Genomic DNA, 56,581 nt, shown 5'->3' with positions numbered 1-56,581 from the left:
GTGCACTCCACGAACTGGGTCTGGGTCAACAAGGCAGCTCTCGACAAGGCGGGCGGCAAGGAGCCGGCGAACTGGGACGAGCTTGTTGCTCTCCTCGACAAGTTCAAGGAACAGGGCATCACGCCGGTTGCCCATGGTGGCCAGCCGTGGCAGGACGCGACGATCTTCGACGCGGTCGTGCTGTCCTTCGGCAACGACTTCTACAAGAAGGCGTTCATCGACCTCGATCCGGACACGCTGGGCGGCGCCCAGATGAAGGAAGCCTTCGACCGCATGACGAAGCTGCGCTCCTACGTGGACGACAACTTCTCGGGCCGTGACTGGAACCTCGCGTCCGCCATGGTCATCGAAGGCAAGGCCGGCGTGCAGTTCATGGGCGACTGGGCGAAGGGCGAATTCATCAAGGCCGGCAAGAAGCCGGGCACGGACTTCGTCTGCATGCGCTTCCCGGGCACGCAGGGCTCCGTCACCTTCAACTCCGACCAGTTCGCGATGTTCAAGGTTGCCGACGCCAAAGTCCCGTCGCAGCTCGAAATGGCGACCGCCATCGAAAGCCCGGCCTTCCAGTCGGCCTTCAACGTGGTCAAGGGCTCGGCGCCTGCCCGCACCGACGTCTCGGATGAAGCCTTCGACGATTGCGGCAAGAAGGCGATCAAGGATCTCGCAGAAGCGAACACCAACGGCTCGCTGTTCGGCTCCATGGCGCATGGCCACGCCAACCCGGCCTCCGTCAAGAACGCGATCTATGACGTCGTGACCCGCCAGTTCAACGGCGAACTCACCTCCGAACAAGCCGTGGCGGAACTGAAGACCGCCGTCGAGGCTGCGAAGTAAGGGGCTAGCCCCCTTCACCCTGCCCTCTCCCCGCTGGGGAGAGGGAACCTGACAGTCGCGGCAAAGCCCTTTTCCCCAGTCGGGAGAAGGTAGCGGCAGCCGGATGAGGGGGCCACTGGCCGCCCTGCAACCCGATTTCAACGGTGGTACCGACCATGGATAGCCGAAACCGGCTGCAGGAGCTTCTGCCGAAGCTCGTGCTGGCGCCCAGTTTCCTCATCGTGCTCGTCTTCGTCTACGGCTTCATCGCCTATACGGGCTTCCTGTCGCTGACGGACAGCAAAATGCTGCCCTCCTACAATTTCGTGGGACTGAGCAATTACTCCAAGCTCTGGGCGCTGCCGCATTGGTGGCGGGCGATCTCCAACCTCGCGATCTTCGCCTCGCTCTACATCGTCATCTGCTCGGTGCTGGGGCTCGGCCTCGCCATCCTGCTCGACCAGAAGATCCGCGCCGAGGGGATTCTCCGGCCGATCTACCTCTACCCGATGGCGCTCTCCTTCATTGTGACGGGCACTGCCTGGAAGTGGTTCCTCGATCCCGGCATCGGGCTTGAGAACACCATGCACCTCTGGGGCTGGGAAAGCTTTGCCTTCAGCTGGATCAAGGACCGCAACTACGCGATCTACTGCGTGGTGATCGCCGCCGTCTGGCAGTCGTCCGGCTTCGTCATGGCGATGTTCCTCGCCGGGCTCCGCGGCGTCGACAACGAGATCATCAAGGCCGCCCAGATCGACGGCGCCTCGACCTCGACCATCTACCGCCGCATCATCATTCCGCTGATGCGCCCGGTCTTCCTCTCCGCCTTCGTCGTGCTCGCCCACCTCGCCATCAAGGCCTACGACCTTGTCGTGGCGCTTACCGGCGGCGGCCCCGGCCAGGCGACCGAACTGCCGGCGACCTTCATGTATTCCTACACGTTTACCCGCAACCAGATGGGCATCGGCGCCTCGTCGGCCATCATCATGCTGGTCATGATCTTCTCGATCATCGTCCCCTACCTCTATTCCGAAATCCGCGGAGGCAAAGGCCGATGAGCGCTCAAAATCCCGACAACGTCATCTCGCACAACAAGCTGACGCGCGCCCTGATCTACACCGCCCTCATCCTGTTTGCGGTCTACTACCTGCTGCCGCTCTACGTGATGCTGGTGAACTCGCTGAAGCCGCTGGAGGAAATCCGCCAGGGCGGCATGCTGAACCTGCCGAAGGTCTGGACGATCGAACCCTGGCTGCAAGCCTGGTCGACGGCGCAGATCGGCGTGGAGCCGACGGGTCTTCGCCCCTTCTTCATCAACTCGATCCTGATGGTCGTTCCTGCCGTCGCGATCTCCACCATCATCGGTGCGCTGAACGGCTATGTGCTGACCAAGTGGCAGTTCAGGGGCTCGAACGTCTTCTTCGGCCTGCTTCTGCTCTCCTGCTTCATTCCGTTCCAGATCGTGCTGATCCCGATGGCGCGCATCCTCGGCATGCTGGGGCTTGCCGGTTCGCTCTGGGGCCTGATCCTGGTGCATGTCGTGTATGGCCTCGGCTTCACGACGCTCTATTTCCGCAACTATTACGAAAACTTCCCGACCGAGCTGGTGCGCGCGGCGCAGATCGATGGCGCAAGCTTCTTCCAGATCTTCTACCGCATCCTGCTGCCGTCTTCGGGGCCGATCATCGTCGTCTCGGTCATCTGGCAGTTCACCAATATCTGGAACGACTTCCTGTTCGGCGCCTCCTTCTCCGGCGCGGGTACGACGCCGATGACGGTTGCGCTCAACAACCTCGTCCAGTCCTCGACGGGCGTGAAGGAATACAACGTGCACTTCGCCGGCGCGATCCTCGCCGCACTCCCCACCCTCATCGTCTACATCGTCTCCGGACGGTATTTCGTGCGCGGCCTGATGTCCGGCGCGGTGAAAGGATAATGTCCATGTCTTTCCTGAAGATCAGCAACCTGCGCAAATCCTACGGCTCGCTCGAAATCCTGAAGGACATCAATCTCGAGATCGAGCAGGGCGGCTTCCTCGTGCTCGTCGGCCCGTCCGGCTGCGGCAAGTCCACGCTGCTCAACACGATCGCCGGCCTGGAGCCGATTACCTCCGGCGACATCGCCATCGACGGCCGCTCGGTCGCGGGCCTGCACCCTTCCAAGCGCGATATCGCGATGGTATTCCAGTCCTACGCGCTCTATCCGAACATGACGGTCGGCGGCAACATCGCCTTCGGCATGGAAATCCGCGGCGTGCCGAAGGACGAGCGTGAAAAGGCGATCAAGCAGGTCGCCGACATGCTGCAGATCGGCCATCTTCTGGATCGCAAGCCGGGCCAGCTCTCCGGCGGCCAGCGCCAGCGCGTCGCCATGGGCCGCGCTCTGGTGCGCGATCCGAAACTCTTCCTGTTCGACGAACCGCTGTCGAACCTCGACGCAAAACTGCGCGTCGATATGCGCACGGAAATCAAGCGCCTGCACCAGCGCATGAAGACCACCATCGTCTACGTGACGCACGACCAGATCGAGGCGATGACGCTCGCCACCAAGATCGCCGTGCTGAAGGACGGCGTGCTGCAACAGTTCGGCTCGCCGGCGGAAATCTACAACAACCCCGCCAACATCTTCGTCGCCGACTTCATGGGATCGCCGGCGATGAACCTGCTTTCGGCGAAGATCGAGCAGAACGGCTCCGGCATGGCCGTGTCGCTTGCCCGCCCCCAGGCCGAACCGCTCGTACTTTCCGTGCCAAACGCGCCAGGCAGCCTTTCCGCCTACAAGGGCAAGGACGTGATCTTCGGTATCCGCCCGGAAGCCCTGACCGACCCGGACGGCGCGGACCGCAATGCCCGCACCCTCGCCGAGGGCGATTGCCTGATCGAAGTGGTGGAGCCCGCCGGCGCAGACACCTTCGCCGTCACCCATCTCGGCGGCAAGCAGATCGTCGCCCGCCTGCGTGCCGACGTGGGCATCACCCCCGGCCAGACGGCGCGCCTTGCCTTCAACCTCGACAAGGCGGTGTTCTTCGACCCCGCAAGTCAGCTTCGTATCGCTTGAGTAGGTCATGACCACGCAGCCGGACATCGTCATCATCGGATCGGGCATCGGCGGCTCCACCATGGCCGCCGCGCTCGCCCCGACGGGCGCAAGGATCGTCATCCTGGAAGCGGGCGACCACCTGCCCGACCGCCCGGAAAACCGCGACCAGCGCGCCATCTTCCAGCGCGGCCATTTTCGCCCGAAGGAGATGTGGTATGAGGCCGACGGCACGGCCTTCAACCCCGGCAACTACTACAATGTCGGCGGCAATTCGAAGTTCTACGGCGCGGTGCTGGTGCGCTACCGTAGGGAAGACTTCGAGGAGATGAAGCATCGCGAAGGCGTCTCCCCCGCCTGGCCCTTCCCCTATGAAGAGCTGGAACCGTGGTACTCCGCCGCCGAAAAACTCTTCAATGTGCGCGGCACGCTCGGCGAAGACCCGACCGAGCCGCACCATTCCGCGCCCTACCCCTTTCCGCCCGTACCGGACGAACAAGCCATCGCGAAGGTCCGCGCCAGGATGAAGGCAAACGGCCTGCATCCCTATTCGCTGCCGCTCGGCGTCGATATCGACCGCTGGCTCGCCAAGGCGAAGACACCATGGGATGCCCATCCGAACAGCAATGACGGCAAGATGGATGCGGAAAGTGCGGCGCTTGCCGAAGCGCTGAAATACCCGAATGTCGAACTGCGCACCCTTTGCCGGGTGACACGGCTTGCCACCGCACCGCATGGCCGCAGCATTTCGACCGTGCACTATATGCAGGGCGATGAAGCCCGGAGCATCTCGCCGAAGCTGGTGATCCTTTCGGCCGGCGCCGTGCAATCGGCCGTGCTCCTGCTCCGCTCGGCTTCAGATGCCTTCCCGAACGGACTTGCCAACAGCTCCGACCAGGTCGGCCGCAACTTCATGAACCACAATTCGAGCGCTGTGATCGGCGTCTCGCCCTTCTATAAAAACACCTCCGTCTACCAGAAGAGTTTTGGCTTCAACGACTACTACCTCTCCGACGGCAATGGCGGCGCGCCGCTTGGCAATGTCCAGTTGCTCGGCCGCGTCTCCGGCAAGATCCTGAAAGCCAACATGCCCTCCGTGCCGGAATGGCTGCTGGAACAGGTCGCCGCCCACACCATCGATTTCTACGCGATGAGCGAGGACCTGCCGCATCCCGAAAGCCGCATCATGGTCGACCGCGACCGGATCGTCATGAAGTGGACGCGCACCAACTGGCAGGCCCATCTCGACCTCGTCACCAAGCTGAAGGGCGCCCTGAAGAAGGCCGGCTTCCCCATCGTGCTCACCCGCCCCTTCGACAAGCGCACGCCGTCGCACCAGTGCGGCACGGTGCGCATCGGCAACGATCCGACGACGGCACCGCTCGACATCTGGTGCCGGGCCTACGACCATCCGAACCTCTTCGTGGTCGACGCCTCCTACCTGCCGACCTCGGCCGCGGTGAACCCGGCACTCAGTGTTGCCGCCCAGGCGCTGCGCGTCGCGACCCACATCAAATCGAGGGATCTTGCCGCATGACGACAACAGCACGCCCCGTTGCCATCGTCACCGGCGGTCGCCGCGGCATCGGCCTTGGCATCGCAAAAGCCCTTGCCGCGGACGGTTTCGACATCGCCATCACCGGCATCGGCGATGGTGACGCCGCGACCGACGCCATGCTCGCCGAGTTCGCTGGCCGAGCAATCTATCTCAAGGCCGACCTTGCCGATCTATCCGGCCACGCGGCAACCGTTGCGACGGTTGAAGACAGGCTCGGCGCCATCAACTGCCTCGTCAACAATGCAGGCATCGCCTCGGTCCTGCGCGGCGATTTCCTCGATCTGGCACCGGAGAATTTCGACACCATCGTCGCGACAAACCTGCGCGGCACGGTATTCTTCACGCAGGCCGTCCTGAAGGCGATGCTGCACGCGAAACAGGCCACCGGCCCTCGCGCGATCATCAACATCACCTCCGTCTCGGCGGGGCTCACCTCGCCGGAACGGCTCGACTATTGCATGACCAAGGCGGGACTTGCCGCCTTCAGCCAGGGTCTGGCGCTGCGCCTGGCGGACACAGGCATCTCCGTCTTCGAGATCCGCCCTGGCATCATCCGCTCGGACATGACGGCCGGCGTTTCGGCGAAATACGACGCGCTGATCGAGGGCGGCCTCGTGCCGATGAAGCGCTGGGGCGAACCGGACGATATCGGCGCGGCCGCCGCCGCACTCGCCACCGGCAAGTTCGGCTTCGCCACCGGCTCGGTGATCAATCTCGACGGCGGGCTATCGATCGGCCGGCTCTGAGCCGCCATGCGCCCGAAGCACAAATTCTGAGGACCAAGGCATGACCTACGACTACATCATCACCGGCGCAGGACCCGCCGGCTGCGTGCTGGCGAACCGGCTCTCGGAAGACCCCACTGTGCGCGTACTGCTGCTGGAGGCCGGCGGCGGGGACTGGAACCCGCTGTTCCACATGCCGGCGGGGTTTGCCAAGATGACCAAGGGCGTCGCGAGCTGGGGCTGGGAGACCGTGCCGCAGAAGCACATGAAGGGCCGCGTGCTGCGCTACACACAGGCCAAGGTGATCGGCGGCGGCTCCTCGATCAACGCCCAGCTTTATGCCCGTGGCAACGCGGCAGACTACGACCTCTGGGCCAGCGAAGACGGTTGCGAAGGGTGGAGCTACCGGGAAATCCTGCCCTACTTCAAGCGCGCCGAGGACAACCAGCGTTTTGCCGACGACTACCACGCCTATGGCGGGCCACTCGGCGTTTCCATGCCGGTTTCGGCGCTGCCGATCTGCGACGCCTATATCCGCGCCGGCCAGGAACTCGGCATTCCCTACAACCACGATTTCAACGGTCGCCAGCAGGCCGGCGTCGGCTTCTACCAGCTGACCCAGCGCAACCGCCGCCGCTCCTCCGCCTCGCTTGCCTATCTCTCGCCGATCAAGGACCGAAAGAACCTGACGATCCGCACCGGCGCCCGCGTCGCCCGCATCGTGCTCGAAGGTTCTCGTGCTGTCGGCGTCGAGGTGGTGACGGGCAAGGGCGTCGAGACCATTCGGGCGGAGCGCGAGGTGCTGGTCTCGTCCGGCGCCATCGGCTCGCCAAAACTGCTGCAGCAATCCGGCATCGGCCCGGCCGACCACCTGAAATCCGTCGGCGTTCCGGTAAAACACGACCTGCCCGGCGTCGGCTCCAACCTGCAGGATCATCTCGACCTGTTCGTGATTTCCGAATGCACCGGCGACCACACCTATGACGGCGTCGCCAAACTTCACCGTACGCTGTGGGCCGGCCTGCAATATGTGCTGTTCCGCTCCGGCCCCGTCGCCTCCTCGCTCTTCGAGACGGGCGGCTTCTGGTATGCCGATCCGGATGCCCGCTCGCCGGATATCCAGTTCCATCTCGGTCTCGGTTCCGGCATTGAGGCGGGCGTGGAGAAGCTGAAGAATGCCGGCGTGACGCTGAATTCCGCCTACCTGCATCCACGCTCGAAGGGCACGGTGCGGCTTTCCTCCGCCGATCCTTCCGCCGCACCGCTGATCGACCCGAATTATTGGGAAGACCCGCACGATCGCAAAATGTCGATCGAGGGCCTGAAGATTGCCCGCGAAATCCTGCAGCAGGCCGCGCTGAAACCCTTCGTCATGGCCGAGCGCCTGCCGGGACCGAAGGCGATGACCGACGAGGAGCTGTTCGACTACGGTTGCGCCAATGCCAAGACCGACCACCATCCGGTCGGCACCTGCAAGATGGGCACGGGCGCGGATGCGGTCGTCGGGCTCGATTTGAAGGTGCATGGGCTTGAAGGTCTGCGTGTCTGCGACAGTTCCGTCATGCCGCGCGTTCCTTCCGCCAACACCAATGCGCCGACCATCATGGTGGGCGAGAAGGGCGCCGACATCATTCGCGGCCTGCCGGCACTGCCGGCCCAGGTCTTCCAACATGAACGCAACGACGCGCGTCCGCGCGCCCGCGCCAACATCCGATAGGGGCAGCCATGATCCGCCATTGTGTCTTCATCCACTTCAAGCCGACCATTTCCGCCCACTACAAGGCCGAACTGTTCAACGAGATCGACGCGCTGAAGAGCCGTCTCCCGGGCATGCTCGCCGTGCATATCGGCACCAATGTCAGCCCGGAAGAGGGCATGGACAAGGGGTTTGGCGACGGCTTCATCGTCGATTTCGCGGACAGTTTTGCCCGCGACGCCTATCTGGAAGATCCCGAGCACAAGCAGACCGGCGGCCGTCTGGTCGCCGCCGCAGAAGGCGGCATCGCGGGCATTCTCGTCTACGACCTCGAAACCGACGACTGAGCCTCATGATCGAAGACGCCCGCGCCTTCCTCGCCTCGCTGTTCAACGCTGCCGTCGAGGCTGCCGATCCTGTAGCCGCGATCCGCGCGCACCTGCCGGAAAGGCCGAAAGGGCGCACCGTGGTCATCGGCGCCGGCAAGGCGGCAAGCCAGATGGCGGCCGCGCTGGAAAGCCTGTGGAATGGCCCGCTGGAAGGCACCGTCGTCGCGCAGCACGGCCCGGTGGCGGCGTGCCGGCAGATCGAAGTCTTGCAGGCCGCCCATCCCGTTCCCGACGAGGCCGGCATCGCCGCCTCGGCGCGGCTGTTTGCCCTCCTGCGCGATCTGACGGAAGACGACCTTGTCATCGCGCTTGTCTCCGGCGGCGGCTCGGCGCTGCTGCCGGCCCCGGCGGGCATGCTGACGCTGGCCGACGAAATCGCGGTCAACAGGGCGCTGCTCGCCTTCGGCGCGCCGATCTCGGCCATGAACGTCGTGCGCAAGCACGTCTCGCGCATCAAGGGCGGGCGACTGGCGCATGCGGCCCATCCGGCCCGGGTGGTAAGCCTGATCATTTCGGACATTCCCGGCGACAACCCCGCCCACGTCGCGTCCGGCCCGACGATCCCCGACACGTCGACGCCGCAGGACGCGCTGGCGATCGTCCAGCAACATCGCATGACGCTGCCCGCGGCGGTGATGGAGCATCTTGCATCGCCCGAGGCCGCTGCGGCAGGGCCGGACGACCCCGTCTTCGCCCGGCACGAGCACCATGTCATCGCCTCCGCGCGTGTCTCGCTGGAGGCCGCGGCAGCGACGGCGAAAGCAGCGGGCATCACGCCGGTCATCCTGTCGGATTCGATCGAAGGCGAGGCACGGGATATCGGGCTGATGCATGCCGCACTCGCCCGCGAGGTGCGCCATCACGGAAGGCCCTTCGCCACCCCCGTCGTCATCCTCTCCGGTGGAGAGACGACGGTGACGATCCGCGACGAAGGGTATGGCAAGGGCGGGCGCAACACGGAGTTCCTGCTCTCCTTCGCCCATGCCATCGATGGTCTGCCGAATGTGCAGGCGCTGGCCGCCGATACGGACGGTCGCGACGGCTCGGAGCACAATGCCGGAGCCTTTGCCGATGGTGAAAGTATCCTGCGCATGCGCGCCGCCGGCATCGAGCCCAGAACGCACCTGATGGGCCACGACGCCTACAGCGCCTTCGATTCTATAGGTGATATCTTCGATACCGGCCCGACGGGCACCAACGTCAACGACTTTCGGGCGATCCTGATCCGCTAAAGCAATTCCAGCAAAAGTGCGCAGCGGTTTTGCGCGAGAATAAAAAGTCGGAGCGTTTTCACAATTCGAAGAAACGCGGAAATGCTCTAGACCCGGCCGGCGCGACGCGCCAGCACGCGTTCGACGGCAGAAAAAGCATCGTAGATCAGCACCGCCAGCACCGCGACGACCAGGCCGCCTTGCAGCACGAAGGCGAGATTGTTGGATTGCAGGCCGGCAATGATGACCTCGCCGAGTGTCTTCGCCGCAACCGTCGAGCCGATCGTTGCCGTGGCGAGGCTGATGGTCACCGACAGACGGATGCCGGCGAGAATGACGGGCAGCGCCAGCGGCACTTCCACCTTGGTGAGCCGCTGCCACGCCGTCATGCCCGTGCCGCGCGCCGCCTCGACGATGGCCGGCGGCAGGGTGGAGAGGCCCGTCATGGCATTCTCGAAGATCGGCAGCAGGCCGTAGAGGAAGAGCGCGATCAGCGTCGGCTTTTCGCCGAAGCCGACGGCGGGAACGGCGAGCGCCAGCACCGCGACGGGCGGAAAGGTCTGGCCGATATTCACCAGGCTGCGCGACAGCGGCAGAAACTCCGCGCCGATCGGCCTTGTGACGAGGATGGCGAGGCCAACGGCGACGATGGTCGCGGCGAGCGTCGCGGTGAAGACCGTGGCGAGATGGGAAAGCGTCAGCGAAAGCAGACTGCCCTGGTTGTAGATAGCCGGCGCATTGGCCTGCACGAGCGGCTTCAAAAGCGGTTCGAACAGCATGGGCTGGACGAGGAAGGCGATGAGGATGATCAGCGCCGCCAGTCTCAGCAGGATTGGCAGGAGCCGCTTCATTGCGGCCTCGCGGCGCGACGGGCAAGACCGGCGAGCGTGACGCGGCCGAGAGGCGCGCCATCCGCGCCGACGACCGGCAGGGCGTCGCGGCCGGCCCAGAGCAGCGCGGAGAGTGCGTCGCGCTGGCTCGTGGCGGCGGCAATGGCTTCGCCTTCCGCCTCCCCGGCCTCGGTGGCGTCTCCAACGGAACCGATCGAGAGCAGCCGGAACGGCCGCTCGCCGGCACCGATCAGCGTTTCGACAAAATCGGTGGCCGGGTTTACCAGCATCTCTTCCGGCGCGGCGTATTGCACGATCTTGCCCTTGTCCATCACCGCAATCTTGTCGGCGAGGTGGAAGGCCTCTTCCATGTCGTGCGTGACGAGCACGATAGTCGTGCCGAAATGTTTCTGGATTGCCAGCAAATCCTCCTGCGCCTTGGCCCTGATGACCGGGTCGAGCGCGCCAAAAGGTTCGTCCATCAGCAGAATATTCGGCTCCGCGGCAAGCGCCCGGGCAACGCCGACGCGCTGCTGCTGACCACCGGAAAGCTCGTGCGGATAACGTGGGCCGAAGGCCGCCGGATCGAGCTGGAAGAGGGTCAGCAGTTCCTTGACCTTGGCGTCGATGCGGCTCTTTTCCCAGCCGAGCAGCGTCGGCACGGTGGCGATGTTTTCGCCGACCGTGCGATGCGGGAAGAGGCCATGGCCCTGGATGGCGTAGCCGATGCGGCGGCGCAGCTCGTAGCCGGGGATCGCGCTGTTCGGCTCGCCGTCGATCAGGATCTTTCCCGAGGTCGGCTCGACGAGGCGGTTGATCATGCGCATCAGCGTCGTCTTGCCGGAGCCGGACGTGCCGACGATGACGGTGATCGTGCGCGGCGCGATGGTCATCGAGACATTGTCGACGACGGTCGTATCGCCGTAGCGCTTGGTGATGCTGTCGATCTCGATCATGCGGCCCTGCCGGGTTTGTTGCTGGAAAGTTCGGTCGCGGCATCGAGCACGATGGCGGCGGCGAAGGCGAGTGCGACGGTCGGCACCGCGCCGAGCAGCACGAGGTCCATGGCCGTCTGGCCGATGCCCTGGAAGACGAAGACGCCGAACCCGCCGCCGCCGATCAGCGCCGCGATCGTGGCAAGGCCGATATTCTGCACGAGCACGATGCGGATGCCGGTGAGAATGACCGGGAAGGCGAGCGGCAGCTCGACGCCGAACAGCCGCTGGCGATCCGTCATGCCGATGCCGCGCGCGGCGTCGTTGGCATCTCGCGGCACACCGGCAAGGCCGACGACCGTATTGGCGACGACGGGCAGCAGCGAATAAAGGAACAGCGCCACGAAGGCGGGTGCCGCACCGATGCCGCGAATGCCGAGCGCTGCAGCGCCCGGCACGTGAAGTGCGATCCAGCCGAGCGGCGCGATCAGCAGGCCGAAGAGCGCGATCGACGGGATCGTCTGGATGATGTTCAGCACATTGAGCACGCCGGCGCGGAGCGCCTCGACGCGATGGCAGAGGATGCCGAGCGGCAGGCCGACGAGGGTCGCTGCGGCAAGCGAGCCGAGCGCCAGCATGACGTGGCGGCTCGCCTCCAGCCAGAAGGTTTCGGCGCGGCTGCCATATTCCTTGAGGATCGAGAGACCGTCCCAGGCGCCGGACATCAGCAGCGCCGCGACGGCAGCGGCCACAGCCGCGAGCAGCGCGACACGGGCGAGCGGCGGGAGCTTCAGCCGCGCCAGCGCATCCGCCGTCACCAGCGCGAAGGCGAAGCTGAGCAGCCAGAAGCCGGAGGCTGGCGACACGCGGGCATAGGTGTTTTCCGGCGGTGTCAGGTGGCCGGCGGAAAGGCCGATGAGGACGGCCAGCACGAGAAGCGCCACCAGCCCCAGCACCAGCCGGAAGACCGTCGGCGTCTTCAGCACGATAAGGATGAGGGAAAGGACGATGAAGGCGAGAAGCGCCGCGCCAAGCCCGGAGGGAAGGGCCTCAAGGATAGACCGCGCCTCGCCCGGCACGATGCGGTTGGCCCTGAACTGGGCAAACGGCGTCAGAAAGGCGCCATAAGCCAGCAATGCGGCGATCACCACGCCGAGCTTGTCGATTCTGAACCGCATAAACGCTTTCTGGAAGAGAGGTCCTCCGCCCGAATGGACGGAGGACAGACGAGCTTACTTGAGGAAGCCGTTCTTCTTGAGGAAGTCTTCGGCGACCGCCTTGGCCGGCTCGCCGCCGACCTGGACGCGGCCGTTGAGATCCTGCAGCGTCACGAGGTCGAGCTTCTCGAAGACGGGCTTGAGAATTTCCTCGATCTGCGGATTGGCCTTCAGTACCTCTTCGCGGATGATCGGCGACGGCTGGTAGACCGGCTGCACGCCCTTGTCGTCTTGCAAAACGACGAGGCCCGACGGCGCGATGCCGCCATCCGTGCCGTAGACCATCGCGGCGTTCGCGCCGTTCGTCTGGTTGGCAGCGGCGGCGATCGTTGCGGCCGTGTCGCCGCCCGACAGCGTGATCAACTGTTCCGGCTTCAGCGTGAAGGCATAGGTCGTCTGGAAGGCGGGAAGAGCTGCGGCCGAATTCACGAATTCGGAGGAAGCGGCCAACACCACCTGCCCACCACCCGCAACGTACTTGCCGAAGTCGGTCAGCGTCGCGAGCTTGTTCGGCTCGGCGACGTCCTTGCGCAGCGCAATCGCCCAGGTGTTGTTGGCTGGCGACGGCGTCAGCCAGACGATCTTGTTGGCGTCGAAATCGAGCGTCTTGGCAAGTTCATAGGCCTTGGTGGCATCCTTCCAGGCCGGATCATCGGCCTTTTCGAAGAAGAACGCGGCATTGCCGGTATATTCCGGATAGATGTCGATCTCGCCCGCGATGATCGCCTGGCGCACGACCGGCGTCGCACCGAGCTGCACGCGGTCCGTCGTCTGGATGCCGTTGGCGTTCAGAACCGACAGGATGATATTGCCGAGCACGCCGCCTTCGGTGTCGATCTTCGACGAGACGACGACCTGGGCCTGGGCGGCACCGGCTGCAAGGCCGAGCGCCAGAGCTGCTCCTAGGAATTTGACGGTTGGGCGCATGTGAAAAACCTCTCGTTCTGTGCGGGAACCCGTGGCGGCATTCAGACCACGTTTCGAAAAGCCCGTCCGGGCAAAGCATTCCATATATGGCGGCAAATCGCAAAAAACAGACCGCGTGGACGGGTTACCGCACGACGTTTATTGCCGCGTTCAAAGCGCTTTCGAGATTGTGCGAAGACAAGGCTTTTGGCAACAGAAACGCGTTGCAATTCATGGTCGCATCCGACACTCTCGGCAGCGGCCCAGTCCTGCTTTCCAATACCGCACTTCATCACCTGCCGGGGACCATCCCGGGCCTGATGCCCGGCGCAGATTTTCGTGGGGGACGCATGAGCATCTACATTCTCGCATTGTTGATCGGTGTCGTGGCGGGGCTTCGGGCGATGACCGCACCGGCAGCGGTGAGCATCGGCGCAGCACTCGGCTGGCTGCCAGTCTCCGGCACCTGGGCCGCCTTCCTGGCCTATCGTTTCACACCCTATATTTTCGGTGTCCTGGCGCTCGTCGAATTCGTCACCGACCAGTTGCCGAGCACGCCGAGCCGCAAGGTGCCGCAGCAGTTCGGCGCCCGCATCGTCAGTGGCGCGTTTTGCGGCGCGGTCATCGGCACCACGGGCGGCTCGCTGGTCGGCGGCCTCGTGGCCGGTGTCGTCGGTGCAGTCATCGGCACGCTCGGTGGAGCGGAAGCCCGCCAGCGCCTCGTCGCAGCCACCGGCGGCAGGGACTTGCCCATTGCATTGCTCGAAGATGTGGTCGCCGTTCTTCTCGGCCTCTTCGTCGTCTCGTCGGTCGTCTGATGCAGACGTTCGACGCCGTCATCATCGGCGCCGGCCAGGCCGGCCCGTCACTTGCCGGCCGGCTGACGGCCGCGGGGAAAAAGGTCGCCCTCATCGAGCGAAAGCTCGTCGGCGGCACCTGCGTCAACACCGGCTGCATGCCAACCAAGGCCATGGTCGCCAGCGCCTATGCCGCCCACCTCGCCCGCCGCGGCGCAGAATACGGCGTGGTGACGGGCGATATTTCCATCGACTTCGCCAAGGTCATGGCGCGCAAGGAAAAGGTGCGTTTCGATGCCCGCAAGGGCAACGAGGATTGGCTGATGGGCATGGAAGGCCTCACCTTCATTCGCGGCCATGCGCGCTTCGAAAGCCCGACGGACATCCGCGTCGGCGACGACCTGCTGTCGGCAAAACAGGTCTTCCTCAATGTCGGCGGCCGCGCCGTCGTGCCGGATTTTCCGGGCGTTGGGGACGTGCCCTATCTCGACAACGTGTCGATGATGGACCTGACGGAGGTGCCGAAACACCTGGTCGTCATTGGCGGCAGCTATATCGGGCTGGAGTTCGCCCAGATGTTCCGCCGCTTCGGCTCCGAGGTGACGGTGATCGAAAAAGGGCCGCGGCTGATTGCACGCGAGGACGAGGACGTCAGCACCGCGGTGCGCGACATCCTCGAGCGCGAGGGCATCCAGATTCGCACAGGCGCGGAGTGCATCCGCTTCTTCCGGCAGGAGGGCGGCGTCGGGGTCGGCGTCGATTGCACGGCCGGCGCGCCAGAGATCATAGGCTCGCACATCCTGCTCGCCACCGGACGGCGGCCGAACACCGACGATCTCGGCCTCGACAAGGCGGGTGTCGCAACGGACAAGCGCGGCTACATCACCGTCGACGAGCGGCTGGAAACCAACGTACCCGGCATTTTCGCGATGGGCGATTGCAACGGCCGCGGCGCCTTCACCCATACCGCCTACAACGACTTCGAGATCGTCGCCGCCAACCTCATCGACAACGAGCCGCGCAAGGTGAGCGACCGTATCCAGACCTACGCGCTCTACATCGACCCGCCACTCGGCCGCGCCGGCATGAGCGAAACGGAAGCCCGCAAGACTGACCGTAAACTGCTGATCGGCACGCGGCCGATGACGCGGGTCGGCCGCGCCAAGGAAAAGGGCGAGACGCTCGGTTTCATGAAGGTGATCGCTGATGCAGACACCAAGGAAATCCTCGGCGCTTCCCTCCTCGGCACCGGGTGCGACGAGGCGGTGCAGAGCATTCTTGACGTGATGTATGCGGGCAAGCCCTACACGACGATCACGCATGCGGTGCACATCCATCCGACGGTGGCGGAGCTGATCCCGACGGTGTTCGGGGACATGCAGCCGGTGGAATGAGAAAAGCCCGGGATCGCTCCCGGGCCTTTTACGTTCGTGAAGAGAAGCCCCTCATCCCGCTGCCGCGACCTTCTCCCCGCAAGCGGGGAGAAGGTGAAGGACGCAAACCCTCCCTCAAAAAGATTCGCATCGTATTGAGGTAAACTTGGCCGCGTGTCCCTTCTCCCCGCTTGCGGGGAGAAGGTGCCGGCAGGCGGATGAGGGGCAGCGCCTGCCGCGTTTACTTCCGGATTGTCAGCGCCGGGTTATGGGCGAAGAAGTTGTGCGGCATGATGTGCACGGTCTTCCACTCCGTCGACATCACCGGCCAGTCCTCCATGCGCGGAATATGGTGGAAGCCGGCGGAGAACCAGGTGACGATGTCCTTGCCCATCAGGCTCTGATCCTTCTTCACCCATTCGGCAAGCGTATCCGACCCATCGCTCTGCATGGCGAACTTGCCGCCGGCATAACGCTGTTCCGGATCGTAGACCGTGTTCCACACCGAATATTCGATATAGGCGTTGCGCTTCATCGGCGGGTCGTTTTCGAAGTCGAACGGACCGTAGGACACGTCGCCATGATGGATCATGTAGCCCGGCTCATGTCCGAGATAGCCTTCACGCGACGGGTCGGAAATGTGGAAGTAGCGCGGCTGCGACGACGAGATTTTGTAGCGCGCCTCCAACTCCGTCATCGGCATCTTGTGCTCGACCGTCCACATCGACTTGCGCGGGCTCGATGCATCGAGCTTGGCCGGCACGATATCCATTGTGGAAAAATGGTTTACCGGCTGGTCGACGTCGAAATCGATGCGGAAGTTGAAGTAATGGTCGTGGTTGGCGGCAACGAGGTTCGGCGCGATCAAGGTGCCATAGGCCGTGTCCGCCTTGGCCGTCGGGTCCTTCATCGAGGTGGAAGCAACGCCCTTCACCGCGTCGAGGCCGGTGGCGCCGACATAGATGTTGACCTGGCCGTTCTGCTGCAGGCGGTAGTCGATCAGGTAGTCATAGTTGCCGACCTCCGAGGCCGTGCGCACAACAAGTTCCGTGGCCGGGCGGCCTTCCGCCGGCACCGGCTTGTCCGGCGTCTGCGCAAAGACTTCGAAGTGGCGCCAGGCCGGATCGCCGATGCTTCTCTCGAAGACGCAGATCGCATCCGGAATGACCAGCGGCGACCCCTTGTCGTCGGCGATCGTCGCCGGCAGGAAGGTGGCATGCGAGGGGCAATCGATGCCGGCGCGAAGGGGGCTCAGGAACAGGCCGAAACCATATTCCCCGCTGTCCATGTAGGTGCGCCAGTACCAGCCTTCCGTCGGGTCCATATAGGGCACGAAGACTTCGGAGAGATGTGCCTGGTAGATGACCGAGCGCCACGTGCCGGCGTCATTGACATCGAGATTGGAGACGACGAGGCCCGGGCGCTTGTCGACGCGGAAATTGAAGCGCCACATGTCCCATTCGATATGGCTGCCGTCGATCTTGTAGTTCGGGCCGCCTTCCTGCACCAGCTTGACGGGGTTCGTCTCGGTACGCAGCGGCACGCGCTTGGCGACCTCTTCCTCCGTGTAACCCCAAGCGTCCTTCGGCGCTTCGACGACGCCGGTATCGATGACGCGCTGCACTTCCTTCTTGCCGATGTCATAGATGGCAAAGAGGCCCTCGACCGGCTTGGCATAGAAGTTGGAGCCTTCCGGCACCTGGTAACACGGCACCTTCATCAGGCGGGAATTCTGGTATTCCTCGGTGAAGAAGTTGCCGCCCGTCAGCGGCAGGCAGAAGGCCTGTTCCGGCTTCAGGCCACGCTTGGCAAGCCCCGCCACCATATCCGGATGGCCGAGCGCGCCTTCCAGCGCATTCATGAACTCGGTGAAGAGCACCATCGGCTGGCCCGTGGTCTTGGCATTGCTCTCGACCGTGCCCTTGGTGATGTTGACCACCGCCTCGCTAAAGCCCTCGGCGCTGGTGAAATAGACCGTCGCCTTGCGGTCGAGGCTGTCGCCTTCCTTCCACGCCAGCACATCGGCCTTGGCGGGCTCCTTCAGCTCGATCAGCGGATAGAGCGTGTTGTCGTCCGCGACCTTCTCGCCGCGCAGGATCTGGTTGATCTTCTGGTATTCCTCGGCCGTCAGCCCATCGAGCGGATGCGCGGCCGCGGCACCAGCGGCAAGGCCGAGCGCCAGCGCCGTCGAGGCCAGATGTTTAAAAAGTCTCATGATCGTTCCCTCTTCTTGCTTGGTTCTGTCAGGCGAAGACCACCTGGATATCGGTGTATTCGGCAAGCCCCTCTTCGGCGAACTCGACGCCGATGCCGGAGGCCTTCACGCCGCCGAAGGGCGCATTGGGCTGGATGGCGCCGTGTTTGTTGATCCAGACGGAGCCGCAGGCGAGCCGGCTCGCCACCTTCTTCGCCGCCGCAATATCGGACGACCAGACGGAGCCGCCGAGCCCGTTCGGGCTGTCATTGGCAAGCCGGATCGCCTCCTCGACATCGGAATAGCGGATGATCGGCAGCGCCGGTCCGAACTGCTCCTCGTCGACCAGCGCATCGCCATTGCGAAGCCCGGACACGATGGTCGGCGGGAAGAACAGGCCCTCGCCCGGCTCGCCGCCGAGCAGCACCTTGCCGCGCCCCTTGGCATCCGCGACAAGCCTCGAAACCTTGTCGAACTGCATGCGGTTCTGGATCGGCCCCAGAATGCTCGCCTCCTCCATGCCATTGCCGACCGGGATCGCCTTCGCATAGGCGACGAGCGCCTCGCAGACGGCGTCATGGATCGACTCGTGCACATAGAGCCGCTTCATCGCCGCGCAGGTCTGGCCGTTGTTGATGAAGGCGCCCCAGAACAGGCCCTCGGCAATCGCTTCCGGGTCCGCATCCGGCAGCACGATGCCGGCATCATTGCCGCCGAGTTCCAGCGTCAGCCGCTTCATGGTCTCGGCCGCCGATTGCATGACCTTCTGCCCGGTGGCGCAGGAGCCGGTGAAGACGATCTTGCGAATATCCGGATGCGCCGACATGGCGCCGCCGAGATTGAAGGGCTTGTCGTCGCCGGTCACCACATTGACGACACCCGGCGGCAGCACCTCGTTCATGATCTCGACGAGGCGCAGTGTCGAGAGCGGCGTATAGGGCGAGGGTTTGACAACGACCGTGTTGCCCGTGCGCAGCGCTGGAAGAATGTGCCAGACGGCGATCATGACCGGGAAATTCCACGGCGTGATGGAGCCGACGACGCCGAGCGGCTTGCGGGTGAGTTCGATCCGACCCTGCTCGTTGTCCTGCAACACCTTGACCGGGATCGAAAGCCCGGTCGTGTAGCCCGCCCAGGCGACGGCGCCGCCAACCTCCCAGCGCGAGCCGAGACCGTTCAGCGGCTTGCCCTGCTCCAGCGTGATGATCTCGGCGAGTTCGCCCGCGTGTTCCTCGATCTTCGCCGTCACCGCCGCACAGGCAGCCTGCAGTGCCTCGTCGCTCTGCGCCGACCATGTCGCAAACGCCGCCTTGGCGACGGCGACGGCCGCATCCAGCTCCGCTCCGCCCATATTCGGCGCGCGGCCGACTTCTTCGCCCGTCGCCGGGTTCAGCACGGCAAAGTCCGAGCCGACTGCTGCCGGCTTGCCACCGATGGTCGCCTTGAATTCCATCATTTCCGCCTCCTCCAAGGAACGGCCCACCTCCGGCGGGCACATCTGGTGGCAGAGAATAGGTCTTGGCGGGGCGTCAGACTTGGACGGTGCCGTCCCGCCTTTTGGACAAAAGCGTCAATGGCAGCGCGCGACCGCACCCGGCGTCGTGCCGTATTTCTTGCGAAACTCGCGGTAGAAATAGGAAAGGTCGTTGAAGCCGCAGTCGAAGGCGACGGCGGTCACTCCCTCTGCAAGGTGCTGCCCCTTGTGGGTGGAAAGCCGCGCATGAGCAAGCTCCAGCCGACGATTGAGCAGCCGATGGCCCGGCGTTTCGCCAAGCGGCCGGAAATGCCGCTGCAAGGTGCGCTCCGGCACGTTGAGACGCGACGCCAGTTCGCGCGGGCCGAAGGACGGGTCCGCGCGGTGGCGGTCGATCATAGCGAGCGCGCGCGAGAGCAGCGTCTCGGCCGGGTTGGCGGCGCCCATCACACGCGTCGAATGCAGGTAGGCGCCCATAAGGCACAGGAACGCTTCGCCAAGTTGCGCCTGCGCGCCGTCTTCCATCAGCATCTTTGCGATGACGGCGCGCATGGCGAGCCAGAGCGGATCGTCACGCGAGATCGAAAGCCCGCCGGTGCATAGCGTGCCGAAACGGTGGACGATCTCATCGCGCGGAATGTGCAGCGACACCTGGTTGGAGCGCTCGCCGCGATAGAGAAAGGTCGAGGGCTTGACGGAATCGACGAGGAACATGTCGCCGGGCAGAAGCTCCGCCACCTGATCGCCCTGCTCGACGCGACATTGGCCGGCATCCTGCACCAGCAGGAAAAAATGCTCGCCGGGATCCTGCCGGATGGAGCGGGTGTTGCGCGCGACCTCCGAGGCATCGAGCGCCACGATCGCCGTATCGAACGGGCCGACGCGCCGCGTGGTGACATCGCCATTGACGACGCCCGTGCGCCGCATCGGCTCGAGATCGAACGAACCGCAGACCCGCCGGATCTCCGCCTCGAGAATTTCCACCTGTACCGGCTTGTGCCCCGGCGTCATCAGCGACTGCATCGCGCCCTCCCCGGCTCCAGCAGAATGCCTGTTCTCCCAAACCTATCTCATCACAGACCGCAGCGCTTGCCTATCGTTCTTACCCTGCAATCGCTGCAAAACCACCGGTTTGCACCGTCTGGCGCAGACCGTCACAGGGCGCATCGGCAAGGCCTTCCGCAGCAAGCTGGTCGAGCACCGCCACAACCTCGGCAAGTCCGCGCGCTTCCGCATAGTGCATCGGTCCACCGCGCCAGCGCGGAAAGCCATAACCGTGGATTTTCACCAGGTCGATATCGCCGGAACGCAACGCCACGCGCTCCTCCAGAATACGCGTCGCCTCGTTGACCATCGGCAGGATGATCGCATCGGCGATCGACGCCTCGTCCCACAACCGCTGCGGCCGCCCCGCAGCCTCTTCGGTAATGATTGCCGCCGCGGTTTCCGATGGTTTTGGCGCGCGGTCGCCCGGGGTGTAGTCGTACCAGCCACCGCCCGATTTCTGGCCGAAACGCGCGATGGCGCAGAGCCGCTCAGCGACGGGGGCGAAGGGTGCTTCGCCCCGTTCGCGGGCGGCCTTGCGCTGGAAGGCAGCGATATCGAGGCCGCCGAGATCCTGTGCCTCGAACGGCCCCATCGGCAGGCCGAAGGCGCGCATGGCGGCATCGACGGCAGAGGGCGTAGCACCCGAGAGCAGCAACCGTTCGGCCTGCGCGCGCGTCACCTTCAGTATGCGGTTGCCGATGAAGCCGTCGCAGATGCCGGCACGAACCGGGATCTTGCCGAGCAGGCGGGCAAGCGCGAAGCCCGTCGCCAGAACCTCCGGCGTCGTCTCCTCCGTCGGCACGATCTCCAGCAGCTTCATGATGTGCGCCGGGCTGAAGAAATGCAGGCCGAGGAAGCGTTCGGGATGGCTTACGCCTTCACTGATCGCAGTGGGGTCGAGATAGGAGGTGTTCGTTGCCAGCACCGCATCCGGCCGGCAGACCGCCGACAGCTTTTCGAAGACGGCGCGCTTGACGGCGATATCCTCGAAGACGGCTTCGATGACGAGATCCGTATCGGCAAGCAGGCCATAATCGTCACTGCCGGTGACGCCAGACAAACGGTCATCCGCAACCGTCTGCGTGATGCGGCCACGCTTCACCGAACCGTCGAAGATGGCGCGGATATTGGCAAGTCCCCGCTCGACCGCTGGCGCATCACGCTCGATGAGGATTACCGGCAGGCCGGCATCGCGCAGCGCCGCGGCAATGCCCACCCCCATCGTGCCGCCGCCAATCACAGCCGCCGAGCGCATATCGCGCGGCGCCACGCCGGCAAGCTCGGGCGGGCGCGGTGCCGCGCGCTCGGCGAAGAAGACATGGCGCAGCGCCGCCGCCTGCTCGGAACCACGCAGCTCCAGAAAGGTTTCCCGCTCGAAGGCCATGGCGCTTGCGAAATCCGTTTCGCTGGCGTTGCGGACCGAGGCGAAAGCCCTGAGCGGCGCGACTTCTCGTTTCGTCTTGGCAGCGACGGCCTTTTCCGCGCCCTCCCAGAACCCGGCTTCGACCGCCGGCACGGCACGGCCGGAAATCGGCTGCGGCACCGGTTTGCCGGCACTGTCGTTCGCAAAGGCAATCCCACCGGCACGCAGGTCACCATCGATAATGGCATCGACGAGGCCCAGCGCATGCGCCTTCTTCGCCCCGACCGGGCTACCGCCCGTCACCAGATCGACGGCGGCGGCAGGGCCGATCAGGCGGGGCAAACGCACCGTGCCACCGGCACCGGGGATGATGCCGAGCTTGACTTCCGGCAGGCCGAGGCTGGCGGAGGCAACCGCCACGCGATAGGCACAGCCGAGCGCCACTTCGAGGCCGCCGCCAAGCGCGCTGCCATGAATGGCCGCGACCCAGGGCTTTTTCGCTGCCGCGATGGTCGTCACCACATCCGGCAGATGCGGCGGCTGCGGCGGCTTGCCGAACTCGTTGACATCCGCCCCGGCGATGAAGGTACGGCCGGCGCAGATCAGCACGACGGCCTTCACCGCTGCATCGGCATCGAGCTCCGCCACGGCTTCGATCAAACCCTGGCGCAGCGCCTGCGACAGCGCATTGACGGGCGGGTTGTCGACGGTGACGACGGCGACGGCGTTTTCGTGGGTGATGTTGACGGTCATGGTGTCATATTCCCAGGTAGGCGGCGCGGATACGTTCGTCCGCGATCAATTCGGCGGCGGGGCCGGACATGGTGATGTGTCCCGTCTCCATGACATAGCCGCGATCGGCGACGGAGAGCGCGCCAAAAGCGTTCTGCTCGACGAGGAGCACGGTCACGTCGAGCGCCTTCAGGCTCTTCACCACATCGAAGATCTGGGCGACGAGGATGGGGGCGAGGCCCATGCTCGGCTCGTCCAGAAGCAGGCAGGAGGGGCGGGCCATCAGTGCGCGGGCGATCGCTAGCATCTGCTGCTGGCCGCCGGACAGGCCTCCCGCCGCGAGATTGCGCTTCTCCTTGAGGATCGGGAACATCGCGAAGGCGTCCTGCATATCGCGCTCCACCTTGTCGTCAGCGAAGAGATAGGCGCCGAGCCGGAGATTTTCCTCCACCGTGAGGTTGGTGAAAATCTGCCGACCCTCCGGCGACTGGGCGAGGCCACGGCGCACGCGGGCATGCGCCGGCACGGATGTCAGCGTCTCGCCGCGGAAGACGATCGAGCCGGACGAAACCGGCTGGATGCCGGAGAGGCATTTGAGCAGCGTCGTCTTGCCGGCGCCGTTGGCACCGACCACCGTGACGATCTCGCCGGACGCCACGTCGAGATCGATGCCGTGCAGCACCTCGATGCGGCCGTAGCGCGAGCGCAGTCCTTCAACCGTCAGCATTTTGAGCCTCCGTTGCCTGGACGCCGAGATAGGCTTCGATGACGCGCGGGTTGCGTGAAATCGCCGTCGGCTCCCCCTCGGCGATCTTCTCGCCGTGATCGAGCACCACGATATGGTTGGAAATGCGCATGACCATCTTCATGTCGTGCTCCACCAGCAGGATCGAGACGCCTTCGGCCGCGACCTGTGCGATGAGGTGATCGATCTCTTCCGTCTCGACCGCATTGCAGCCGGCCGCCGGTTCGTCGAGCAGCAGCACGCGGGGTTTCAGCGCCAGCGCGCGGGCGATTTCTAGCCGCTTCAGCGCGCCGTAGGAGAGCGAGCTTGCCTCCTGCTCGGCAGCCCGGCCGAGGCCGACGCGGTCGAGCAGGGCGCGGGCACTGTCTTCGGATGTCTGGCTGCGGCGCCGTGCGGCGGGCAACGAGAAGAGATCGGCAAAGACCGAGCCGCGCTCGTGCAGGTGATGGCCGGCGACGGCGTTTTCCAAGACGCTCATCGACTGAAAGATCTGCAGGTTCTGGAAGGTGCGCGACAGGCCGCGGCGCGCCAAAAGATGCGGCGGCATGCGGGTGACGTCCTCGCCATCCAGCACGACGCGGCCGCGCGCCGGGGCATAGACGCCGGAGATCATGTTGAACAGCGTCGTCTTGCCGGCGCCGTTCGGGCCGATGACGGAGACGATCTCGCCGGGTTTCAAGGAGAAGCCGACATCGTTGACGGCGCGCAAGCCGCCGAAATCAATGCCCAAACCTTCGATCTGAAGCAGGCTCATTCTGCCCTCCCCCGGATGCGGCGCGCAATGGAGGGCAGCAGGCCCTCGCGCATGAAGATCATGACGAGCATCATGACGAGGCCGAGCATGAGCTGTTCGTATTCCTGGAAGATCGTCAGCACCTGCGGCAGCGTCGTCAGGATCGCCGCCCCGAGGATTGCGCCGAGCACGGAACCGGCACCGCCGAGCACCGTCATGGTGACCATCTCGATCGAGTGCATGAAGCCAGCGACATCCGGCGTGATGAACTTGTTCTGCAGTGCCAAGAGCGAGCCCGACACCGAGGCATAGACCGCCGAGAGAACGAAGGCGACGAGCTTGTAATGCGCGACATCGACGCCGACCGTGCGGGCCGCGACCTCTGAACCATGCAGCGCCCTGAGCGCCCGGCCTGTCGGGCTATGGTAGAGATTGAGCGCCAGCCACGCGCCGAGCACCAGTACGAGGCCGGAAAAGGCATACCAGAATTCGGTGTTCGACAGGTCGATGCCGATCGCCTTCAGCACCGCCCGCAAGCCCAGTTCCGGCACCGCCATGCCATCCGGCCCGCCGGTCAGTTGCGCCTCGTTGGACAGCACCATGGAGACGAGGATGCCGAAACCGAGGCTGGCGACGGCGAGATAATAGCCCTTGAGCCGCAGGATCGGCCGGCCGACGAGGTAGGCGATGGCGGCGGACAAAAGCGCGCCGAGCAGGGCGGCGAGTGCCGGATGCAGGCCGAGATGAACAGGCGCCAGCGCACAGGCGTAGGCGCCGATGCCGGCGAAACCCGCATGTCCCAGACTGATCTGACCGGCATAGCCGATGAGGATGACGAGACCCGTCACCGCGAGGCCGTTGACGAAGATCAGCGAACCGACACGGAAATAATAGGAGGACGGGAAGAAGACCGGCGCGATCGCGATGACCGCGGCGAGGATGAGAAGCGTGGTAGCCTTGCTGGAGAGCCGCATGATCACACCCGATCCGTCGACTTGCGGCCGAACAGGCCCTGCGGCATGGCGAAAAGCACGGCGAGAATGACAATGAAGGCGGCCGCATCCTTGTATTGCGAGCTGACATAGCCGGCCGTCATGGCCTCCAGCACACCGAGCAGCAGGCCGCCGACAAGAGCGCCCTTCGGGTTGCCCATGCCACCGAGCATGGCAGCGGCAAAGCCCTTCAGCGCCAATGCAAGGCCGACATCGTAGCTCGTCAGCGTGATCGGCGTCACCAGCACGCCGGCGAGCGCGCCGATGGCGGCGGACATGGCGAAGGAGAGCGTCATCACATAGTTGGTGTTGATGCCGACGAGCTGGGCGGCGACGCGGTTGTTCGCCGTTGCTAGCACCGCGCGGCCGATCAGCGTGCGGGTGAAGAACAGCCAGAGACAGACGAAGACGGCGAGCGCACCGGCAATCACCCACAGGCTCTGCGGCAGGATGGTCGCGCCGCCGATAAGGATCGGCTGGTCGCCGGAAAAGGCCGGAAAGCGGTGGATCTGCTTGTCGAAGACGAGCTGCGTCGCACCACGGATGAAGATGGAGGCGCCGATGGTGATGATGATCAGCGAGACGACCGGGGCGCCGCGCGCGGGCTCGATCGCAAGCTTGTTGAGTGCCACGCCGATCGCCGCCGTGACGATGATGGCGATCAGGGCTGCCAGCGGCAGCGGCAGGCCTGCGGCATGCGCGAAGAAGGTGATCATGCCACCGAGCATGACGAACTCGCCCTGCGCGAAGTTCACGACGTCGGAGGCGTTGTAGATGATCGTGAAGCCGAGGGCGACCAGCGCATAGACGGCGCCGACCGTGATCCCGGACAGAAGGAATTGCAGCAGTTCGGGCATGGAGGCCTCCGCTTCGCGCACGACGGTGTGCGCCGGCCCGCGCCGTAAGGGCGTGGGCCGGCGGCTTCGATTACTCGACGATCTTCCAGCCACCTTTTTCGATCTGCAGCATGCGGAAGGCCGAGAGATCGAGGCCGAGGTGATCCTCGGCCGTCATGGTGACGGTGCCTGTTGTGCCGACGAGACCCTTCGTGCCTTCGATCGCATCGCGGATCGCCGACGGCTCGGCGCTGCCCGCCCGCGTGATGGCATCGACGAGGATGCGAAGCGCATCATGGGCATAACCGCCGAAGGTCGAAACCGGCTTGCCGGTCGCCTTCTCGTAGGCGTCCTTGTAAGCCGTGACGACGGCGCGTTGCGGGTCGCTTTCCGGAAGGAGCTTAGCCACGAGCAGAGCCGTACCCGGCAGGCGAATACCTTCCGCGGCTTCCGCGCCGGCAAGCTCGATGAAACCATCCGAGGCAACGCCATGCGACTGGTAGAGCGGCAGGCCAACGGCGAGCTGGGCGTAGTTGCGGGTGACGATCGCCGGGCCCTGGCCGAAGCCGGTGTTCAGCACGGCCTGGATGCCGTCCTTGCCCTTGATGTTGGTAAGCTGCGGCGTCATGTCGGCGTCGGTCGGGCCATAGGTCTCGTCGGCCAGCACCTCGATGCCGTAGTCGCCGACGATCGAAAGGCACTGCTTGTGCATGGACGCGCCAAAGCCGTCGGAACCGGAGATCATGCCGATCTTGGTAATGGCGTTCTTCTTCATGTCTTCAAAAATCTTCGCACAGGCCATGCGGTCGGTGTGCGGCGTCTTGAAGGTGTAGGGTTTTACCGGATCGATGATCTCGATGGCGCCGGCCAGCGAGATGAAGGGGACTTCCGCATCCTCGAAGACGGGAATGATCGCCATGGAGGTGCCGGTCGTCGTGCCACCGATCACGGCGACGACTTCGTCGTCTTCCACAAGGCGGGTCGCGAAGGTGCGCGCCTTGTTCGGATCGCCGCCGTCGTCGTAGATGACGAGTTCCAGCTTCTCGCCATTGACGCCGCCGGCCGCATTGATCTCCTCGACCAACAGCTTCAGCGTCTTGGCTTCCGGATCGCCAAGGAACGAGGCGGGGCCGGTTTCGGAAATGGTCGCACCGATCTTGATATCGGCGAAGGCGGGCGCAGCAAGGCCCAGGATCAGGGCAAGTGCGGTGGTGGTGAGCGCAAATTTCATGTCGGTTTCTCCTCCCAACAAAGACAAAGGTTTAAAGCGAAAACTCCTCTTACGCCGCCACGGGGCGGCGCCACATCACCACGCGGAACCGGTTCGCGACGAAAGCCGCATCCGTCAGGCTGGCATTGCCTGCCGGGTTGGCACCGGTGACGTGGAAATCGCTGAAGGCGGCACTCTGGTTAACGTAGATGCCGCCGGTCAGGTTGACCGAAAGATTAACGCCAGCCGTGGCGAACCGGTCGGCTGCGGCAAGGATCTGCGCCTCGTCGGTGGCGTAGAGGGCAGCGGAGATCGCGCCCTTGCGCTCGGCGAGCTCGGCGGCGCGGTCTACGCCATCGGTGGCGTCATCGACCGCGACGATGAAGGCGATGGGGCCGAAACGTTCTTCCGCATAGGCTTCGCTATCCGCAGCGTCGACGGCGAGGATCAACGGCGTTGCCGTGCGCGCGTCGTCGAGGCCCTCGACCGGTGCGGAGTCGCGCACGATGCGGCCGTGCGAACGGACCGTCGCGATGCGCGCGAGTGTCGCCGGATTGGCAATGGCGCCGCAGACACCGGCCGCACGGGCCGGGTCGGCGAGCAGGCCGTCGACCGCTGCGGCGATGCCGGCAGCAACCGCGTCAAAACTCTTGTGGCCCTCGTTCGTCTCGATGCCGGCGCGCGGGACAAAGATATTCTGCGGGGCGGTGCACATCTGGCCGGAATAGAGCGACAGCGAGAAGGCGATATTGCTGCACATGCCGGCAAAATCGTCCGTGGCGCCGATGACGATGGAGTTGACGCCCGCCTCTTCCGTATAGACGTCGGCGCCGCCGGCGTTTTCGCGCACCCAGCTGCCGAACGTGTTGGAGCCGGTATAGTCGATGATGGCGACAGCCGGATGCTGCACGAGATCCTTGGTGATTTCGGAACCGGGCGCATCGGCGGCAAGCAGCACGATATCGGCGGCAAAGCCCTCTTCCACCAGCACCTGCCTGGCAATCTCGACGGTGATGGCGAGCGGCAGAATGGCGGCTGGATGCGGCTTGACGATGACGGTGTTGCCGGTGGCAAGGCTGGCAAAGAGACCCGGATAGCTGTTCCAGGTCGGGAAGGTGTTGCAGCCGATGGCCAGCGAGACGCCGCGCGGCACGGCGCGCCAGTGTTTTTCCATGACGATCGGCTCGCCCCTGCCCTGCGGCTTCGTCCAGATCGCCTTGGCCGGCGTGCGGATCATCTCGGCATAGGCGTAGGTGACGGCTTCGAGGCCGCGATCCTGCGCATGCGGGCCGCCGGCCTGGAAGGCCATGGCGAAAGACTGGCCCGTCGTGTGCATGACCGCATTGGCCATTTCGAAACTGCAGGCATTGAGGCGGGCGAGGATTTCGAGACAGATGCCGGTGCGCACCTCCGGCGACGCCGCGGCCCATTGCGGAGCGGCGGCACGGGAAGCCGTGATCAGCATGTCGACGGAGGCCGCTGGATAGGTGATGCCGAGAGATGATCCGTAAGGCGACACTTCCGCACCCACGGAACCCTCCGCCGGATGATCGGCGAGAGCGAAGACCTTGCCGAGCCGCGCCTTGTAGGCTGCGAGCCCGTCGTCCTTGGCGGTCTCGCCATAGATCTTGCCGCTTGGTACTTCAGGATAGGCGGACCAGAAGTCGCGCTTGGCGGCCGCTTGCAAAGCTGCGTCCAGCGTCGGGCGATGGCGCTCGAAAAGTTCGGTCATCTCTGGCTCCTCCCAGTCAGTGAATTTATAATTGACCGGCCGTTCGGTTTATGCAAGAGTTTTTTTACGGTCGCCGCTGGGAAGGGCGACAGGGAGGAAAAATGTCCACATCCGACACCATTCTGTCGGCGCTTGCCGATGGCGTTCTGAGCCTCACGCTGAATCGCCCGGACAAGCTCAACGCCTTCAATGAAGAGATGCACCTGGCACTGCGCGCCGGTTTCGAGCGGGCGCATGCGGATGAGACCGTCCGCGCCGTGCTGCTCACCGGCGCCGGCCGCGGTTTTTGCGCGGGGCAGGATCTCGGCGACCGCGATCCCAAGAAGGGCGTGCCGGATCTCGGCCACACGATCGAAACCTACTATAATCCGCTGCTCCGCCTCATCCGCAGCCTCGAAAAGCCGGTGATCTGCGCCGTCAACGGCGTCGCCGCCGGCGCCGGCGCCAATATCGCCTTTGCCTGCGACATCACGCTTGCCGCCCGCTCCGCCCGCTTCATCCAGGCTTTTGCCAAGATCGGCCTCGTGCCGGATTCCGGCGGCACCTGGAGCCTGCCGCGCCTGATCGGCGAGGCCCGCGCCAAGGCACTGACGCTGACCGCCGAACCGCTCAGTGCGGAAACCGCCGCCGACTGGGGCCTGATCTGGCGCGCCGTCGACGACGACGCGCTGATGGACGAAGCAACCGCACTCGCCACCCGCCTCGCCGCCGGCCCGACCCGCGGCCTCGGCATGACGAAGCGCGCCATCCAGGCCGCCGCCACCAATTCGCTGGACCAGCAGCTCGACCTCGAACGCGACCTGCAACGCGAGGCCGGCCGCAGCGCCGACTATGCAGAAGGCGTCTCCGCCTTCCTCGAAAAGCGCAAGCCGGAGTTCAAAGGCAAATGAGCGCCGGCAGCCTTTCCCCCCAGGCGCTCGCCGAAGCCTGCGCCAAGGCCATGTGGGACGACGACAATGCCACCCGCCATCTCGGCATGGAACTGATCTCCGTCGCCCCCGGCGAAGCGACGATCACCATGACGATCGCAGACAGCATGACGAACGGCCACGGCACCTGTCACGGCGGCTACATGTTCACGCTGGCGGATTCGGCCTTCGCGTTTGCCTGCAACACCTACAACCAGCGCACCGTCGCCCAGCACTGTTCGGTGACTTTCATTGCACCGGCCTTCCGGGGCGAGAAACTGACCGCAACGGCGCGCGAAGTGTCGCGCCGCGGACGGGGCGGCATCTACGATATCCGCATCAGCAATCAGGAGGGCGAGCACGTCGCGGAGTTCCGTGGCCACTCGCGAACAGTCAAGGGTACACACCTGCCGGAGTGAGGCAGACCATCCCCACATTCTTGGAGGAGAATTTCATGGAAGACCTGTCCCCTCGCCCCGGCGACCTCGAAGCCATCGAGACGGCGTCGCGCGACGAGATTTCCGCGCTGCAGCTTCAGCGCATGAAGTGGTCGCTGACCCACGCCTACGAGAATTCTCCCTTCTATCGCCAGCGCTTCGACGAGGCCGGCGTGCATCCCTCCGACCTGAAGACCCTGTCGGACCTCGCGAAATTCCCCTTCACCACCAAGAAGGACCTGCGCGACACCTATCCCTTCGGCATGTTCGCCGTACCCCGCGAAAAGCTTGCCCGCATCCACGCCTCCTCCGGCACGACAGGCAAGCCGACCGTCGTCGGTTACACGGCCAAGGACATCGACACCTGGGCGACCGTCGTCGCCCGTTCGATCCGCGCCTCGGGCGGCCGGGCCGGTGATATCGTGCATGTCGCCTATGGCTACGGCCTGTTCACCGGCGGGCTTGGCGCACATTACGGAGCGGAAAAACTCGGCTGCACCGTGGTGCCGATCTCCGGCGGCATGACCGAGCGCCAGGTCACCCTGATGCAGGATTTCAAGCCGCGCATCATCATGGTCACGCCGTCCTACATGCTCTCCATCCTCGACGAGTTCCGCCGCCATGGCATCGACCCGCGCGAAAGTTCGCTAGCGGTCGGCATTTTTGGCGCGGAGCCCTGGACGAACGCCATGCGCGAGGAAATCGAGCAGGCTTTCGACATGCACGCCGTCGATATCTACGGCCTGTCGGAAGTCATGGGCCCGGGCGTCGCCAACGAATGCGTCGAGACGAAGGACGGCCTGCACATCTGGGAAGACCACTTCTACCCCGAGATCATCGACCCTGAGACAGGCGCGGTGCTTCCGGATGGCGAGATCGGTGAGCTGGTCTTCACCACGCTCACCAAGGAAGGCCTGCCGATCATCCGCTACCGCACGCGCGACCTGACGCGCCTCCTGCCCGGCACCGCCCGCTCCATGCGTCGCATGGAAAAGATCACCGGCCGCTCCGACGACATGATGATCCTGCGCGGCGTCAACGTCTTCCCGACGCAGATCGAGGAGCAGATCCTGAAATGTCGCGGGCTAGCGCCGCATTTCCAGATCGAACTGACGCGCGCCGGCCGTATGGACAACATGACGGTGCATGTCGAATGTACGCTGGAGGCGACCGACGAGGGCGCGCGTGCGGGGTCGGCGAAGGAGCTTGCCCACCACATCAAGAGCATCGTGGGGGTCTCCACCAAGATTACCGTGCACGAGCCGGGCGGCGTCGCCCGCTCGGAAGGCAAGGCAAAGCGGGTGGTCGACAACCGCCCGAAAGAATGAAGCGCCGGGCAGAACATTCCCGCAAAAGTGCGGAGCGGTTTTGCGCCCGGAATTGCGAAGAAACAAAGAGCCAGGGTCTCTCCGTTGCTACAGGACGAACGGAGATACTCTAGCCCGGCACCGGCTTGACTGTGTATAGGGAGGGCGGCCGCCCTTCCGCGCAGCCGCAGCCCGAATGAACAGAGCAGGACGACATGGCACGCACGCGCGCAGTGGATTTCGAGGAAAAACAGCGAGGCATTCTATCGAGTGCCGCGGCGGTCTTCGCCGAGATGGGTATGGAGAAAGCCTCCATGTCGCTGATCGCCTCGCACAGCAATGTCTCCAAGGCCCTGCTCTATCATTATTACCCCAGCAAGGACGCCCTGATCTTCGACATCGTGCGCACGCACCTGTCGGAGCTGGAAGAAGCGATCGAGGCGGCCGACCGCACCGACGTCACCCCGCAGGAGCGGCTGCGCCTGCTGGTGAAGGCGGTGCTGGCGAACTACGAGGGCCGCGACAACGAGCACAAGGTGCAGCTCAACGGCACCAGCGCGCTCTCCGAGCCGCAGCTTGCCGAATTGCAGGCGATCGAGCGACAGATCGTCAAACGCTTCTCCGGCGTCATCCGCGACATCAACCCGGACCTGAACAAGGACCGCCCACTCCTTATGCCCGTCACCATGTCGCTCTTCGGCATGATGAACTGGGTGTACATGTGGTTCCGCCCGAACGGGCCGATCACGCGGGACGAATATGCGGATATTGCGACGACGCTGATCCTTGAGGGTGTCAAGGCTGTAAGCTAAGACTTACGCACACCATCTCCAAAAACCTACTACCTCTCTTTCGTCATCCTCGGGCTTGACCCGAGGAACCATGCCACGGGTGCCGAGTGGATCCTCGGGTCAAGCCCGAGGATGACGTGGCGGGGAGGCAGCGTAGCGCCCCAAGGGCAGTGCCGCCCACGCTTAATCCCCGTCCCGCTCCACATCCTTGCCTGTCGTGGCAACCGACTCCAGCCGTTCGGCGAATTCACGCCGGAGCGTACGGCGAAGCTCGGCTGCCTTGTAGCGGCGCACATCAACCGTGCTCTTCGGCTCCAGTTCCGGCACGCGCACCGGCCTTCCGGCCTCATCGACGGCGACCATGGTGAAATAGCAGGAGTTGGTGTGCCGGCGGTGGCCGCTGCGGATGTTCTCCGCCTCGACCCGGATGCCGACCTCCATGGAGGTTCGCCCCGTATGGTTGATCGAGGCGCGGAAGGTGACGAGTTCACCGACGTTGATCGGCTCCTTGAACATCACCTGGTCGACCGAGAGCGTCACCGCATATTGCTGCGAGTAGCGCGAGGCGCAGGAGAAGGCGACGCGATCGAGCAGGTTGAGCAGCGCGCCGCCATGAACCTTTCCGGAAAAATTCGCCATGTCGGGCGTCATCAAAACGGTCATTTCCAGGCGGCGCGGGTCCTGCTCCATCGGCGTCATGCGGTCACTCTCTCGTTTTGGCCACCATCGTCAGAACGTCATACTGCGCGACGGTCGCTCCAGACTGGTTCGTTACATTGCAATCCCAACGCACCTCGCCATGTTCGGCATTGGCGCGCGGGTTGATCTCCTTGCAGGTGAGCTGCACCTGCAACGTATCACCCGGATTGACCGGTGTCAGGAAGCGCAAATTGTCGACGCCGTAATTGGCGAGGACCGGGCCCGGCGCCGGATCGACGAAGAGGCCGGCGGCAAACGACACGATGAGATAGCCATGCGCCACGCGCCCGTCGAAGAACGGGTTCGCCTTGGCGGCTTCCTCGTCCATGTGGGCGTAGAAGGTGTCGCCGGTGAAGTTGGCGAAATGCTCGACATCCTCGAGCGTCACGGTGCGCGTCGCGGTGATCAGCTGGTCGCCGATCTTGAGTTCGGCCAGTGACTTGCGGAACGGATGCTCGCCCCCCGCCCGTGCTTCCGCGCCCTGCAACCAACGGCCGGTAACGGCGGAAAGCAGCGTCGGCGCACCCTGGATGGCGGTGCGCTGCATGTAATGCTTGACGCCGCGCATGCCGCCCAGTTCCTCACCACCACCCGCGCGGCCGGGGCCGCCGTGCACGAGGCCCGGCAACGGCGAACCGTGGCCGGTAGACGACTTGGCACTGACGCGGTTGCCGATCATCACGCGGCCGTGGAACGGCGCAAGCCCGAGCACGACCTCTTCGGCAAAGCCTGGATCATTGGTGAAGACGGAGGCGACGAGGCTACCCTTGCCGCGGCGGGCGAGGTCCACCGCTTCTTCCGCGGTCTCATAGGGCATGACGGTGCTGACCGGACCGAAAGCCTCGACGTCGTGCACCGCGCGGGCCGAACCCGGCTTGTCGCAATAGAGCAGCACCGGATTGAGGAAGGCGCCTGCCGCAGCATCGCCAGACAGGATATTTGCTATGTCCGGATCGCCGGCGACGATTTCCGCGTCGGCAGAGAGATCGCGGATGCGGGCGCGCACTTCCTCTCGCTGGTCGAGGCTGGCGAGCGGTCCCATGCGGACGGCTTCGTCCGCCGGATTGCCGATCGCCGTCTTGCCGAGACGGGCGCGCAGGCTCTCGATCAGCGCTTCGCTAAAGGCGCGCGGCGCGATGACGCGGCGGATCGCGGTGCACTTCTGGCCGGCCTTCACCGTCATCTCGCGGGTGACTTCCTTGACGAAGAGGTCGAATTCCTCCGTGCCGGGTGCGGCATCGAGGCCAAGCACGGCGGCATTGAGGCTGTCGGCCTCCATGGTGAAGCGCACGGAGTTTTCGACGATGGCCTTGTGCGTCTTGAGGCGCTGGCCTGTCGAGGCCGAACCGGTGAAGGTCACGGCATCCTGGCCTTCGACATGGTCGAGCAGGTCGCCGACCGAGCCGCAGACGAGCTGCAATGCGCCGTCGGGCAAAATACCGGTCTCGACGATGCGGCGGACCATGAGTTCGGTGAGATAGGCTGTCTGGCTTGCCGGCTTGACTATGGCCGGAACGCCGGCGAGCAGCGTCGGTGCCAGCTTCTCCAGCATGCCCCAGCAGGGGAAGTTGAAGGCGTTGATGTGGACGGCAACACCCTGCAACGGGCTCAGGATATGCTGCGCAGAGAAGGTGCCATCCTTGGAGAGCAGCTCCACATCGCCATCGAGCAGAACGCGGGTGTTCGGCAACTCGCGCCGACCTTTGGAAGCATAGGACAGCAGCGTGCCAATACCGCCTTCGATATCGACCCAGCTGTCGGCGCGGGTCGCACCCGTGGCGGTCGATAGCGCATAGAACTCTTCCTTGCGCTCCATCAGGGCCTGACCGAGCGCCTTCAGCATGGCGGCGCGTTCGTGGAAGGAGAGGCGCCGCAGCGCCGGGCCACCCTTCTCGCGGCCATAGGCGAGCGACGCCTTGAAATCCACGCCGGTGGAATCGATGAAGGCGACCGGGGCACCCGTGGAAGCGTCGAGCAGCGGCACGCCTTCCTTCGCACCGGCGACCCACTGGCCGCCGACATAGCTTTCGAGCCGGCGCGGCCGGTTTGCCATGACGTTCATCTCAGTATCCTCTCAGTTCAATCCGAGCGCGGAAAGCTGCGCATCGACCTCCGCCCGCCATTCGGCAAGCAGGGTCTCGTTGGGTGTGTGCCGCAGGCCGAAACGCGACTGCGTCTCGAAGCGGGCCGAGCCGGAATGGCCAAAACTCGCGGCGACCCGCGGATACCAGTAAGCGACGGAGGCTTTGGCCTTTGCGCGGCCTTCCGCATCATCGACGATCTGGATGAGGCCGGCGAGGCCGAGTTCCGCATGGCGCGTCTCGCGCGGCAGGATGGCGCGAAAAACCTCGGCGAGCGGCTGGTAGGAGACGCGCGACAGCTCTTTCAACTGCACGACGCTCGCCCGGCCCATCAGCACGTTCATGACCACGGCATCGACCCAGCCTTGCAGCGGATAGTGGAAGACGGATAGGCGCATGTCGCCGCCCTGCCGCGCCGCGCCGATATCCGCCTCGCGGGAAAGCCGCTCGGCCCAAGGATGATGCACGGCATAGCGCCCGCCATCCGCACCAAAGGTTTCCATGACCTGCAAGACCTTGCCGGCATGGTCGGCTTTTTCCAGCACGATACGGGCGGCGGAGATGCGCTCCTGAATGCCCGGCGCATCGTTGATCGTATCGGCAAAGCCGGCGGAACCGGCCAGCTCGCTGTCGACGAAACTCGCCATCAGGCGCAGCAACTCGCCGCGATAACGCGGCGGTACATTGGCCGGCGACGACAGCATGCCGCCTTGCGCCAGATAATCCTCGATCGGCATCGTATCGGACATGCGATTTCCCCCTACTGGTCGTAGCTGACGACGATGCGGTCGGTGAGCGGGTAGCACTGGCAGGTCAGCACATAACCCTGGCGCACCTCGTAATCTTCCAGCGCGTGGTTGGTCTCCATCTCGACCTCGCCTTCCAGAACCTTGGCGCGGCAGGTGGAACAGACACCGGCCTTGCAGGCATACGGCGCGTCCATGGCATTTTCGAGCGCGGCATCGAGCAGGCTCTGGCCGTGCTTGGGAAACTTGAAGATGCGGGTTGCGCCATCGAGCGTGACGGTCGCCTCGCAGGCGGCAGCGTGATCGGCACCGTTGACCTGCTCCACCTTGCGCCGCGCCCGGCCGGGCTGCGAGGAAGCGAAGAGCTCAAACTTGATCTGGTCGTCGCGAAGGCCGTGCTCGCGAAGCGCGGCGGCGATCGCCAGCATCATCGGCTCCGGGCCGCAGATGAACGCTGTTGTCACCGACTTGGGGTCGATCCAGTTTTTAAAGAGTGCCGCGCATTTCGCGCCATCGATGCGGCCGGTGAAGAGGTCGATATCCTGCGCCTCGCTCTCCAGCACATGCAGCACGGAGAGCCGGCCGAGATAGACGTTCTTCAGGTCCTCCAGCTCCTCGCGGAACATGATCGAGCTGATCTGCCGGTTGGCATAGACCAGCGTGAAGCGGGCGCGGGGCTCGCGCGACAGCACCGTCTTGATGATCGACAGCACCGGTGTGATGCCGCTGCCACCGGCAAAACCGAGATAGTGCTTGGCCGTTTCAGGCTCCAGCGCCGTGAAGAAGGCGCCCATCGGCGGCATGGCTTCCAGCGTGTCGCCGGGCTTCAGGTTCTCGTTGACCCAGGTGGAAAAGCAGCCGCCATCGACGCGCTTGATGCCGACCTTCAAGACACCCTCATCCTTGCCGGCGCAGATCGAATAGGAGCGGCGCAGTTCCTCGTCCTCGAACTTGCGGCGGAAGGTCAGGTACTGACCCTGCGTGAAATCGAAGACGGCCCGGTCCTCGTCGGACGGCCGAAGCGTGACCACGACCGCATCGCGCGTCTCGCGGCGAACATCGGTTACGGTCAGGGGATGAAAACGTGCCATGCGCGGGCCCTCTCCCTAGAGCATTTCCAGTCGAAGCGGCATCGCTTCGGCGTTGGATAATGCGGTAAAAACAAGAAACTAGAGCGATTCAGGCGAACCGGGGTTTGCCGGAATCGCTCTAGGGTCAGATGCACTTGAAATAGTCGAACGGTTCCAAGCAGTCGGTGCAGCGATAGCTCGCCTTGCAGGGCGTCGAGCCGAACTGGCTGATTTTTTCGGTGTTCGTCGATCCGCAGCGCGGACAGGCGATGGTCAGGTTCGAGCGGCCCGAAAGCCGGTCGATGCGTTTCATCAGCACGCCATCGGCCGCCGTGCCGTCGATCGGCGGGGCGATGCCGTAGTCGCGCAGCTTTTTGCGGCCCTCGGCGCTGATCCAGTCCGTCGTCCAGGCGGGCGAGAGCTGGCGTTCCAGCTTCACCTTGGAAAGCCCCTTTTCCGCGAGCGCCGTCTCGATGTCGAGATTGATGATCGTGGTGGCGGGACAGCCGGAATAAGTCGGCGTCACGGTTACCACCAGCGTATCGTCGCGCCACGCGACATCGCGGATGATGCCGAGGTCGGTGAGCGAGATCACCGGAATTTCCGGATCCGGCACTTCAGCCAGCCAGTGCCAAACCTCATCGAGCGAGGGACGGAGCGCCGGGTCCATGACCGCCTCCTACCAGGTGGCGCCCGGATAGGCGCGCTGGAGGAACTGCATCTCGGTGAGGATGAAGCCGAGATGCTCGGTGTGCACGCCGCGCCGGCCGCCCTTGTGCATATAACCGTCGGCTGGCTTCTTCAGCGTGCCTTCGGTGAGCGCTTCGGCAACAATCTCGTCCCAGCCGGCTTTCAGGCTCTGTGGCTCCGGGATGACGCCGGCGTCCACAAGGGGTGCATCCGCTGCATCACCGACAAACATCTCGCCGGTATAGGGCCAGAGATCGTCCAGCGCATCCTGCATGCGGCGGTGGCTTTCGGCCGTGCCGTCGCCGAGACGGATGACGAGGTCGCGGCTGCGATCGAGATGGTAGGACACCTCCTTGAAGGCCTTTTCCGCAATCTCCGCGATACGCGTCTCCGTCGAGCTTTTCAGCGCCTTCAAGAGCAGGTAATGCCAGGCATCGAACAGGAACTGCCGCATCAGCGTCTTGCCAAAATCGCCGTTCGGGCGCTCGACCAGCAGGATGTTGCGGAAGTCGTAGCCATCGCGCAGGTATGCAAGATCGTCCGCCGAACGGCCCTTGCCCTCCACCTCGCCGGCAAGGCCGAGCCAGAGCTGCGTCTGGCCGATCAGGTCGAGCGCGGTGTTGGCAAGCGCAATATCCTCCTCCAGCGCCGGCGCATGGCCGCACCATTCGGAGACGCGATGACCGAGGATCAGCGCATTGTCGCCGATGCGCGCCAGGAACTCGAGAAGCGCGGCCTGATCAACCGCCGGTTCAAGTGTTGCGGTCGCCATCACATGTGCCCCACTTCATCCGGAATGTCGAAGAAGGTCGGGTGACGGTAGACCTTGGAGTTCGACGGGTCGAACAGCGGACCCTTTTCCGAAGGCGCACTGGCGGTGATCTCGGACGACCGCACCACCCAGATGCTGACGCCCTCGTTGCGGCGCGTATAGACGTCGCGGGCATTGTTGATCGCCATTTCGGCGTCGGGCGCGTGCAGGCTGCCGACATGGCGATGGTTGAGGCCGTGCTGACCCCGGATGAAAACTTCCCAAAGCGGCCATTCGCTGGACATTTTTGTCTCTCCCAAAACTTATTCGGCGGCGATCTTGGCGGCGGCGCGACGGTCGGCGGCCTTTTCGGCATGCGCCGTCAGGCCGTCGCGGAACCAGGCACCGTCATTCCAGGCCTTCTTGCGGGCGTCGAGGCGTTCCGCATTGCACGGGCCGTTGCCGGCGATCACGTTGAAGAACTCTTCCCAGTCCGGCTCGCCAAAATCGTGGCCGCCCTTCTCCTCGTTCCACTTGAGGTCCGGGTCCGGCACGGTGAGGCCGAGGTATTTCGCCTGCGGCACGGTCTGGTCGACGAATTTCTGGCGCAGCTCGTCATTGGAATTCTGCTTGATCTTCCAGGCCATCGACTGGGCCGAGTGCACGGAGGCATCGTCCGAGGGGCCGAACATCATGAGCGACGGCCACCACCAGCGGTTCAACGCATCCTGCACCATGGCCTTTTGCGCCGGCGTGCCCTTCACCATGCGCATCAGGGCGTCAAAACCCTGGCGCTGATGAAAACTCTCTTCCTTGCAGATGCGCACCATGGCCCGCGCATAGGGGCCGTAGGAACAGCGCTGCAACGGCACCTGGTTCATGATCGCCGCACCATCGACCAGCCAGCCGATCGCGCCGATATCGGCCCAGGTCAGCGTCGGATAGTTGAAGATCGAGGAATATTTGGCCTTGCCGGAATGCAGCTGCTCGTACATCTGGTCGCGGCTGATGCCGAGCGTCTCGGCGGCACAGTAGAGGTAAAGGCCGTGGCCGGCCTCGTCCTGCACCTTGGCGAGCAGGATGGCCTTCCTCTCAAGGGTCGGCGCGCGGGAAATCCAGTTGCCTTCCGGCAGCTGGCCGACGATTTCCGAATGGGCGTGCTGGCTGATTTGACGCACCAGCGTCTTGCGGTAGCCTTCCGGCATCCATTCCTTCGGCTCGATCTTCTGGCCGGCGTCGACGCGTTCCTGGAAGGCGCGCTCCACGGGATCCATCTCGTCGAGGGACCGGACGCGCGCGGCGTCGGTTTTCACCATCTGGGCATACATGGTCTTCTCCTCAGGCTTTGCGCGTCAGACGCGCTCGAGAATGATGGCGATGCCCTGGCCGACGCCGATGCACATGGTACAGAGTGCATAACGCCCGCCCTGGCGGTGGAGCTGATAGGTGGCAGTGGTGACGAGGCGCGCGCCGCTCATGCCGAGCGGGTGGCCGATGGCGATGGCGCCGCCGTTCGGGTTCACATGCGCCGCATCGTCCGGCAGGCCGAGATCGCGCAGCACGGCGAGCGCCTGCGACGCGAAGGCCTCGTTGAGTTCGATGACATCCATCTGGTTAAGCGACAGGCCGGCACGTTCCAGCACACGGCGCACCGCCGGCGCGGGACCGAAGCCCATGATGCGCGGCTCAAGACCAGCCGCCGCCATGGCGACAACACGCGCTTTCGGCGTCAGGCCATGCGCCCTCGCGGTTGCTTCGCTGGCGATGAGCAGCGCAGCCGCGCCGTCATTGACGCCCGAGGCGTTGCCGGCGGTGACGGAAAGGTCGGGACCATTGACACCCTTGAGCTTGCCGAGCTGCTCGGCCGTCGTGCCGGGACGCGGATGTTCGTCGCGGTCGACGACCAGCGGATCACCCTTCTTCTGCGGCACATGGACGGGCACGATCTCATCGGCGAAAATACCGGCCTCATGCGCGGCGGCCCAACGGGCCTGGCTGCGCGCGGCAAAGGCGTCCTGATCCTCGCGGCTGACGGAAAAATCGGTGGCGACGTTGTCGGCGGTCTCCGGCATGGAATCGACGCCAAAGGCCTTCTTCATCTTCGGATTGACGAAACGCCAGCCGATCGTCGTGTCATAGACGGCATTCGAACGGGAGAAGGCACTGTCGGCCTTCGGCATGACGAAGGGCGCCCGGCTCATGCTTTCGACACCACCGGCGATGACGAAGTCACAGTCGCCGGCACGGATGGCGCGGGCAGCCATGCCGACGGCGTCCATGCCGGAGCCACAGAGGCGGTTGACGGTGGTGGCGGGAATGGAAACGGGAAGACCGGACAGCAGCACGGCCATGCGGCCGACATTGCGGTTGTCCTCACCGGCCTGGTTGGCGCAGCCATAAATAAGATCATCGATCTTCGACCAGTCGACGCCGGTATTGCGTGCCATCAGGCCCGAAAGCGGCAGAGCCGCCAGATCGTCGGCGCGGACCGACGACAACAGGCCGCCATAACGGCCGATGGGCGTGCGGACAGCATCGCAGATAAAGGCTTCGGACACGCGGTTTCCTCCCTGTACCCAAGGCCGGCTTGCCTCTCCCGAAACATTCGCCGACCGATCGGTTGGTTATTTATCACCCAACACGTCACAAATCAATGGCCATTTCTCCATATTCTGTGATGTTTCATTTCAGCAGCCGATATCATAGCACAAACTGCGTTTTTCCGTGTGAAAAGTGCCTCAGATGGCGTCGCGCAACAGCGAAAGACGGCGCAGCGTCGCCTCGCTCGCCTCCGGCAGCGCACCGTCCGCCGTCACGAAATGGCGGGCGACATGCAGGTCCGCCTCGGGCGAAAGGCGAAGGTAGAGATCGTTGAAAAGCCGCCGCGCCTCTTCGCCCGGCCAGTCGGCCGGTAGTGCCGCCTGCGGCAGGCGCGGATCGCGCAGCACGACGAGGCGAAACTGGTGCACCAGCACCAGCCGGGCGGCGAGGCTTTCGGCCGCCGCCAGCCGAACGCCGCCACCGAGCAGATCGGCAAGCCGCCCGAACCTTTGGATGAAGCCGCGATAGGCATCCGCGTGCTGGGCAAGGTTCCAGTGGTCGGCCGCAAAGGCGCCAAGGTCGCCTTCGCCGCTCACAACCTCCGCCCGGAAGAGCACGGCCGGCTGTTTCAAGGACGGCATGGGCCGCGCGCCGACAGCAAGCCTTGGCCCCAGCCGCGCATGGCCGGCGCGCTCCAGAGCCTGCATCGCCTCATCCGGCGCCGAGCCCGTCAATTGCACGAAATGCCAGTCCGCCACTTCCGGCGGGCCGAAGAGCATACGGGCGGCAGCGGCAAACTCGGTACGCGCTGGTGCTGCGAGCCGATAGAAGCTGCGGCGCCCCTCACGCTCGCCCGACACCTGCCCGGCGGCGACAAGCCGCGAGACGGCGGTGCGCACCAATGTTTCGCTGATACCGACATCGGCGCAGGTCTCGATGAGGTTGCCGGTCCAGACCACACCGCCGCGCGGCTCCACCACGTCGCCATAGATGGTGACGATGAAGCCGGCCGCCTTCAGCGGGCTCTCCTCGATGATCGCCTTGATCAGCGCGCCGAACGCGCTTTCTGGCCTGTCCTTCTCACCCGGCACGTCTGCCCGCCTTCATTTGCAACTTCGGTCGTGCCGAGGACTACCCCAGAATTGGCCGGAACGGAAAGCCCGCACGCACCGCGGAGCCCGCAATCTCACAGAAGACGGGCATGTTTCGTCAGTAAATATTTAAGCCGCATCTGCCATCGTCCCTCGACAACCGAACCTCGGGCGAACCGTCGCCGAGGGCTGGCGCGCGGAGACCAACGAAACACGATGACCGACCGGCATGCCCCACCATCCTTCCGGGGGCTGGGATATTATGTCCCCGCCATCGTCGTCGCGTTCGCTGTGCTGGTCGCCGTCTTCCTTGCGGATGTACAGAAGCGCCGGCTGGAGGAGGAGTATCTGCGCTCCTTCACCACCGAACAGCTCGGCCTGCTGCGCTCCCGCCTGCAGGGCAATATCCTCGGCAACGTCAAGCTGGTGCAGGGCCTCGTCGCCACACTCTCGACTGAACCGACCATGCCCCCCGCCCGCTTCGCCGATCTCGCCGGCCGCATCTTCGACGAGGACAACCAGCTGCGCAGCCTCGCCATTGCGCCGGATTTTGTGATCTCCCTGGTCTATCCGCTGAGGGGCAACGAACGTAGCCTCGGCCTCGACTATCGCAAGAACGAACGGCAGCGCGCCGCCGCGATGCAGGTAAAGGAACTGGGCCGGTTGATCGTCACCGGCCCGGTCGATCTCGTGCAGGGGGGCCGCGGGGTGATTGCGCGCTACCCGATCCATGCCGGCAAGGACAATGCCTTCTTCGGCATCGCCTCGGCCGTGATCGACCTCGATAAACTGTTTTCCGCCAGCGGCTTCAAGAGCGACATGCGGGTCGCGCTCGCCATTTCCAGCCGGGCTCATGATGGCGGCGAGGCGCGCACCTTCTTCAACACGACCGCGGCCGTCGATGTCGACCCGGTTGTGATGACCATCGATATCGGCCACGAAATCTGGACCATGTCGGCCGCGCCGCTGAAGGGCTGGCACCAGCCGTCCGCCGATCTCGGCCTGTTTCGCGGCGGCCTTGCGCTGCTCGCCATCATCATCGTCGCGCCGATGTTCTGGGTCGGCTACCTGATGAAGGACCGTCACCGGCATATCCTGGCGCTGCAGGACCGGGAGGACAGGCTCGAAACCGTTTCACAACGTCTGCAACTCGCGCTCGATGCGTCCAAGGTTGGCGTGTGGGAATACGATACCGAGACCATGGCGCTCTCCTGGGATGCGCGCATGCGAAAACTCTACGGCGTGCCGGCGGGGCAACCGGTCTGCAGCTACAAGGACTGGCGCGCCGCGCTGCACCCCGACGATATCGAGGAGGCCGAGCGCGTTTTCGCCGACGCCATCGTAGCGGATGAGCCTTATATTACCGAATTCCGCGTTTTGGCACGCGACGGCAGCATTCGCCATATCCGCGCTCACGGCATGACCTACCGCGCCGTCTCCGGCGCAAAACGCATCGTGGGTGCCAACTGGGACGTGACGGCAGACAACCAGTTGCAGGCCGATCTGCTACAGGCAAAACTGACGGCAGAAGCCCAGAACCGTGCGCTGGAGGAAGCGCGCCTCGTGCTGGAGCACAACTCTTTGCATGACGCGCTGACCCGCCTGCCGAACCGGCGCTTCCTCGACCAGCAGATCGCGCTTGCCGGCAGCGGCGACGGACGCCCGCTGACGCTGCTGCATATCGACCTCGACCGCTTCAAGGATATCAACGACACGCTCGGCCACGCGGCCGGCGACGAGGTGCTGAAACAGGCGGCCGGCGTCCTGCGTGCTCATGTACCGGCCGAAGATTTCATCGCACGCATCGGCGGCGACGAATTCGTCCTGCTTTCCCGCCGCGATCCGGTCGTGGCCGACTTCGCCGCCCTTTCGGCCCGTCTGATCGCGGCAATCAGCGAGCCGATGGCGATCGAGGGTCATGACTGCCGCATCGGTGCAAGCATCGGCATCGCCACGCGCAATGACCTGGAGGAATCCACCGAACAGTTGCTCGTTAATGCCGATATCGCGCTTTACGAGGCCAAGCGACGTGGCCGCAACCGCGTCGAGGCGTTCAACGACGACCTGCGCCTGCGCACCGTGGAGGTGAAGCGGCTCAGCGACGACATTCTGCGCGGCCTCGAGCAGGGAGAGTTCCACCCCTTCTTCCAACCGCAATTCGACGCGCAGACGCTGGAGATCGTCGGCGTCGAGGCGCTCGCCCGCTGGAACCACCCGATCCGCGGCTTCGTCGCCCCTGACGTTTTCCTGCCGGTCGCCGAAAGCCTCAACGTCGTCGCCCAGATCGACGAGGCAATCCTCGGCCAGGCGCTTTTGCAGGCCATGCGCTGGGAGGCGCAGGGACTGGGTATTGCCCGCGTCTCTGTCAATGTCTCGTGCCAGCGCCTGCGGGACGAAAATCTCATCGAAAAGCTCAAGGCGATGAACATCCGCCCCGGCTCGTTGACCTTCGAACTCCTGGAATCGATCTCCTTCGATACGGCGGACGACGGATTGAAACAGGCGATCGAGGACATCAAGGCGCTCGGCATCGAGATCGAGATCGATGACTTCGGCAGCGGCCATGCCTCCATCGTCAGCCTTCTGGAACTGTCGCCCAAGCGGCTGAAGATCGACCGGCGGCTGGTGCAGCCCTTGACGCAATCGACCGCGCAGCAAAGCCTGGTGCAATCGATCATCGACATCGGCAAGGTGCGCAACATCGAGACGGTCGCGGAGGGTGTCGAGACGATGGCGCATGCCGAATTGCTGCGCCATCTCGGCTGTCATGTCCTGCAAGGCTATGCCCTTGCGCGGCCGATGGCGGCGGAGGATTTCCTCGCTTTCGCCAAGGCGCGCGCCTGGATGCCGGCTGCGGGAATGTCACTTACGGCGGCAAAAGCGCGCTGAGCGCATCCGCCAGCACGCGGCCGTCATGGTGGCCGCGCTGCCATGGATCCTCGAACTCGCCGATCACCACCTCTGCGCCCAGTCGCGCACCCGCGGCCTCCAGGGCCTCGGTCCCGAGATAGGCGAAAGAACCCGCCGTCTTCTCGAAAGGCAGGATCTGGCGGTTCGCAAGAACATGCGTGAAGGGCCGTACATCCGCCCCGCCCCGGGCGTGCCAGACCTCGGCGGCAACCTCCACCATGCGCGCCACATCCATCCCGCGCGTCTCGCGGCATTGCAGGATATTGCCGAGAAAGATGCGGCGGGCGTGCACGTTGCGCACGATCGCCGGCACGATCCCGTCGACCAGGAAATGCGGCAGCACGCTGGTGAAGAAACTGCCCGGCCCAAAAACAATGGCATCCGCACTTTCCAGGCTTTCGATCACCGCTTCGTTGGCCGGCACGGCGGCCCCATCTCCGGCGGAAAGCATGATTTCGCGCACGCCCGTCGCACTGTCGGCTTCGCCGAGCGCCGTCAAGCGGTGCTGCCCCTCGATGCGCGTGCCGTCATTCAACACGGCTGAAAGTGCCACGTCGTTGATCGCGGTCGAGGGCCAGACATGGCCGGCGACCTCGCACAGCTTGCGAAAGACGAAGATCGCCGTGTTGATGTCGCTGTTATGGGCAAGGTGCGCGCCGGTCAGGATGAAGTTGCCGATGCTACCGTTGCGGAAATCGAAATCCGGTCCGATCGCCGCTCGAAACGTGCGCAGATAGTTGAGGATCGCGCCGCGCAGGCCGGGCTCCATACGCTCCAGAAGCGGATGGCGGCCTTCGGCATAGAGCGCGAATTCCGTGCGGGCATCCTCTTCGGCGCCGCTGGTCATGCGGGCGTTGCAGACTTTGACCACGTCGCCCGCCCGGCCTTCGCCATGCGCCATGGTCATCAGCGCCTGGCGTATGTCGCCGACGGCGAGCACGCCGAGGCTTTCGCGGATCACCTTGGAGCTGCCGCCGCTATCCCAGGCCGGAACCACCCGCGTGAGGCGGACCGGCAGGGAACAGAGGGCAAGATTGATCGAGCGGCAGGCACTGCCGCCCGAAAAAAGCACGATATGCGGTCGTCGGCCTTCGGCCATGCGTTCTCCTGACGTTATTCGCCTACGGCCCGATATTGTAGGCCGCGCCGATCAGGGTTTTCGTATACTCCGCCTGCGGCGCGCTGAAAATGGCATCCGTCGGCCCCTCCTCGACGATCTTGCCGTCCTTCATCACCACGACATAGTCGGACATGGCGCGCACCACCGACAGGTCGTGGCTGATGAAGACATAGGACAGACCGTGCTTGGCCTGGAGATCGCGCAGAAGCTCGATCACCTGGCCTTGAACGGAGCGGTCGAGCGCCGAGGTCGGCTCGTCCAGCACCACGGCCTGCGGCTTCAGGATGATTGCCCGCGCAATGGCGATGCGCTGCCGCTGACCGCCGGAGAACTCGTGCGGATAGCGGTTGCGCGCCGCCGGATCGAGCCCGACCTCCTTCAGCGCCTCGATCGCCCGCTTGTCGCGGTCGGCGCGCGAAAGCTGCGGTTCGTGCACATAGAGGCCTTCGGTGATGATCTCGCCCACCGTCTGGCGCGGCGAGAGCGAGCCGTAGGGATCCTGGAAGACGACCTGCATGCTGCGCCGGAGCGGCCGCATGCCGTTGCGGTCAAGGTCGGAAATATCCGTCCTGCCGAAACGGTAGGCCCCCTTGCTGGAGATCAAGCGCAGCAGCGCCCGGCCGAGCGTCGACTTGCCGGAACCCGATTCCCCCACGATGCCGATCGTCTGGCCCTCATGCAGGCTGATGCTGACATTGTCGACGGCACGGAAGGTGGAGGCGCGCTTCCTGAGCAGGCCGCCGTCGATCCTGTAGTCCACGACGACATTGCGGCCTTCGAGGATGATCAGCGCGTCATCCGCCGGGGCCGCCTTGCGGCCGTGCGGTTCGGCATCGATCAGCATGCGCGTATAGTCGGCCTTCGGGTTTTCGAAGATGTCGGCCGTCGCGCCCTGCTCGACGATCTCGCCATGCCGCATGACGGCGACCCGCTCGGCAAAATGCCGCACGATGCCGAGGTCGTGCGTGATGAGCACGATCGCCATGTCGAAGCGTTTTTGCAGATCGCGGAGCAGTTTCAGGATCTGCGCCTGGATCGTCACGTCGAGCGCCGTCGTCGGTTCGTCGGCGATCAGGATGTCCGGCTCGTTGGCGAGCGCCATGGCGATCATGACGCGCTGCCGCTGGCCGCCCGACATTTCATGCGGGTAGCTGTCGATGCGCCGATCCGGATCGGGAATGCCGACGAGTTTCAAGAGCTCCAGCACCCTTGGCCTGGCTGCCTTCCGCGAGCCGCCGCGATGATGCACGATCACCTCGGCGATCTGCTTGCCGATCGGATAGAGCGGATCAAGCGAGGTCATCGGCTCCTGGAAGATCATGGTGATCTTCGCGCCGCGGATATCGTTGAGCCCCTTCGGGGGAAGCCCCACCATCTCCTTGCCGCGATATTTCGCGGAGCCCGAAACCCTGCCATTGCCGGCGAGCAGGCCCATGATGCCCATCATGGTCTGGCTCTTGCCGGAGCCGGATTCGCCGACGACCGCGAGCGTCTCGCCGGGGCGGACGTCGAGGTCGACGCCCTTGACCGCATTGACGTCGCCATCCGGCGTCGTGAAGGACACCGTCAGGCCGCGCACGGCGAGGATCGGTTCCATGGTGTTTTGTCTCTCTGCCATGTCAGCGGTCCTTCGGGTCGAACGCGTCACGCAGGCCATCGCCGACAAAATTCAGCGAGAACAGCGTGGCGACGAAGAAGATGGCGGGGAAGATCAGCAGCCACGGCGCCGACTGGATGTTGTTGGCGCCTTCCGCAATCAGCGAGCCCCAGCTCGTCAGGGGCGCCTGCACGCCGAGGCCGAGGAAGGACAGGAAGCTTTCGAGCAGGATCACCTTCGGCACGATGACCGTCACGAAGATGACGACGGGACCGATCGTGTTGGGGATGACGTGGCGGCGGATGATCTGCCAGTCCGTCAGGCCCAAGGCCTCCGCCGCACCTATGAACTCGCGCCGCTTGAGCGACAGCGTCTGGCCACGCACGATGCGGGCCATGTCGAGCCATTCCACCGCGCCGATGACGAGGAAGATCAGCACGAAGCTGCGTCCGAAGAAGACGACGAGCACCACGACAAGAAAAACGAAGGGCAGCGAGTAGAGGATTTCGACAAAGCGCATCATCACATTGTCGATGCGCCCGCCCATATAGCCCGAGATCGCGCCATAGGTGACGCCGATGCCGAGCGAGACAAGGCTGGCGAGCAGGCCGACGGCAATCGAGATCTGCCCGCCGAGCATGACGCGCGCCATGAGGTCACGGCCATTGGTGTCCGTGCCGAACAGGAAATATTCCCGGTCGACGATGCCGGTCAGCGTCAGCTTGCGGCCTTCGTCCTCGGTGGTGACGACCGCGGTCTTGTCGAATTCATTGGCCCGGTCGAAGTAGCGCGCCGCGCGCGGGTCGATCGGGTCCTTCGCGGTGATAATGGCGGTAAAGGTTTCTCCTTCGACGGAGAAGGATTGCAGGTCGACGCGGGCGCGTGACGCCACACCCTTTATCGCCTCCTCCAGCGAATCTTCGCCCGGCCGTGGCTCGAGGCTCGGCGGGATGGTCACGTAGGAGGAAAAGACCTGATCATAGCTGTGACTGATGAAGAAGGGGCCGAAGAATGCGAAGCAGGCAATCAGCACCAGCATCACGGAGCCCGCCATGGCGGGACGATTGCGGCGGAAGCGCATGACGGCGAGTTGGAAGAGGCTGCGCCCCTGCACTTCGGGCGCTGAGGGTACGACGGTATCAGTCATGGCGAACCCTCGGATCGAGCAGGCCATAGAGAATGTCGACAGCCAAATTGAACACGATGACGAAGATGGCGATCAGCACGACCGTGCCCATGACGACCGTATAATCACGGTTGATCGCCCCGAGCACGAAGTAGCGGCCGACACCGGGAATGGTGAAGATCGTCTCGACAACCGCCGAGCCGGTCAAAAGTGCCGCGGCGCAGGGCGCGAGATAGGAGACGACCGGCAGCATCGCGCCGCGCATTGCATGCACCACGACCACCGATTTTGCCGGCAGGCCATAGGCCCGCGCGGTGCGGATATGGTCGGTGCGCAAGGCCTCGATCATCGAACCACGGGTAAGTCGCGCGAAGACGGCAAGCTGCGGCAGGGCGAGCGCAATCATTGGCAGGATGAGGAAGCGCAGCGAGCCGTCTCCCCAGCCACCGGCCGGCAGCCAGGCGAGCACGATGGCGAAGATCAGCGTCAGCACCGGCCCGACGACGAAGTTCGGCACCGTGACGCCGATCGTCGCGACCGACATGACCATGAAGTCGAGCGCGCTGTTCTGGCGCAATGCCGCAAACGTCCCGATGATGACACCACCGACGAGCGCCAGCAGCAGCGCGTAGAAGCCGAGCTCGATCGAATAGGGCAGCCCCTTGCCGATCAGTTCGGCGACGCTGTTATCCTTGTAGATGTAGCTCGGTCCGAAATCGCCGGTGACGGCGTTGCCCATATAGGTGAGATATTGTCGCCAGAGCGGCTGATCGAGCTGGTAGGCCCGCATCAGGTTTTCCATCGTGGCGGGCGGAAGGGGGCGTTCGAGGTTGAACGGTCCGCCGGGCGCAAAGCGCATGAGGAAGAACGAAATTGTGACGACGATGAATAGCGTCGGCACGGCGCTTGCGAGGCGCCGCAGAACAAAAGTAAACATGGCCAAGACTCCTGAGCAACGATGCGTGGCCTTTCAGGCCACGCATCGTCAGCGGATCATTCAGAAACGCTGAGGAAGCGGCTCAGGTGTTCGTTATTGACGTTGTCCGCCCATCCCTTGACCTTGTCGGAAACCAGCCACAGATCGGCCTGGGTCAGAAGCGGCGCGACCGGCTGCTCCTTCATCAGGATGACTTCTGCGTCATGCATGAGCTTGGCGCGAGCCGCCGGATCCTGCTCGTCGTAGGACTTCTTCATGAGCCCGTCGAAGTCTGCGTTCGTGAAATGCCCGTAGTTGAAGGTCTTGTTGGTGCTGACGCTGAGCGCCAGGAAGTTCTCCGCATCCGCGTAGTCGGCCTGCCAGCCGGCGCGCGCCACGTTGAACGCGCCGCCTTCCTGCAGGTAGGCGTAGTGCGAGGACACATCGAGGTTCACCAGCGAGACATCGGCGGCAAACGTGTTCTTCCACATGTCGGCGATGGCCGTCGCCACGCGCTCGTGGTTCGGGTTGGTGTTATAGCGGATCTCGATCTTCAGCGGCTTGCCGCCCTCGCCGAAACCGGCTTCCTTCATCAGTTCGAGCGCCTTGTCCTCGCGGTCGAGCTGCGAGAGCGTGCCGAAATCGGCAAAGCCCGGCTCATAACCCTGGAGGCCCGGAGGCACCATCGAATAGGCCGGCAACTGCGAGCCCGAGTAGATTTCCTTTGCGAGGAAGTCGCGGTCGACGGCCATGGAGAGCGCCTGGCGCACGCGCACATCGCTATAGGGCTCCTGGCGGGTGTCGAAGGCATAGTAGTAGGTCGCCAGCGACGGCGAGACGCGGACCTGTTCGCCATAGCTCTTCTTCAGGCGGTCGATCTGATCAGCCGAGAAGTTGTAGACGAGGTCCATTTCCTTCGCTTCGAAGCGGCGGACGGAGGCAGCCTGGTCGTCGATCGGGTAGAAGATCACCTTGTCGAGCTTGACGGCAGCGGCATCCCAGTATTCAGGGTTCTTTTCAACGACGAGGTTGTCGTTCGGCACATGGCTGACGAGCTTGAAAGCGCCGTTGGAAACCATCGTGCCGGGCTTGACGAAATCGGCACCGTTCTTTTCGACGCTGGCCTTGGAGACCGGCAGTGCCGTCTGGTGCGCGAGCAGCTCAAGGAAGAAGGGCGTCGGGCGCTCCAGCGTGATTTCCAGCGTCTTGGCGTCGACGGCCTTGAGGCCGAGCTGGTCGGTGCCGAGTTCGCCCTTGTTGACCTTCTCGGCGTTCTTGATCGGATAGAGGATGTTGGCGTAGCCTGCCGCCGTCTTCGGATCCTCGACGCGGGCGAGCGAGAACACGAAGTCCTCAGCCGTCACCGGCGAACCGTCCGACCACTTTCCATTGTCACGCAGCTTGAACGTGTAGACCGTGCCGTCATCGGAAACCGTCCAGCTTTCGGCGGCACCCGGAATGATCTTGCCGGCGGTGTCATAGATCGTCAGGCCCTCGTAGAGGTCCTTCAGGATGAACGCTTCGATATTGATGGAGGTGTGGGCCTGGTCGAGCGTCTGCGGCTCACCGGCATTGCCGCGGTGAAGCACCGCTTCTGCGAGCGCCGGACTTGCGCCCAAGAGGATCGCACCGGCGAGAAGTGCTGCACGAAAGCCAATAAGTTTGTTTGCCATTTTTTGTTTTCCTTCCCCTTTGTTTTTTTGGGTGCCCAATCAATTGTCCCTGTTTGTGCACTTGGCAAGACCCTAAAAACAGGAAATGCACAGCGATCGGCAAACCTCCGCAAAGCTTGAAAAATCAGGGAAAAAGCGGCCTGCAGGTCCGATGGACGGCAAGAAATGAGAAAAATATTTGCGTTTGCCGAAATTATTCGCAGTTTTCTGCCCATCGTTTCGCAAGAATTTCTGCGAAAAATCGCGCACTCAATTCACCGCCAGAAACGGAGTTCCAAGATGAACATGTTGAAAACCCTCGCCGTCGCGGCCGCTCTTCAAGTTGCGGTTTTCGCCCCCGCCCTGGCCGGCGAAAACCTCGCCGCCGTACAATCGGCTGGCGCACTGAAGATCGGCACCGAAGGCACCTACGCGCCCTTCACCTTCCATGCCACCGACGGCAAGCTGGTCGGCTTCGACGTCGAAATCGGCGAGGCGATCGCCAAGAAACTTGGCGTCAAGGCCGAGTTTCTTGAAGGCAAGTGGGACGGCCTCATCGCCGGCCTCGACGCCAATCGCTACGACGCCGTGATCAACCAGGTCGGCATCACCGAGGCGCGCAAGCAGAAATACGATTTCTCCGAGCCCTACATCGCCTCGAAGGCCGTTCTGATCATTCGCGGCGATGACGACAGCATCAAGGGTTTCGCCGACCTCAAGGGCAAAAAATCCGCCCAGTCGCTGACCAGCAATTTCGGCAAGATCGCGGAAGCATCCGGTGCCGAACTCGTCGGCACCGACGGTTTCGACCAGTCGATCCAGCTCGTGCTGACCGGCCGCGCCGACGCCACGATCAACGACAGCCTGTCCTTCCTCGACTTCAAGAAGCACAAGCCGGACGCCAACGTGAAGATTGCCACCGAACAGGAAAATGCCGACTATTCCGGCGTCATCATCCGCAAGGGCGAGCCGGAACTCCTGGAAGCGATCAACAAGGCGCTTGCCGAGATCAAGGCCGACGGCACCTACCAGGCGATCTCGGACAAGTATTTCGGACAGGACGTCTCGAAGTAATTCTTAGGCCAGGCAGCGCTTCGCGGCGGCCCGTTCCTCGCATATAGATAGATTTGCAACCTGGCCGGGGATCACTCCGGCCAGCCGCTTTTCCGGAGGGTTTTCCGTGCCGCCGTGGCTTCAACTGATGCTGGACTCGCTGGTGCCCCTCCTTTGGGCGGCACTCATTTTCACCATTCCGCTCACCCTGCTGTCCTTCGTGCTGGGGCTCGCGCTCGGTCTCGTCACCGCCGTCGTGCGGCTGTTCGGACCGCGGCCGCTCGTCGCTATTGCGCGCTTCTACGTCTGGGTGATCCGCGGCACGCCCCTGCTGGTTCAGCTCTTCGTCATCTTCTACGGCCTGCCGAGCCTCGGCATCCTGCTTGATGCCTTCCCCGCCGCCCTCATCGGCTTCACGCTGAATGTCGGCGCCTACACGTCGGAAATCATCCGTGCCGTCATCGCCTCGGTGCCGCGCGGCCAGTGGGAGGCGGCCTACTCGATCGGCATGAGTTGGTCGCAGGCGATGCGCCGCACCATCCTGCCGCAGGCGAGCCGCGTGGCCGTGCCTCCACTCTCCAACACGTTCATCTCGCTGGTGAAGGACACCTCGCTCGCCGCCGCCGTCACCGTGCCGGAACTGTTCCAGACGGCGCAGCGCATCGTCGCCACCACCTACGAGCCGTTGATCCTGTATATCGAGGCGGCGCTGATCTATCTGGCGCTCAGTTCCGTGCTTTCTGCCCTGCAGGTCCGGCTCGAAAAGCGTTTCGCCCGCTATGGCGGCTTCCTGGAGGCCCGCACATGATCGAGCTCAGCCACATAGAAAAACGCTTCGGCGACAACCACGTGCTGCGCGACATCAGCCTGACCATGGCGGAAGGCACTGTGACGGCGCTCGTCGGCCCTTCCGGCGGCGGCAAGAGCACGCTGCTGCGCTGCATCAACCTGCTCGAGACGCCGACCTCCGGCTCCATCAGGCTTGGCGAGGAAAAAATCGACTTCGCCCCCGGCCGCAAGGTCGGCTGGCCGGCCATCCAGAAGCTGCGCCGCCAGACCGGCATGGTCTTCCAGAATTTCCAGCTTTTTCCGCACCAGACGGCCATCGCCAATGTGATGGAAGGCCTGGTCACCGTGCTGAAATGGCCGGCGGACAAGGCCCGCGCACGCGCGCTCGAACTGCTCGAAAAGGTCGGCATGGCGCACAAGGCCGATGCCTGGCCGGCAACGCTTTCCGGCGGCCAGCAGCAACGTGTCGCAATCGCCCGTGCGCTCGCCCCCTCCCCGCGCGTGCTGCTCTGCGACGAGCCGACATCGGCGCTCGATCCGGAGCTTGCAGAGGAAGTCGTCGAGGTGCTGAGCCGGCTTGCCCGCGAGGGCACGACAATGGTGATGGCGACGCATGACCTGCGCCTTGCCTCCCGCGTCGCCGATACCGTCGTCTTCCTCGATGGCGGCGTGATCGTCGAGCAAGGGCCGCCGCGTGCCCTCTTCTCGACACCCGAACGGGACCGCACGAAAAAATTCATCGCCTCGCTCAGCGCACCGCACAGCTACGATATCTAAATGCGACACTTCCGTTACGTGAGGTGCTAAATTCCTAGTCGCGGCAGTTGCATCGCGCGGACGATTCAAGCAGAATGAGGAGATATCCATACCTCGCCATGCCCCGGCATGTCCCATAGGGGAGAAATCTCATGATCAAGAAAACACCGAACCCCATCGACATTTTTGTCGGATCGCGCGTGCGCCTGCGCAGGCTGATGGTCGGCATGAGTCAGGAGGCGCTTGCCGACCGGCTGGGCGTGACCTTCCAGCAGGTACAGAAATACGAGAAGGGCACCAACCGCATCAGCGCCAGCCGTCTCCAGGCAATCGCGGATGTTTTCCGCGTGCCGCCGAGCTTCTTCTTCCAGGATGACGAAAACGCCATACCGACGGCAGGTGTCGCGCACGAGACCGGCGACGTGTCCACGTTCGTTTCCTCCAAGGAGGGCCTGGATCTCAACCGCGCGTTCCTGAAAATCGGAGATACGGGCGTACGCAAGTCGATCATAGCGCTCGCGACCGCGCTTTCCAAGGCAAGTGCCGAACAGGCCGCCGAGCGCGCGGAAAACGCACCGGAACTGCGAGCCTGACCCCAAATGTCAGCACGGCTGCAGACGCTTGGCCATCTGCGCCTGCTCGACGAGGGCGGTAACGAAATCGCCTTTCCCGAAAAGGCGCTTCTGATCCTCTGCTATCTCCAGACACGCGGCATAAGCGAAATGCCGCGGTCTGATGCAGCAGGCCTCTTCTGGGAAGACGCCAACGGTTCGGCGGCCTTCGCCAACCTGCGGCAGACCGTTTCCCGGGCGCAGAAGCGCCAGAGAGAGCTCGGCCGGACCTACCTCGCTTTCACCGACACGACGATCGCGCTCGGACCGGAGCCGATCACAAGTGATGTCGAGCAGGTCCGCAACGGCTCAAGCCTGAACCTGCTTGCGAGCCTTTTGACCGACGACTTTCTCAAATACGTCAAGCCTGGCAACCGGGCACTTACAAGCTGGATTGCCCTGCAAAGAACCGCCCACGCCGCCCTCCTGCGTGGCGCCCTGCTCGACGGCAAGGCGTCTGAGGGGACGACGCGGCACGCGCGCTCAGCGGCCGCCCTGCGCCTGCTCGAAGGCAATCCCGATGACGAGGACGTCCGCGCCGTGCTGACGGGCCGGCAGGCGGTTTCTACCAGCCTCATGACCTTCCGGCAGCCCGCCAGAGTGCTGACACCAGAGGACGTCGACATCGCGCTGCCGCGGCAGAACCCGCCGCGCGTTGTGCTGTTGCCGCCGGTGACGACGCTCGCCGCCAGAACTGCCGCGCGCTTTTCCGAAGCGCTGATCGAGGACGTGACGATCGGCCTCTGCGCATTGCGCTCCATCTCGATCATCGCGCCGCATACCGCCGCGCAGATCTCGCTGCAGGCCGACCGAGCCGTCACCTACGAGCGACACAAGATCAGCTACATCCTCGAAACGAGGCTGCGCGATGAAGGCGACCGCCATACGCTTTTTGCCCAGTTGATCTTCTTCGGCAGCGACGAGGTCATCTGGGCGGACCGCTTCCCGCTCTCGGCGGAAGGGCTCGCCCGCTCGCGGCAGATGATTGCCCACCAGATCGCCGGCGCGATCGCCACGGAAGTCGAACGCAACGAACTCGTGCGCAGCGACTATGAACGCGACGCCGACGCCTATCGCAGCTTCCTTGTCGGGCAGGGTCAGCTCAAGAACCTCGACCTGCGCGACATCCGTCGCGCCCGCAAGAGCTTTCGCGAGGCCCTGCAGGCGAGTAGCGGCTTCGCCCCGGCAATCGGCGGGCTCGCCCGCAGCTATTTCCTCGAATGGCTGGTGACGGCGCGCGGCGACCAGGATCTGCTTAGGCAGGCAGAACTTCACGCCGAGCAAGCCATCCGCGCCGACGAGCGCCTGCCCTCTGGCTACCGCGAACTCGGCGTCGTCAAGCTCTATGCCCGCCAGTTCGATGAAAGCGCCGCCTATCTCGACCGTGCCGAAGCGCTGAGCCCGCACTATGCCAATGTGATCGCGAGCTACGCCGATACGCTGGTTCAGGCGTCGCGACCGGATGTCGGCCTCGAGAAGATCAAGCATGCGATCGAACTCAATCCGCTGCCGCCGGACGAATATTTCTGGACCGCCGCCGGCGCCAGCTACTCGCTCGGCCATTACCAGCAGGCGCTCGACTATATCGCCCGCATGAAGGACCGTGCGCCTGCCGACCGTCTTTCGGCCGCAAGCTGGAGCATGCTCGGCGATATGAAGAAGGCGCGGCAGTTCATCCGCCGCACCTACGACATCCACCCGAATTTCGATCTCGACTCCTGGATGGCAATCGTGCCGTTCAAGGAAGAGTGGCAGCGCAAGCACTATTATGATGGCTTGAAGAAAGCCGGCTTCTGAGAAGCACGGCGTAACAACGGAGAGGGACTGATATGACAAGACTCGTGGTTTTGGGTGTGCAGGGTGACGATGGCCTGTGGCTCGCCGATCTCGACGCCGGCACGATCACGCAGATCGGCGCACCGACGACTGGCGCGCTGAAGGCCGCCGACGACCTGCGCAAGGCTGGCGCTACGATCACCAAGGGCGTCAACCTCGCGGCACTTGCCTCCTCGGCCGATGCCGTTTCCGGCGGTTTCATGGATGTCTCGGGCGGCTTCATGGACGCGTCCGGCGGTTTCATGGACAATTGAGCGACCAACGGATCGCTCTGTGACGACCTACTCGGACCGCATCTGCAGTCCAGAACAGACCTGGAGCCGGATCGAGGCGCTCTTGCCTCGGTTCGGCGTCACACGCCTTTCCCGCCTGACGGGGCTCGACCGGGTCGGTATTCCGGTCTGGAACGCCGTCAGCCCCAATGCCCGTTCGATCGTCATCAACCAGGGCAAGGGCATCACCGATATCGACGCACGGGTTTCCGCCGCCATGGAGGCGCTGGAGCGTGCCATTGCGGGTGAGCCTCTCGTGCCTGTTCGCCACGCCTCGCGCCGCGACT

At 64.2% G+C, this 56,581-nt stretch carries 52 protein-coding genes (2 of these 52 only partly in view); 23 read left to right on the top strand and 29 right to left on the bottom strand.

From position 1 onward, the window contains the following. From ACT6VE_RS13420 to ACT6VE_RS13380, 9 genes are all read left to right on the top strand, one after another. A protein-coding gene (locus ACT6VE_RS13420) for an ABC transporter substrate-binding protein (RefSeq protein WP_444799088.1) crosses the window boundary here: on the top strand, positions 1-834 show its 3' portion. The gene continues 417 nt to the left of window position 1, outside the view; only the last 834 of its 1,251 coding nucleotides appear in the window; its start codon lies off the left edge, out of view; it ends in the stop codon at positions 832-834. A gap of 155 nt (positions 835-989) precedes the next feature. Further along, entirely contained in the window at positions 990-1,871 is an 882-nt protein-coding gene (locus ACT6VE_RS13415) for a carbohydrate ABC transporter permease (RefSeq protein WP_444799087.1), read from the top strand. Beyond that, positions 1,868-2,749 carry a carbohydrate ABC transporter permease gene (locus ACT6VE_RS13410; RefSeq protein ID WP_444799086.1) on the top strand — a complete coding sequence of 294 codons (882 nt, stop codon included), beginning with the start codon at positions 1,868-1,870 and terminating at the stop codon, positions 2,747-2,749. Before ACT6VE_RS13415 ends, ACT6VE_RS13410 begins: the two co-directional genes overlap by 4 nt. Before the next feature lie 5 nt (positions 2,750-2,754). After that, on the top strand, positions 2,755-3,870 hold the full coding sequence (locus ACT6VE_RS13405) for an ABC transporter ATP-binding protein (RefSeq protein WP_444799085.1): 1,116 nt from the start codon (positions 2,755-2,757) through the stop codon (positions 3,868-3,870). Positions 3,871-3,877: 7 nt separating this feature from the next. Then, positions 3,878-5,386: a GMC oxidoreductase gene (locus ACT6VE_RS13400; protein WP_444799084.1), complete on the top strand. Its 1,509-nt coding sequence runs from the start codon at positions 3,878-3,880 to the stop codon at positions 5,384-5,386. Next, complete coding sequence (locus ACT6VE_RS13395) at positions 5,383-6,153, top strand: 3-ketoacyl-ACP reductase (RefSeq protein ID WP_444799083.1); 771 nt, start codon at positions 5,383-5,385, stop codon at positions 6,151-6,153. The genes ACT6VE_RS13400 and ACT6VE_RS13395 overlap by 4 nt, the downstream gene beginning before the upstream one ends. Before the next feature lie 40 nt (positions 6,154-6,193). Further along, the gene (locus tag ACT6VE_RS13390) at positions 6,194-7,849 is read left to right on the top strand and encodes a GMC family oxidoreductase (protein WP_444799082.1); all 1,656 of its coding nucleotides are present in this window, start codon (positions 6,194-6,196) and stop codon (positions 7,847-7,849) included. A gap of 8 nt (positions 7,850-7,857) precedes the next feature. Then, complete coding sequence (locus ACT6VE_RS13385; protein ID WP_069061043.1) at positions 7,858-8,175, top strand: Dabb family protein; 318 nt, start codon at positions 7,858-7,860, stop codon at positions 8,173-8,175. 5 nt (positions 8,176-8,180) lie between these two features. Then, positions 8,181-9,449, top strand: a complete 1,269-nt coding sequence (locus ACT6VE_RS13380) for a glycerate kinase type-2 family protein (RefSeq protein WP_444799081.1) — start codon at positions 8,181-8,183, stop codon at positions 9,447-9,449. Between the two features lie 86 nt (positions 9,450-9,535). Here ACT6VE_RS13380 and ACT6VE_RS13375 read toward each other — a convergent pair whose 3' ends face one another. The 4 genes from ACT6VE_RS13375 to osmF are packed head-to-tail and all read right to left on the bottom strand — an operon-like array spanning position 9,536 to position 13,337. Continuing rightward, the gene (locus tag ACT6VE_RS13375) at positions 9,536-10,279 is read right to left on the bottom strand and encodes an ABC transporter permease (RefSeq protein WP_444799080.1); all 744 of its coding nucleotides are present in this window, start codon (positions 10,277-10,279) and stop codon (positions 9,536-9,538) included. Next, on the bottom strand, positions 10,276-11,214 hold the full coding sequence (locus ACT6VE_RS13370) for an ABC transporter ATP-binding protein (RefSeq protein ID WP_444799079.1): 939 nt from the start codon (positions 11,212-11,214) through the stop codon (positions 10,276-10,278). Before ACT6VE_RS13370 ends, ACT6VE_RS13375 begins: the two co-directional genes overlap by 4 nt. Further along, positions 11,211-12,371, bottom strand: coding sequence for an ABC transporter permease (locus ACT6VE_RS13365; protein ID WP_444799078.1), 1,161 nt, complete (start codon positions 12,369-12,371; stop codon positions 11,211-11,213). Before ACT6VE_RS13365 ends, ACT6VE_RS13370 begins: the two co-directional genes overlap by 4 nt. Before the next feature lie 54 nt (positions 12,372-12,425). Then, positions 12,426-13,337 carry a glycine betaine ABC transporter substrate-binding protein OsmF gene (gene osmF / locus ACT6VE_RS13360; RefSeq protein WP_444799077.1) on the bottom strand — a complete coding sequence of 304 codons (912 nt, stop codon included), beginning with the start codon at positions 13,335-13,337 and terminating at the stop codon, positions 12,426-12,428. Between the two features lie 329 nt (positions 13,338-13,666). Here osmF and ACT6VE_RS13355 point away from each other — a divergent pair, with 329 nt between their 5' ends. Both ACT6VE_RS13355 and ACT6VE_RS13350 read left to right on the top strand, forming a co-directional pair. Then, positions 13,667-14,134, top strand: a complete 468-nt coding sequence (locus ACT6VE_RS13355) for a DUF4126 domain-containing protein (RefSeq protein WP_444799284.1) — start codon at positions 13,667-13,669, stop codon at positions 14,132-14,134. Further along, entirely contained in the window at positions 14,131-15,507 is a 1,377-nt protein-coding gene (locus ACT6VE_RS13350) for an FAD-containing oxidoreductase (protein ID WP_444799283.1), read from the top strand. The genes ACT6VE_RS13355 and ACT6VE_RS13350 overlap by 4 nt, the downstream gene beginning before the upstream one ends. A 220-nt stretch (positions 15,508-15,727) precedes the next feature. On the opposite strand, the gene ACT6VE_RS13345 is transcribed toward ACT6VE_RS13350, so the two are convergent. The 10 genes from ACT6VE_RS13345 to paaN form a co-directional block, all read right to left on the bottom strand. Then, positions 15,728-17,701, bottom strand: coding sequence for a copper amine oxidase (locus ACT6VE_RS13345; RefSeq protein WP_444799076.1), 1,974 nt, complete (start codon positions 17,699-17,701; stop codon positions 15,728-15,730). A gap of 28 nt (positions 17,702-17,729) precedes the next feature. Continuing rightward, positions 17,730-19,136, bottom strand: coding sequence for an aldehyde dehydrogenase family protein (locus tag ACT6VE_RS13340; RefSeq protein WP_444799075.1), 1,407 nt, complete (start codon positions 19,134-19,136; stop codon positions 17,730-17,732). 114 nt (positions 19,137-19,250) lie between these two features. After that, positions 19,251-20,177, bottom strand: a complete 927-nt coding sequence (locus tag ACT6VE_RS13335) for a helix-turn-helix domain-containing protein (protein WP_444799074.1) — start codon at positions 20,175-20,177, stop codon at positions 19,251-19,253. 79 nt (positions 20,178-20,256) lie between these two features. Further along, complete coding sequence (locus ACT6VE_RS13330; protein ID WP_444799073.1) at positions 20,257-22,317, bottom strand: 3-hydroxyacyl-CoA dehydrogenase NAD-binding domain-containing protein; 2,061 nt, start codon at positions 22,315-22,317, stop codon at positions 20,257-20,259. Positions 22,318-22,321: 4 nt separating this feature from the next. Beyond that, positions 22,322-23,023, bottom strand: coding sequence for an ABC transporter ATP-binding protein (locus ACT6VE_RS13325; protein WP_444799072.1), 702 nt, complete (start codon positions 23,021-23,023; stop codon positions 22,322-22,324). After that, complete coding sequence (locus tag ACT6VE_RS13320) at positions 23,010-23,795, bottom strand: ABC transporter ATP-binding protein (RefSeq protein WP_444799071.1); 786 nt, start codon at positions 23,793-23,795, stop codon at positions 23,010-23,012. Before ACT6VE_RS13320 ends, ACT6VE_RS13325 begins: the two co-directional genes overlap by 14 nt. Then, the gene (locus ACT6VE_RS13315) at positions 23,792-24,748 is read right to left on the bottom strand and encodes a branched-chain amino acid ABC transporter permease (protein WP_444799070.1); all 957 of its coding nucleotides are present in this window, start codon (positions 24,746-24,748) and stop codon (positions 23,792-23,794) included. Before ACT6VE_RS13315 ends, ACT6VE_RS13320 begins: the two co-directional genes overlap by 4 nt. A gap of 2 nt (positions 24,749-24,750) precedes the next feature. Then, on the bottom strand, positions 24,751-25,623 hold the full coding sequence (locus ACT6VE_RS13310) for a branched-chain amino acid ABC transporter permease (RefSeq protein WP_257951049.1): 873 nt from the start codon (positions 25,621-25,623) through the stop codon (positions 24,751-24,753). A gap of 70 nt (positions 25,624-25,693) precedes the next feature. Then, positions 25,694-26,833, bottom strand: coding sequence for an ABC transporter substrate-binding protein (locus ACT6VE_RS13305; protein ID WP_444799069.1), 1,140 nt, complete (start codon positions 26,831-26,833; stop codon positions 25,694-25,696). A gap of 49 nt (positions 26,834-26,882) precedes the next feature. Next, a complete protein-coding gene (paaN, locus tag ACT6VE_RS13300; protein WP_444799068.1) occupies positions 26,883-28,544 on the bottom strand; it encodes a phenylacetic acid degradation protein PaaN in 1,662 nt (553 codons plus the stop codon). A 101-nt stretch (positions 28,545-28,645) separates the two neighbouring features. On the opposite strand from paaN, the gene paaG reads away from it, so the two are divergent. The 4 genes from paaG to ACT6VE_RS13280 all read left to right on the top strand — a co-directional run bounded on the left by paaG (position 28,646) and on the right by ACT6VE_RS13280 (position 32,008). Then, on the top strand, positions 28,646-29,434 hold the full coding sequence (gene paaG / locus ACT6VE_RS13295; protein ID WP_444799067.1) for a 2-(1,2-epoxy-1,2-dihydrophenyl)acetyl-CoA isomerase PaaG: 789 nt from the start codon (positions 28,646-28,648) through the stop codon (positions 29,432-29,434). After that, the gene (gene paaI / locus ACT6VE_RS13290; protein WP_444799066.1) at positions 29,431-29,871 is read left to right on the top strand and encodes a hydroxyphenylacetyl-CoA thioesterase PaaI; all 441 of its coding nucleotides are present in this window, start codon (positions 29,431-29,433) and stop codon (positions 29,869-29,871) included. Before paaG ends, paaI begins: the two co-directional genes overlap by 4 nt. Positions 29,872-29,906: 35 nt before the next feature. Further along, positions 29,907-31,217, top strand: coding sequence for a phenylacetate--CoA ligase PaaK (gene paaK / locus ACT6VE_RS13285; protein WP_444799065.1), 1,311 nt, complete (start codon positions 29,907-29,909; stop codon positions 31,215-31,217). 194 nt (positions 31,218-31,411) lie between these two features. Continuing rightward, on the top strand, positions 31,412-32,008 hold the full coding sequence (locus ACT6VE_RS13280; RefSeq protein WP_069061024.1) for a TetR/AcrR family transcriptional regulator: 597 nt from the start codon (positions 31,412-31,414) through the stop codon (positions 32,006-32,008). Between the two features lie 162 nt (positions 32,009-32,170). Here ACT6VE_RS13280 and ACT6VE_RS13275 read toward each other — a convergent pair whose 3' ends face one another. The 10 genes from ACT6VE_RS13275 to paaX form a co-directional block, all read right to left on the bottom strand. Beyond that, the gene (locus tag ACT6VE_RS13275) at positions 32,171-32,686 is read right to left on the bottom strand and encodes an acyl-CoA thioesterase (RefSeq protein ID WP_069061023.1); all 516 of its coding nucleotides are present in this window, start codon (positions 32,684-32,686) and stop codon (positions 32,171-32,173) included. Positions 32,687-32,690: 4 nt separating this feature from the next. After that, complete coding sequence (gene paaZ / locus ACT6VE_RS13270) at positions 32,691-34,748, bottom strand: phenylacetic acid degradation bifunctional protein PaaZ (RefSeq protein WP_444799064.1); 2,058 nt, start codon at positions 34,746-34,748, stop codon at positions 32,691-32,693. Positions 34,749-34,760: 12 nt separating this feature from the next. Then, positions 34,761-35,516, bottom strand: a complete 756-nt coding sequence (locus tag ACT6VE_RS13265; RefSeq protein ID WP_444799063.1) for a Phenylacetic acid catabolic protein — start codon at positions 35,514-35,516, stop codon at positions 34,761-34,763. Positions 35,517-35,527: 11 nt separating this feature from the next. After that, a complete protein-coding gene (paaE, locus tag ACT6VE_RS13260; protein WP_444799062.1) occupies positions 35,528-36,604 on the bottom strand; it encodes a 1,2-phenylacetyl-CoA epoxidase subunit PaaE in 1,077 nt (358 codons plus the stop codon). A 124-nt stretch (positions 36,605-36,728) separates the two neighbouring features. Continuing rightward, positions 36,729-37,253, bottom strand: a complete 525-nt coding sequence (gene paaD / locus ACT6VE_RS13255; RefSeq protein WP_444799061.1) for a 1,2-phenylacetyl-CoA epoxidase subunit PaaD — start codon at positions 37,251-37,253, stop codon at positions 36,729-36,731. 9 nt (positions 37,254-37,262) lie between these two features. After that, the gene (paaC, locus tag ACT6VE_RS13250) at positions 37,263-38,045 is read right to left on the bottom strand and encodes a 1,2-phenylacetyl-CoA epoxidase subunit PaaC (protein ID WP_444799060.1); all 783 of its coding nucleotides are present in this window, start codon (positions 38,043-38,045) and stop codon (positions 37,263-37,265) included. Continuing rightward, a complete protein-coding gene (paaB, locus tag ACT6VE_RS13245) occupies positions 38,045-38,329 on the bottom strand; it encodes a 1,2-phenylacetyl-CoA epoxidase subunit PaaB (protein WP_069061017.1) in 285 nt (94 codons plus the stop codon). Before paaB ends, paaC begins: the two co-directional genes overlap by 1 nt. An 18-nt stretch (positions 38,330-38,347) precedes the next feature. After that, positions 38,348-39,352, bottom strand: a complete 1,005-nt coding sequence (gene paaA, locus ACT6VE_RS13240) for a 1,2-phenylacetyl-CoA epoxidase subunit PaaA (RefSeq protein ID WP_444799059.1) — start codon at positions 39,350-39,352, stop codon at positions 38,348-38,350. 24 nt (positions 39,353-39,376) lie between these two features. Further along, positions 39,377-40,582 carry a 3-oxoadipyl-CoA thiolase gene (gene pcaF, locus ACT6VE_RS13235; RefSeq protein WP_444799058.1) on the bottom strand — a complete coding sequence of 402 codons (1,206 nt, stop codon included), beginning with the start codon at positions 40,580-40,582 and terminating at the stop codon, positions 39,377-39,379. A 180-nt stretch (positions 40,583-40,762) separates the two neighbouring features. Further along, positions 40,763-41,656, bottom strand: a complete 894-nt coding sequence (gene paaX / locus ACT6VE_RS13230; RefSeq protein ID WP_444799057.1) for a phenylacetic acid degradation operon negative regulatory protein PaaX — start codon at positions 41,654-41,656, stop codon at positions 40,763-40,765. Between the two features lie 216 nt (positions 41,657-41,872). On the opposite strand from paaX, the gene ACT6VE_RS13225 reads away from it, so the two are divergent. Further along, a complete protein-coding gene (locus ACT6VE_RS13225; protein ID WP_444799056.1) occupies positions 41,873-44,545 on the top strand; it encodes a bifunctional diguanylate cyclase/phosphodiesterase in 2,673 nt (890 codons plus the stop codon). Here the strand turns inward: ACT6VE_RS13225 and ACT6VE_RS13220 are convergent. Genes ACT6VE_RS13220 through ACT6VE_RS13200 form a run of 5 tightly spaced genes read right to left on the bottom strand, consistent with a single transcriptional unit; the run spans position 44,523 to position 50,998 of the window. Beyond that, the gene (locus tag ACT6VE_RS13220) at positions 44,523-45,665 is read right to left on the bottom strand and encodes a gluconeogenesis factor YvcK family protein (RefSeq protein WP_444799055.1); all 1,143 of its coding nucleotides are present in this window, start codon (positions 45,663-45,665) and stop codon (positions 44,523-44,525) included. The two genes, ACT6VE_RS13225 and ACT6VE_RS13220, sit on opposite strands and share 23 nt — an antisense overlap. Before the next feature lie 22 nt (positions 45,666-45,687). Continuing rightward, positions 45,688-47,304, bottom strand: coding sequence for an ABC transporter ATP-binding protein (locus tag ACT6VE_RS13215; RefSeq protein ID WP_444799054.1), 1,617 nt, complete (start codon positions 47,302-47,304; stop codon positions 45,688-45,690). 1 nt (position 47,305) lies between these two features. Continuing rightward, positions 47,306-48,430 (bottom strand): ABC transporter permease, encoded by a 1,125-nt coding sequence (locus ACT6VE_RS13210; RefSeq protein ID WP_444799053.1) that lies wholly within the window; start codon positions 48,428-48,430, stop codon positions 47,306-47,308. After that, complete coding sequence (gene oppB, locus ACT6VE_RS13205; protein ID WP_444799052.1) at positions 48,423-49,346, bottom strand: oligopeptide ABC transporter permease OppB; 924 nt, start codon at positions 49,344-49,346, stop codon at positions 48,423-48,425. Before oppB ends, ACT6VE_RS13210 begins: the two co-directional genes overlap by 8 nt. A 56-nt stretch (positions 49,347-49,402) precedes the next feature. Beyond that, entirely contained in the window at positions 49,403-50,998 is a 1,596-nt protein-coding gene (locus ACT6VE_RS13200) for a peptide ABC transporter substrate-binding protein (protein WP_444799051.1), read from the bottom strand. 279 nt (positions 50,999-51,277) lie between these two features. Between ACT6VE_RS13200 and ACT6VE_RS13195 the strand changes: the two genes are divergently transcribed. The 7 genes from ACT6VE_RS13195 to ACT6VE_RS13165 form a co-directional block, all read left to right on the top strand. Beyond that, positions 51,278-52,051, top strand: coding sequence for an amino acid ABC transporter substrate-binding protein (locus ACT6VE_RS13195; RefSeq protein ID WP_444799050.1), 774 nt, complete (start codon positions 51,278-51,280; stop codon positions 52,049-52,051). Positions 52,052-52,157: 106 nt separating this feature from the next. Further along, a complete protein-coding gene (locus ACT6VE_RS13190) occupies positions 52,158-52,838 on the top strand; it encodes an amino acid ABC transporter permease (protein WP_444799049.1) in 681 nt (226 codons plus the stop codon). Beyond that, the gene (locus ACT6VE_RS13185; protein WP_444799048.1) at positions 52,835-53,596 is read left to right on the top strand and encodes an amino acid ABC transporter ATP-binding protein; all 762 of its coding nucleotides are present in this window, start codon (positions 52,835-52,837) and stop codon (positions 53,594-53,596) included. Before ACT6VE_RS13190 ends, ACT6VE_RS13185 begins: the two co-directional genes overlap by 4 nt. Before the next feature lie 131 nt (positions 53,597-53,727). Further along, on the top strand, positions 53,728-54,168 hold the full coding sequence (locus tag ACT6VE_RS13180; protein WP_444799047.1) for a helix-turn-helix domain-containing protein: 441 nt from the start codon (positions 53,728-53,730) through the stop codon (positions 54,166-54,168). 6 nt (positions 54,169-54,174) lie between these two features. Continuing rightward, the gene (locus ACT6VE_RS13175; RefSeq protein ID WP_444799046.1) at positions 54,175-55,983 is read left to right on the top strand and encodes a hypothetical protein; all 1,809 of its coding nucleotides are present in this window, start codon (positions 54,175-54,177) and stop codon (positions 55,981-55,983) included. A 32-nt stretch (positions 55,984-56,015) separates the two neighbouring features. Continuing rightward, positions 56,016-56,276, top strand: coding sequence for a hypothetical protein (locus tag ACT6VE_RS13170; RefSeq protein WP_444799045.1), 261 nt, complete (start codon positions 56,016-56,018; stop codon positions 56,274-56,276). Positions 56,277-56,295: 19 nt separating this feature from the next. Beyond that, a protein-coding gene (locus ACT6VE_RS13165) for a YcaO-like family protein (RefSeq protein ID WP_444799044.1) crosses the window boundary here: on the top strand, positions 56,296-56,581 show its 5' end (the start). Its footprint extends 899 nt past the window's final position; the window shows 286 of its 1,185 coding nt (coding positions 1-286); it begins with the start codon at positions 56,296-56,298; the stop codon falls past the right edge of the window.

This window comes from Shinella sp., assembly GCF_052438155.1.
Taxonomy (GTDB): Bacteria; Pseudomonadota; Alphaproteobacteria; order Rhizobiales; family Rhizobiaceae; genus Shinella.
The sequence above is the reverse complement of the archived record's forward strand: the minus strand, read 5'-3'. Positions and strand labels throughout refer to the sequence as shown.

What these genes read in the sequence shown, in the direction of transcription:
- ACT6VE_RS13415 (WP_444799087.1), top strand. Translation starts at nt 990, where the DNA reads ATGGATAGCCGAAACCGGCTGCAGGAGCTTCTGCCGAAGCTCGTGCTG.
- ACT6VE_RS13410 (WP_444799086.1), top strand. Translation starts at nt 1,868, where the DNA reads ATGAGCGCTCAAAATCCCGACAACGTCATCTCGCACAACAAGCTGACG.
- ACT6VE_RS13405 (WP_444799085.1), top strand. Translation starts at nt 2,755, where the DNA reads ATGTCTTTCCTGAAGATCAGCAACCTGCGCAAATCCTACGGCTCGCTC.
- ACT6VE_RS13400 (WP_444799084.1), top strand. Translation starts at nt 3,878, where the DNA reads ATGACCACGCAGCCGGACATCGTCATCATCGGATCGGGCATCGGCGGC.
- ACT6VE_RS13395 (WP_444799083.1), top strand. Translation starts at nt 5,383, where the DNA reads ATGACGACAACAGCACGCCCCGTTGCCATCGTCACCGGCGGTCGCCGC.
- ACT6VE_RS13390 (WP_444799082.1), top strand. Translation starts at nt 6,194, where the DNA reads ATGACCTACGACTACATCATCACCGGCGCAGGACCCGCCGGCTGCGTG.
- ACT6VE_RS13385 (WP_069061043.1), top strand. Translation starts at nt 7,858, where the DNA reads ATGATCCGCCATTGTGTCTTCATCCACTTCAAGCCGACCATTTCCGCC.
- ACT6VE_RS13380 (WP_444799081.1), top strand. Translation starts at nt 8,181, where the DNA reads ATGATCGAAGACGCCCGCGCCTTCCTCGCCTCGCTGTTCAACGCTGCC.
- ACT6VE_RS13375 (WP_444799080.1), bottom strand. Translation starts at nt 10,279, where the DNA reads ATGAAGCGGCTCCTGCCAATCCTGCTGAGACTGGCGGCGCTGATCATC.
- ACT6VE_RS13370 (WP_444799079.1), bottom strand. Translation starts at nt 11,214, where the DNA reads ATGATCGAGATCGACAGCATCACCAAGCGCTACGGCGATACGACCGTC.
- ACT6VE_RS13365 (WP_444799078.1), bottom strand. Translation starts at nt 12,371, where the DNA reads ATGCGGTTCAGAATCGACAAGCTCGGCGTGGTGATCGCCGCATTGCTG.
- osmF (WP_444799077.1), bottom strand. Translation starts at nt 13,337, where the DNA reads ATGCGCCCAACCGTCAAATTCCTAGGAGCAGCTCTGGCGCTCGGCCTT.
- ACT6VE_RS13355 (WP_444799284.1), top strand. Translation starts at nt 13,667, where the DNA reads ATGAGCATCTACATTCTCGCATTGTTGATCGGTGTCGTGGCGGGGCTT.
- ACT6VE_RS13345 (WP_444799076.1), bottom strand. Translation starts at nt 17,701, where the DNA reads ATGAGACTTTTTAAACATCTGGCCTCGACGGCGCTGGCGCTCGGCCTT.
- ACT6VE_RS13340 (WP_444799075.1), bottom strand. Translation starts at nt 19,136, where the DNA reads ATGATGGAATTCAAGGCGACCATCGGTGGCAAGCCGGCAGCAGTCGGC.
- ACT6VE_RS13335 (WP_444799074.1), bottom strand. Translation starts at nt 20,177, where the DNA reads ATGCAGTCGCTGATGACGCCGGGGCACAAGCCGGTACAGGTGGAAATT.
- ACT6VE_RS13330 (WP_444799073.1), bottom strand. Translation starts at nt 22,317, where the DNA reads ATGACCGTCAACATCACCCACGAAAACGCCGTCGCCGTCGTCACCGTC.
- ACT6VE_RS13325 (WP_444799072.1), bottom strand. Translation starts at nt 23,023, where the DNA reads ATGCTGACGGTTGAAGGACTGCGCTCGCGCTACGGCCGCATCGAGGTG.
- ACT6VE_RS13320 (WP_444799071.1), bottom strand. Translation starts at nt 23,795, where the DNA reads ATGAGCCTGCTTCAGATCGAAGGTTTGGGCATTGATTTCGGCGGCTTG.
- ACT6VE_RS13315 (WP_444799070.1), bottom strand. Translation starts at nt 24,748, where the DNA reads ATGCGGCTCTCCAGCAAGGCTACCACGCTTCTCATCCTCGCCGCGGTC.
- ACT6VE_RS13310 (WP_257951049.1), bottom strand. Translation starts at nt 25,623, where the DNA reads ATGCCCGAACTGCTGCAATTCCTTCTGTCCGGGATCACGGTCGGCGCC.
- ACT6VE_RS13305 (WP_444799069.1), bottom strand. Translation starts at nt 26,833, where the DNA reads ATGAAATTTGCGCTCACCACCACCGCACTTGCCCTGATCCTGGGCCTT.
- paaN (WP_444799068.1), bottom strand. Translation starts at nt 28,544, where the DNA reads ATGACCGAACTTTTCGAGCGCCATCGCCCGACGCTGGACGCAGCTTTG.
- paaG (WP_444799067.1), top strand. Translation starts at nt 28,646, where the DNA reads ATGTCCACATCCGACACCATTCTGTCGGCGCTTGCCGATGGCGTTCTG.
- paaI (WP_444799066.1), top strand. Translation starts at nt 29,431, where the DNA reads ATGAGCGCCGGCAGCCTTTCCCCCCAGGCGCTCGCCGAAGCCTGCGCC.
- paaK (WP_444799065.1), top strand. Translation starts at nt 29,907, where the DNA reads ATGGAAGACCTGTCCCCTCGCCCCGGCGACCTCGAAGCCATCGAGACG.
- ACT6VE_RS13280 (WP_069061024.1), top strand. Translation starts at nt 31,412, where the DNA reads ATGGCACGCACGCGCGCAGTGGATTTCGAGGAAAAACAGCGAGGCATT.
- ACT6VE_RS13275 (WP_069061023.1), bottom strand. Translation starts at nt 32,686, where the DNA reads ATGACGCCGATGGAGCAGGACCCGCGCCGCCTGGAAATGACCGTTTTG.
- paaZ (WP_444799064.1), bottom strand. Translation starts at nt 34,748, where the DNA reads ATGAACGTCATGGCAAACCGGCCGCGCCGGCTCGAAAGCTATGTCGGC.
- ACT6VE_RS13265 (WP_444799063.1), bottom strand. Translation starts at nt 35,516, where the DNA reads ATGTCCGATACGATGCCGATCGAGGATTATCTGGCGCAAGGCGGCATG.
- paaE (WP_444799062.1), bottom strand. Translation starts at nt 36,604, where the DNA reads ATGGCACGTTTTCATCCCCTGACCGTAACCGATGTTCGCCGCGAGACG.
- paaD (WP_444799061.1), bottom strand. Translation starts at nt 37,253, where the DNA reads ATGGACCCGGCGCTCCGTCCCTCGCTCGATGAGGTTTGGCACTGGCTG.
- paaC (WP_444799060.1), bottom strand. Translation starts at nt 38,045, where the DNA reads ATGGCGACCGCAACACTTGAACCGGCGGTTGATCAGGCCGCGCTTCTC.
- paaB (WP_069061017.1), bottom strand. Translation starts at nt 38,329, where the DNA reads ATGTCCAGCGAATGGCCGCTTTGGGAAGTTTTCATCCGGGGTCAGCAC.
- paaA (WP_444799059.1), bottom strand. Translation starts at nt 39,352, where the DNA reads ATGTATGCCCAGATGGTGAAAACCGACGCCGCGCGCGTCCGGTCCCTC.
- ACT6VE_RS13225 (WP_444799056.1), top strand. Translation starts at nt 41,873, where the DNA reads ATGACCGACCGGCATGCCCCACCATCCTTCCGGGGGCTGGGATATTAT.
- ACT6VE_RS13220 (WP_444799055.1), bottom strand. Translation starts at nt 45,665, where the DNA reads ATGGCCGAAGGCCGACGACCGCATATCGTGCTTTTTTCGGGCGGCAGT.
- ACT6VE_RS13215 (WP_444799054.1), bottom strand. Translation starts at nt 47,304, where the DNA reads ATGGCAGAGAGACAAAACACCATGGAACCGATCCTCGCCGTGCGCGGC.
- ACT6VE_RS13210 (WP_444799053.1), bottom strand. Translation starts at nt 48,430, where the DNA reads ATGACTGATACCGTCGTACCCTCAGCGCCCGAAGTGCAGGGGCGCAGC.
- oppB (WP_444799052.1), bottom strand. Translation starts at nt 49,346, where the DNA reads ATGTTTACTTTTGTTCTGCGGCGCCTCGCAAGCGCCGTGCCGACGCTA.
- ACT6VE_RS13200 (WP_444799051.1), bottom strand. Translation starts at nt 50,998, where the DNA reads ATGGCAAACAAACTTATTGGCTTTCGTGCAGCACTTCTCGCCGGTGCG.
- ACT6VE_RS13195 (WP_444799050.1), top strand. Translation starts at nt 51,278, where the DNA reads ATGAACATGTTGAAAACCCTCGCCGTCGCGGCCGCTCTTCAAGTTGCG.
- ACT6VE_RS13185 (WP_444799048.1), top strand. Translation starts at nt 52,835, where the DNA reads ATGATCGAGCTCAGCCACATAGAAAAACGCTTCGGCGACAACCACGTG.
- ACT6VE_RS13180 (WP_444799047.1), top strand. Translation starts at nt 53,728, where the DNA reads ATGATCAAGAAAACACCGAACCCCATCGACATTTTTGTCGGATCGCGC.
- ACT6VE_RS13175 (WP_444799046.1), top strand. Translation starts at nt 54,175, where the DNA reads ATGTCAGCACGGCTGCAGACGCTTGGCCATCTGCGCCTGCTCGACGAG.
- ACT6VE_RS13170 (WP_444799045.1), top strand. Translation starts at nt 56,016, where the DNA reads ATGACAAGACTCGTGGTTTTGGGTGTGCAGGGTGACGATGGCCTGTGG.